Annotated in this window: 53 protein-coding genes and 1 riboswitch; of the genes, 33 read left to right on the top strand and 20 right to left on the bottom strand. The window is 68.8% G+C overall.

Annotation, left to right across the window (positions count from 1 at the left end):
* Nucleotides 1–14 precede the first annotated feature (14 nt).
* On the top strand, nt 15–395 hold the full coding sequence (locus JWP60_RS17590; protein ID WP_299794249.1) for a hypothetical protein: 381 nt from the start codon (nt 15–17) through the stop codon (nt 393–395).
* Here the strand turns inward: JWP60_RS17590 and JWP60_RS17585 are convergent.
* Both JWP60_RS17585 and JWP60_RS17580 read right to left on the bottom strand, forming a co-directional pair.
* Nucleotides 373–783 carry a nitrile hydratase accessory protein gene (locus JWP60_RS17585; RefSeq protein ID WP_299794247.1) on the bottom strand — a complete coding sequence of 137 codons (411 nt, stop codon included), beginning with the start codon at nt 781–783 and terminating at the stop codon, nt 373–375. The genes JWP60_RS17590 and JWP60_RS17585 overlap by 23 nt on opposite strands.
* Before the next feature lie 5 nt (nt 784–788).
* Nucleotides 789–1,508, bottom strand: a complete 720-nt coding sequence (locus JWP60_RS17580) for a Crp/Fnr family transcriptional regulator (RefSeq protein WP_299794245.1) — start codon at nt 1,506–1,508, stop codon at nt 789–791.
* A 64-nt stretch (nt 1,509–1,572) separates the two neighbouring features.
* Between JWP60_RS17580 and JWP60_RS17575 the strand changes: the two genes are divergently transcribed.
* Nucleotides 1,573–1,773 (top strand): hypothetical protein, encoded by a 201-nt coding sequence (locus JWP60_RS17575; RefSeq protein ID WP_299794243.1) that lies wholly within the window; start codon nt 1,573–1,575, stop codon nt 1,771–1,773.
* Nucleotides 1,774–1,892: 119 nt separating this feature from the next.
* Here JWP60_RS17575 and nthB read toward each other — a convergent pair whose 3' ends face one another.
* Nucleotides 1,893–2,552 (bottom strand): nitrile hydratase subunit beta, encoded by a 660-nt coding sequence (nthB, locus tag JWP60_RS17570; protein WP_299794241.1) that lies wholly within the window; start codon nt 2,550–2,552, stop codon nt 1,893–1,895.
* Between the two features lie 81 nt (nt 2,553–2,633).
* Here nthB and JWP60_RS17565 point away from each other — a divergent pair, with 81 nt between their 5' ends.
* On the top strand, nt 2,634–2,939 hold the full coding sequence (locus JWP60_RS17565) for a hypothetical protein (protein ID WP_299794238.1): 306 nt from the start codon (nt 2,634–2,636) through the stop codon (nt 2,937–2,939).
* Between the two features lies 1 nt (nt 2,940).
* On the opposite strand, the gene nthA is transcribed toward JWP60_RS17565, so the two are convergent.
* Nucleotides 2,941–3,576 carry a nitrile hydratase subunit alpha gene (gene nthA / locus JWP60_RS17560; protein WP_299794235.1) on the bottom strand — a complete coding sequence of 212 codons (636 nt, stop codon included), beginning with the start codon at nt 3,574–3,576 and terminating at the stop codon, nt 2,941–2,943.
* A 129-nt stretch (nt 3,577–3,705) separates the two neighbouring features.
* Here nthA and JWP60_RS17555 point away from each other — a divergent pair, with 129 nt between their 5' ends.
* From JWP60_RS17555 to galK, 3 genes are read left to right on the top strand one after another with little or no spacing between them, the layout of a single operon-like run.
* Entirely contained in the window at nt 3,706–5,499 is a 1,794-nt protein-coding gene (locus JWP60_RS17555) for a glycoside hydrolase family 2 TIM barrel-domain containing protein (RefSeq protein ID WP_299794232.1), read from the top strand.
* Nucleotides 5,499–6,581 (top strand): galactose-1-phosphate uridylyltransferase, encoded by a 1,083-nt coding sequence (galT, locus tag JWP60_RS17550; protein WP_299794230.1) that lies wholly within the window; start codon nt 5,499–5,501, stop codon nt 6,579–6,581. Before JWP60_RS17555 ends, galT begins: the two co-directional genes overlap by 1 nt.
* On the top strand, nt 6,581–7,654 hold the full coding sequence (gene galK / locus JWP60_RS17545; RefSeq protein WP_299794227.1) for a galactokinase: 1,074 nt from the start codon (nt 6,581–6,583) through the stop codon (nt 7,652–7,654). The genes galT and galK overlap by 1 nt, the downstream gene beginning before the upstream one ends.
* Before the next feature lie 14 nt (nt 7,655–7,668).
* On the opposite strand, the gene JWP60_RS17540 is transcribed toward galK, so the two are convergent.
* The 5 genes from JWP60_RS17540 to JWP60_RS17520 form a co-directional block, all read right to left on the bottom strand.
* A complete protein-coding gene (locus JWP60_RS17540; protein WP_299794225.1) occupies nt 7,669–7,842 on the bottom strand; it encodes a hypothetical protein in 174 nt (57 codons plus the stop codon).
* 222 nt (nt 7,843–8,064) lie between these two features.
* Nucleotides 8,065–9,072 carry a UDP-glucose 4-epimerase GalE gene (gene galE / locus JWP60_RS17535; RefSeq protein WP_299794223.1) on the bottom strand — a complete coding sequence of 336 codons (1,008 nt, stop codon included), beginning with the start codon at nt 9,070–9,072 and terminating at the stop codon, nt 8,065–8,067.
* Nucleotides 9,069–11,243 carry a family 1 glycosylhydrolase gene (locus tag JWP60_RS17530; protein WP_299794221.1) on the bottom strand — a complete coding sequence of 725 codons (2,175 nt, stop codon included), beginning with the start codon at nt 11,241–11,243 and terminating at the stop codon, nt 9,069–9,071. Before JWP60_RS17530 ends, galE begins: the two co-directional genes overlap by 4 nt.
* Entirely contained in the window at nt 11,243–12,454 is a 1,212-nt protein-coding gene (gene glf / locus JWP60_RS17525) for a UDP-galactopyranose mutase (protein WP_299794218.1), read from the bottom strand. Before glf ends, JWP60_RS17530 begins: the two co-directional genes overlap by 1 nt.
* A 63-nt stretch (nt 12,455–12,517) precedes the next feature.
* Nucleotides 12,518–13,702: a glycosyltransferase gene (locus tag JWP60_RS17520; RefSeq protein WP_299794215.1), complete on the bottom strand. Its 1,185-nt coding sequence runs from the start codon at nt 13,700–13,702 to the stop codon at nt 12,518–12,520.
* 237 nt (nt 13,703–13,939) lie between these two features.
* Between JWP60_RS17520 and JWP60_RS17515 the strand changes: the two genes are divergently transcribed.
* The 8 genes from JWP60_RS17515 (at nt 13,940) to JWP60_RS17480 (ending at nt 20,992) form a co-directional block, all read left to right on the top strand.
* Nucleotides 13,940–14,548: a DUF4142 domain-containing protein gene (locus JWP60_RS17515; protein ID WP_299794212.1), complete on the top strand. Its 609-nt coding sequence runs from the start codon at nt 13,940–13,942 to the stop codon at nt 14,546–14,548.
* 81 nt (nt 14,549–14,629) lie between these two features.
* Entirely contained in the window at nt 14,630–15,427 is a 798-nt protein-coding gene (locus JWP60_RS17510; protein ID WP_299794209.1) for a phytanoyl-CoA dioxygenase family protein, read from the top strand.
* Between the two features lie 31 nt (nt 15,428–15,458).
* Nucleotides 15,459–16,412 (top strand): aldose 1-epimerase, encoded by a 954-nt coding sequence (locus JWP60_RS17505; RefSeq protein WP_299794206.1) that lies wholly within the window; start codon nt 15,459–15,461, stop codon nt 16,410–16,412.
* Between the two features lie 16 nt (nt 16,413–16,428).
* On the top strand, nt 16,429–17,958 hold the full coding sequence (locus JWP60_RS17500; protein WP_299794203.1) for an alpha-N-arabinofuranosidase: 1,530 nt from the start codon (nt 16,429–16,431) through the stop codon (nt 17,956–17,958).
* Nucleotides 17,955–18,473, top strand: a complete 519-nt coding sequence (locus JWP60_RS17495) for an ankyrin repeat domain-containing protein (RefSeq protein WP_299794200.1) — start codon at nt 17,955–17,957, stop codon at nt 18,471–18,473. The genes JWP60_RS17500 and JWP60_RS17495 overlap by 4 nt, the downstream gene beginning before the upstream one ends.
* A 214-nt stretch (nt 18,474–18,687) precedes the next feature.
* Nucleotides 18,688–19,539 carry an alpha/beta hydrolase gene (locus JWP60_RS17490; protein ID WP_299794197.1) on the top strand — a complete coding sequence of 284 codons (852 nt, stop codon included), beginning with the start codon at nt 18,688–18,690 and terminating at the stop codon, nt 19,537–19,539.
* Nucleotides 19,536–20,501 (top strand): tripartite tricarboxylate transporter substrate binding protein, encoded by a 966-nt coding sequence (locus JWP60_RS17485; RefSeq protein ID WP_299794195.1) that lies wholly within the window; start codon nt 19,536–19,538, stop codon nt 20,499–20,501. Before JWP60_RS17490 ends, JWP60_RS17485 begins: the two co-directional genes overlap by 4 nt.
* Nucleotides 20,502–20,503: 2 nt before the next feature.
* Entirely contained in the window at nt 20,504–20,992 is a 489-nt protein-coding gene (locus JWP60_RS17480) for a cupin domain-containing protein (RefSeq protein WP_299794192.1), read from the top strand.
* 23 nt (nt 20,993–21,015) lie between these two features.
* On the opposite strand, the gene JWP60_RS17475 is transcribed toward JWP60_RS17480, so the two are convergent.
* The 5 genes from JWP60_RS17475 to JWP60_RS17455 form a co-directional block, all read right to left on the bottom strand.
* Nucleotides 21,016–21,372, bottom strand: coding sequence for an HU family DNA-binding protein (locus JWP60_RS17475; RefSeq protein WP_299794189.1), 357 nt, complete (start codon nt 21,370–21,372; stop codon nt 21,016–21,018).
* A gap of 65 nt (nt 21,373–21,437) precedes the next feature.
* On the bottom strand, nt 21,438–22,682 hold the full coding sequence (locus JWP60_RS17470) for an ABC transporter substrate-binding protein (protein ID WP_299794186.1): 1,245 nt from the start codon (nt 22,680–22,682) through the stop codon (nt 21,438–21,440).
* Between the two features lie 174 nt (nt 22,683–22,856).
* Nucleotides 22,857–23,345, bottom strand: coding sequence for a nuclear transport factor 2 family protein (locus tag JWP60_RS17465; protein ID WP_299794184.1), 489 nt, complete (start codon nt 23,343–23,345; stop codon nt 22,857–22,859).
* Between the two features lie 49 nt (nt 23,346–23,394).
* Nucleotides 23,395–25,119: a bifunctional protein-serine/threonine kinase/phosphatase gene (locus JWP60_RS17460; protein ID WP_299794182.1), complete on the bottom strand. Its 1,725-nt coding sequence runs from the start codon at nt 25,117–25,119 to the stop codon at nt 23,395–23,397.
* 53 nt (nt 25,120–25,172) lie between these two features.
* Nucleotides 25,173–25,985, bottom strand: a complete 813-nt coding sequence (locus tag JWP60_RS17455; protein WP_299794180.1) for a formate/nitrite transporter family protein — start codon at nt 25,983–25,985, stop codon at nt 25,173–25,175.
* A 292-nt stretch (nt 25,986–26,277) separates the two neighbouring features.
* Here JWP60_RS17455 and JWP60_RS17450 point away from each other — a divergent pair, with 292 nt between their 5' ends.
* The 6 genes from JWP60_RS17450 to JWP60_RS17425 are packed head-to-tail and all read left to right on the top strand — an operon-like array spanning nt 26,278 to nt 32,034.
* Nucleotides 26,278–27,900 (top strand): carboxyl transferase domain-containing protein, encoded by a 1,623-nt coding sequence (locus JWP60_RS17450; protein ID WP_299794177.1) that lies wholly within the window; start codon nt 26,278–26,280, stop codon nt 27,898–27,900.
* A gap of 39 nt (nt 27,901–27,939) precedes the next feature.
* Nucleotides 27,940–28,194, top strand: a complete 255-nt coding sequence (locus tag JWP60_RS17445; protein ID WP_299794174.1) for a type II toxin-antitoxin system VapB family antitoxin — start codon at nt 27,940–27,942, stop codon at nt 28,192–28,194.
* Nucleotides 28,181–28,582, top strand: coding sequence for a PIN domain nuclease (locus JWP60_RS17440; protein ID WP_299794172.1), 402 nt, complete (start codon nt 28,181–28,183; stop codon nt 28,580–28,582). Before JWP60_RS17445 ends, JWP60_RS17440 begins: the two co-directional genes overlap by 14 nt.
* A gap of 38 nt (nt 28,583–28,620) precedes the next feature.
* Nucleotides 28,621–29,406 carry an enoyl-CoA hydratase/isomerase family protein gene (locus JWP60_RS17435; protein ID WP_299794171.1) on the top strand — a complete coding sequence of 262 codons (786 nt, stop codon included), beginning with the start codon at nt 28,621–28,623 and terminating at the stop codon, nt 29,404–29,406.
* A 1-nt stretch (nt 29,407) separates the two neighbouring features.
* Nucleotides 29,408–30,046 carry a DUF4126 domain-containing protein gene (locus tag JWP60_RS17430; RefSeq protein ID WP_299794169.1) on the top strand — a complete coding sequence of 213 codons (639 nt, stop codon included), beginning with the start codon at nt 29,408–29,410 and terminating at the stop codon, nt 30,044–30,046.
* Entirely contained in the window at nt 30,046–32,034 is a 1,989-nt protein-coding gene (locus JWP60_RS17425) for an acetyl/propionyl/methylcrotonyl-CoA carboxylase subunit alpha (RefSeq protein WP_299794166.1), read from the top strand. Before JWP60_RS17430 ends, JWP60_RS17425 begins: the two co-directional genes overlap by 1 nt.
* Nucleotides 32,035–32,136: 102 nt before the next feature.
* On the opposite strand, the gene JWP60_RS17420 is transcribed toward JWP60_RS17425, so the two are convergent.
* Nucleotides 32,137–33,213, bottom strand: coding sequence for an alpha/beta fold hydrolase (locus JWP60_RS17420; RefSeq protein ID WP_299794163.1), 1,077 nt, complete (start codon nt 33,211–33,213; stop codon nt 32,137–32,139).
* A 91-nt stretch (nt 33,214–33,304) separates the two neighbouring features.
* On the opposite strand from JWP60_RS17420, the gene JWP60_RS17415 reads away from it, so the two are divergent.
* From JWP60_RS17415 to JWP60_RS17390, 6 genes are all read left to right on the top strand, one after another.
* Nucleotides 33,305–34,225, top strand: coding sequence for a glyoxylate/hydroxypyruvate reductase A (locus JWP60_RS17415; RefSeq protein WP_299794160.1), 921 nt, complete (start codon nt 33,305–33,307; stop codon nt 34,223–34,225).
* A gap of 22 nt (nt 34,226–34,247) precedes the next feature.
* Nucleotides 34,248–35,156, top strand: a complete 909-nt coding sequence (locus JWP60_RS17410; RefSeq protein WP_299794157.1) for a hydroxymethylglutaryl-CoA lyase — start codon at nt 34,248–34,250, stop codon at nt 35,154–35,156.
* A gap of 2 nt (nt 35,157–35,158) precedes the next feature.
* Nucleotides 35,159–35,659, top strand: a complete 501-nt coding sequence (locus JWP60_RS17405) for a YbaK/EbsC family protein (RefSeq protein WP_299794154.1) — start codon at nt 35,159–35,161, stop codon at nt 35,657–35,659.
* On the top strand, nt 35,659–35,883 hold the full coding sequence (locus tag JWP60_RS17400) for a DUF1289 domain-containing protein (protein WP_299794151.1): 225 nt from the start codon (nt 35,659–35,661) through the stop codon (nt 35,881–35,883). Before JWP60_RS17405 ends, JWP60_RS17400 begins: the two co-directional genes overlap by 1 nt.
* Nucleotides 35,880–36,551 (top strand): 2-hydroxychromene-2-carboxylate isomerase, encoded by a 672-nt coding sequence (locus JWP60_RS17395; protein ID WP_299794148.1) that lies wholly within the window; start codon nt 35,880–35,882, stop codon nt 36,549–36,551. The genes JWP60_RS17400 and JWP60_RS17395 overlap by 4 nt, the downstream gene beginning before the upstream one ends.
* Nucleotides 36,552–36,626: 75 nt before the next feature.
* A complete protein-coding gene (locus JWP60_RS17390; protein WP_299794145.1) occupies nt 36,627–38,243 on the top strand; it encodes a hypothetical protein in 1,617 nt (538 codons plus the stop codon).
* A 17-nt stretch (nt 38,244–38,260) separates the two neighbouring features.
* Here JWP60_RS17390 and JWP60_RS17385 read toward each other — a convergent pair whose 3' ends face one another.
* Nucleotides 38,261–38,569, bottom strand: a complete 309-nt coding sequence (locus tag JWP60_RS17385; RefSeq protein ID WP_299794142.1) for a hypothetical protein — start codon at nt 38,567–38,569, stop codon at nt 38,261–38,263.
* 167 nt (nt 38,570–38,736) lie between these two features.
* On the opposite strand from JWP60_RS17385, the gene uvrA reads away from it, so the two are divergent.
* Nucleotides 38,737–44,631, top strand: coding sequence for an excinuclease ABC subunit UvrA (uvrA, locus tag JWP60_RS17380; protein WP_299794139.1), 5,895 nt, complete (start codon nt 38,737–38,739; stop codon nt 44,629–44,631).
* A 115-nt stretch (nt 44,632–44,746) separates the two neighbouring features.
* Here uvrA and JWP60_RS17375 read toward each other — a convergent pair whose 3' ends face one another.
* Complete coding sequence (locus tag JWP60_RS17375; RefSeq protein ID WP_299794136.1) at nt 44,747–45,277, bottom strand: porin family protein; 531 nt, start codon at nt 45,275–45,277, stop codon at nt 44,747–44,749.
* A 217-nt stretch (nt 45,278–45,494) separates the two neighbouring features.
* Between JWP60_RS17375 and JWP60_RS17370 the strand changes: the two genes are divergently transcribed.
* Both JWP60_RS17370 and JWP60_RS17365 read left to right on the top strand, forming a co-directional pair.
* On the top strand, nt 45,495–46,262 hold the full coding sequence (locus JWP60_RS17370; protein ID WP_299794133.1) for a gamma-glutamyl-gamma-aminobutyrate hydrolase family protein: 768 nt from the start codon (nt 45,495–45,497) through the stop codon (nt 46,260–46,262).
* Nucleotides 46,262–47,071, top strand: coding sequence for a gamma-glutamyl-gamma-aminobutyrate hydrolase family protein (locus JWP60_RS17365; RefSeq protein WP_299794130.1), 810 nt, complete (start codon nt 46,262–46,264; stop codon nt 47,069–47,071). Before JWP60_RS17370 ends, JWP60_RS17365 begins: the two co-directional genes overlap by 1 nt.
* Nucleotides 47,072–47,217: 146 nt before the next feature.
* On the opposite strand, the gene JWP60_RS17360 is transcribed toward JWP60_RS17365, so the two are convergent.
* Together JWP60_RS17360 and JWP60_RS17355 are read right to left on the bottom strand one after the other, a co-directional pair.
* On the bottom strand, nt 47,218–48,015 hold the full coding sequence (locus tag JWP60_RS17360; RefSeq protein WP_299794127.1) for an HAD-IIB family hydrolase: 798 nt from the start codon (nt 48,013–48,015) through the stop codon (nt 47,218–47,220).
* Nucleotides 48,016–49,656, bottom strand: a complete 1,641-nt coding sequence (locus tag JWP60_RS17355) for a peptide chain release factor 3 (protein WP_299794124.1) — start codon at nt 49,654–49,656, stop codon at nt 48,016–48,018.
* Nucleotides 49,657–49,777: 121 nt separating this feature from the next.
* Between JWP60_RS17355 and ligD the strand changes: the two genes are divergently transcribed.
* Together ligD and JWP60_RS17345 are read left to right on the top strand one after the other, a co-directional pair.
* Nucleotides 49,778–50,998, top strand: coding sequence for a non-homologous end-joining DNA ligase (gene ligD, locus JWP60_RS17350; protein ID WP_299794120.1), 1,221 nt, complete (start codon nt 49,778–49,780; stop codon nt 50,996–50,998).
* 10 nt (nt 50,999–51,008) lie between these two features.
* Nucleotides 51,009–51,575, top strand: coding sequence for a DNA-3-methyladenine glycosylase I (locus tag JWP60_RS17345; protein ID WP_299794117.1), 567 nt, complete (start codon nt 51,009–51,011; stop codon nt 51,573–51,575).
* Between the two features lie 92 nt (nt 51,576–51,667).
* Here JWP60_RS17345 and JWP60_RS17340 read toward each other — a convergent pair whose 3' ends face one another.
* Nucleotides 51,668–52,735 carry an ATP-dependent DNA ligase gene (locus tag JWP60_RS17340; RefSeq protein WP_299794114.1) on the bottom strand — a complete coding sequence of 356 codons (1,068 nt, stop codon included), beginning with the start codon at nt 52,733–52,735 and terminating at the stop codon, nt 51,668–51,670.
* Between the two features lie 125 nt (nt 52,736–52,860).
* On the opposite strand from JWP60_RS17340, the gene JWP60_RS17335 reads away from it, so the two are divergent.
* Together JWP60_RS17335 and ahcY are read left to right on the top strand one after the other, a co-directional pair.
* Nucleotides 52,861–53,829: a bile acid:sodium symporter family protein gene (locus JWP60_RS17335; protein WP_299794111.1), complete on the top strand. Its 969-nt coding sequence runs from the start codon at nt 52,861–52,863 to the stop codon at nt 53,827–53,829.
* A 70-nt stretch (nt 53,830–53,899) separates the two neighbouring features.
* Nucleotides 53,900–53,968, top strand: a riboswitch (S-adenosyl-L-homocysteine riboswitch).
* A 65-nt stretch (nt 53,969–54,033) separates the two neighbouring features.
* Nucleotides 54,034–55,369 (top strand): adenosylhomocysteinase (gene ahcY, locus JWP60_RS17330; protein ID WP_299794108.1); only part of this gene is annotated, 1,336 nt, incomplete at its 3' end.

The following is a 55,369-nucleotide window of genomic DNA, read 5'->3' as shown; positions in this document are numbered from 1 at the left end:
AAGCCGAGCACCGCATGTTTCCTTCCCACTCGCCCGAGCAAGCCACGATCGCGTCCGAACTGAGGTCCGAGCTGGCGGCGTACGAGAGCGGACTGCGCCGCCTGCTCGAGCTGCGCTGGGATCCAGAGCTGTATCGCGAGCTCTCCGAACGGTTCGACCGCATTCAGATGCTCGCGGAGACACTGCCGCGGCTGACCACCACCTGGACCGAGCTGCTGATCAGCCGCGTCGACCTGATGCATGCCCTGTGGACGATGCGCGCGCCGACGCGCATCAACGGCCGCGTGGTGGCCTTCCATGGACGCCACAAGGTGGCGATCCACGAGGCGCGCCGCAAATGCGCGCTCTACGTCTCGACCGAGGCGTCCGAGCTCAGCCGCTTGCTGGCGGACTGAGCGGCGTTGCTGCCGACGCCTGGGGCGAGTCGCGGAAGTCGGAGGTTCGCAATTCGATCGGCCGCCCGTGCGGCGTGCGGTCGGCGGCATGGTCCCACGCCTGCTGGTAGCGCTGCAGCTCCGCCGGCGAGCTCGCGCCCTTGACGGCCACGATGGCCTCCAGCGCTTCCAGCCACTGCCGGTAGTAGGCATCCCCGGCGTCCTCGGCCGCTTGCGCCGGCGCGGCGCGGATGCGATCGGCCAGCGCCTGCGCCCACTCTGGCCAGGTGAAGAGGCCGTGTTCGTACAGCGCCAATGCCAGCGCGAAAGCCTGTGCCTGCCACGGCGCACGGAACACCGGGCCGGCCTCGTCGCGCGGCAATCCGGGAAGTTCGAGTGGCGCGGCCATGAGGCTCAGGCGGCGCGCTGCAAGACGCGCGCGAACTCCTCCTGCACAAACCGGTAGCAGCCGCACGCAAGCGCCTCGAGGCCGGCCCGGTCCCTGACTTCGATGCGCCCGCGCATGTAGCGGATCAGGCCGCGCTCCTGCAGCGTGGTGGCCACCTGGTTCACGGTGGCGCGCCGCTCGCCGAGCATTTGGCCCAGGAATTCCTGCGTCAGGTCGAAGACGTCGCCGCGCACGCGGTCGTGCGTCTCCAGCAGCCAGCGCGCGCAGCGCTGTTCCACGCTGTGCGCGCGGTTGCACGCCGTGCTCTGGGAGATCTGCACCATCAACGCGTGTGTGTAGCGCTGCAGCACGAAGCGCAGACCGCTGTGCGCCTCGATGCAGTCGCGCAGGGCCCGTGCACTCATGCGCCAGCCGCGGCCTTCCACCTGCACGAACACGGTGCCCGGGCTCTCCTGCGCACCCAGGAAAACGGCCACGCCCAGCATGCCTTCCGAGCCGATAGTGCCGACTTCGACCGGCGTGTCCGCGGCGGACGCGGCGCCCAGCATGGACAGCACGCCCTCGGCCGGGAACCAGGCATGCGTCATCGTCTGGCGCTCTTCGTAGAGGTTCTGCCGCAAGCTCAGTGTCACCGGCTCCAGCTGTGCCGCCACCGCGTGCAGGGTGGCGTCGTCCAGCATCGCGAGCAGGCGGTTGGCCCGCAGATCCGAATGCACACTGTCCATCTTCGATTCCCTTTTTACGTGCACATGCCGTTAAAAGCGGACAGGCCTCATCTATAGTGCAGCTATGTCCGAAAGTGAACACAGCCGACGCTCCCATGTGGCGGAGATGCGGCAGGCGCTGCGGCTGCTGGATGCGGCCCTGGCGCGGCACAAGTTGCTGCCGCCCGGGCCTGTGGGCCAGGACGCGGCACGGGACGCCTTTGCGCACAGCCTGCACATGATGCGCGACGAAGCGGACATCCTGCGCCGCGCGCTCGCCGACTGAGGCCGTAACTGCGGCGCACTGCTCGATGGGTGCAGACACCGCGCGGCTTGCGGTGTCGGAATCGGTGCGGTGGCCATGTCCCTTTTCCCGTGCAGCCCCAGTGTAGGGCATGGCCTGGCTCAGGCGGCTTGCAGGTAAGGCTGCCAGGCGTCGATCGAGACGCGCAGTCCCGGCGCCGCGTCGGCGCCCCACAGTTCGCTGCCGGCGAACACCACGGTGTACAGCGGCTGCGGCTGTTCGCCCAGGCCATGCGCGTGCGTGTCGGCGAACACGTGGCGACCGTGCACGCGTTCCACCGTGCCCACCTTGCCGCGCGCGTAAGCGGGCAGTCGCGTGTGATGCGGCACCGCGTCGGCGCGCGTGCGCACCGGGTCGCCAACGCGAAAGTGCGCAGGCGGTCCTTCGTCCCGGGTGGTCGGCGAGCCCCGCGCGAGCGTTGCCGCGACATCGCCAGCGTGCAGCACGCGGGCGACCGGCACGGGCGGATGCAGCATGCGGCCCGCAGCGAGTTCGTCGGCTTGCAGCAGGCCGCGTTCGAGCATCAATCGTTCGAGGGCGGCCAGCCAGATCTGGTAGTAGGCGAGGGCTCGGTACGCGGGCAGCGTCTCGCGTGCCGAGCGGCTCATGTCGATGTTCCAGCTGGCCGTCGCGCCCATCGCCAGCACGATGGCCAGTGCCGCGGGCTCCCATGCTTCGTGAAAGAGCTGCTCCCCGGCTTGCGGCAGCACCGGGCCCAAGCCCGGTTCGCCACCGAGATCGGCATGCGTGGTGTAGCTCACAGGCAACCTCCTTGCGCGCGGAATGATGGCACGGGGGACGCAGCGCGCCAATGGGAACCATAATCGTCGCGGGAGGCAAGCATGCAAGAACGAATCCTGGCACTCATCTTTCCGGCGGTGCTTTGCGCCGTGGCGCTCGCCGCGTGCGGCGGCGGTGGGGGCAACCCGGGCACCTGCTCCGGCAGCGCGGCCGAGTGCGTGAGCAACGGCAATCCGAACGTGTCCACCGGCCCGTCTTCCGGGATCACGAACACGCCCGATACCAGCACCCCGAGCACGACCAGCACCACGACCACCACGGGCACCACCACCACCGGGACGACCACGACAAGCACCGGCACCGGGACTGCGGGTTCGGCCACCGGCGGCACGGCCATCGGCCAGTGAGTCAAGGCGCCACGCCGGCCGGCGCGCGCGGCAGGCCGGTGCCTATCATCGCGTCGCGCGTCACCAGGTCGGCGAGCTGGTCCTCGGCGAGCACTTCGCTGCCGGCCGGCCGCTGCGGAATGACCAGGTAGCGCACTTCCGCCGTGGAGTCCCAGACGCGGATCTCCTGTCCGGGCGGCAAGCTCACGCCGAAGTCCGCGAGCACCCCACGAGGATCCCGCACGGCCCGCGCGCGGTACGCCGCGCTCTTGTACCAGGCCGGCGGCAGGCCCAGCACCGGCCACGGATAGCAGCTGCACAGCGTGCACACGACCAGGTGGTGCACCTGCGGCGTGCTGAAGAGCGCCACCATGTGCTCGCCCTGCCGGCCGGTGTATCCCAGCGAGGCGATCGCGGCGGACGCATCGCGCTCCAGCCATTCGCGAAACGCCGGGTCCGACCAGGCCTTGGCCACCACGCGCGCGCCGTTGCGCGGGCCGATTCGGGTCTGGTAGGTGTCGACGATTTCGTCGAGGGCGGCCGGATCGATGTAGCCCTTTTGCGTGAGGATGCTCTGCAGGGCGCGCACCCGCAGCTCGGTCGCGTCGAGGTCGCTGTGCCCGTGTTCGTGCCCGTCGTGGGGATCCTGCGTCGCCATGCGCGGCAGTGTGCCGCAGCCGCCGCCGGGCGGCAAGGAGGCAATAAACAGGATTCAAGCGCTTGTCCGACAGGCCGGCCGGCCGCAACGCGCAAAGCTTTTCGCTGCGCGTTTTCAGGAGAACAAGACTTGCAGACCGGCTCGCAACATGGCTATCCCCGCCCGCAACTGCAGCGGGCCCAATGGACTTCGCTCAACGGCCGCTGGCGCTTTCGCTTCGACGACGAAGCCTGCCTCAACTGTCCCGCCGAGGTGGCGGACTGGCCGCTGGAAATCACCGTGCCGTTTCCACCCGAATCGAAAGCCAGCGGCATCGGCGATCGCGGCTTCCACCACGCCTGCTGGTACGAGCGCGAATTCGAGTGCAAGCCCGGGCGCGACCGCGTGATCCTGCGCTTCGGCGCCATCGACTATTCGGCGCGCGTCTGGGTCAACGGCCAGCTGGCAGTGACCCACGAAGGCGGCCACACCCCCTTCTGGGCCGACATCACGGAGATGCTCAGGCCGGACGGCGTGCAGACGGTGACGGTGCGCGCCGAGGACGATCCGTTCGACCTCACCAAGCCGCGCGGCAAGCAGGACTGGCAACTCGAGCCGCACTCGATCTGGTATCCCCGCACCACCGGCATCTGGCAGACGGTGTGGTTCGAGCGGGTGCCGACCACCTATATCGACAAGATCCGCTGGACGCCCCGGCTGGAGGGCTTCGCCCTCGGCTTCGAGGCGCGCATCGAAGGCGTCGCCGGCGACGAGGCCTCGCTCGAACTGGAGCTGCGCGCGGGCGACCGCCTGCTGGCCAGGGACCGCTATCGCGTGGTCGACGGCGAGGTCGATCGCTATGTCGTCCTTTCCGATCCCGGGATCGACGACTTCCGCAACGAGCTGCTGTGGAGCCCCGAGCGGCCCACGCTGATCGATGCCAGGCTGCGCCTGTGGCTCAAGGGAGAGATGGTCGACGAGGTGCAGTCGTACACCGCGCTGCGTTCGGCCACGGTGCTGCGCGACCGCTTCATGCTCAATGGCCGGCCCTACGTGCTGCGCATGGTGCTGGACCAGGGCTACTGGCCCGACACGCTGCTGGCCGCCCCGGACGACGAAGCCTTGAAGCGGGACGTGGAGCTCGCCAAGGAGATGGGCTTCAACGGCGTGCGCAAGCACCAGAAGATCGAGGACCCGCGCTACCTGTACTGGGCCGACAAGCTGGGCCTGCTGGTGTGGGAGGAGATGCCCTCGGCCTACCGCTTCACCCGCACCGCCATCAAGCGCACGATCCGCGAGTGGACCGAGGCGATCGACCGCGACTACAGCCACCCCTGCATCATCGTGTGGGTTCCCTTCAACGAGTCCTGGGGCGTGCCGGAGCTGCCATCGGTGCAGGCCCACCGGCACGCGGTGGAGGCGCTCTATCACCTGACCAAGACCCTCGACCAGAGCCGGGCGGTGATCGGCAACGACGGATGGGAGTCCTCGGCCACCGACATCATCGGCATCCACGACTACGACTCCAACCTCGATCACATCCGCCAGCGCTACGGACCCGAGGTGGAGACGGAGCAGCTGTTCGACCGGCGCCGCCCCGGGGGCCGCGTGCTGACGCTCGATGGCTATCCGCACCAGGGCCAGCCGATCATGCTGACCGAATTCGGCGGCATCACCTACCAGACGCACACCGAAGAGGGCGTGAAGAAGGTCTGGGGCTACACCGAGATCAGCGACCCCGAGACCTTCGCCCGGCACTACGAGGCGCTGCTGGAGACCATCGTCAACACGGCGCTGTTCTCGGGCTTCTGCTACACGCAATTCGCCGACACCTTCCAGGAGGCCAACGGGCTGCTGCACGCGGACCGCTCGCCCAAGATTCCGCTGGAGCGCATCCGCAAGGTCACCTCGCGTTCGCGCACCTACATCCCCGGAGCGGCGTGATGCATACGCTGGAGCTGACCAAGCCGGACGGCCGCAGCATGACGCTGTACGCGCGGCAGCCGCTGCCGCAAGGCTTGCAGGCGCCGTCGCCGTTCGCGGATCCGCTGCGCGGCGGCGCGCACCTGCGCTGGCACCCGGTGCGCGGCGAGTGGGTCACCTATGCGGCGTACCGGCAGGACCGCACCTTCCTGCCGCCGCCGGAATACAACCCGCTGGCGCCGATGACCGATCCCGCCAATCCCACCGAGGTGCCGACCGGCCCGTGGGATATCGCGGTGTTCGAGAACCGCTTCCCGTCGCTGGGCGGCTTGCAGGTGCCGCCGCCGGACCTGATCGTGCCGACGGCGCCGGCGCAGGGCCGCTGCGAGGTGGTCGTGTTCACGCAGGACCGCACTGCTTCGCTCGGCGCACTGCCCCTGGACCACATGGAGCTGCTGTTGCAGGTGTGGGGCGACCGCACGCGGCGCATCGGCGGCGAGCCGCAGATCGAATACGTGCTGCCCTTCGAGAACCGCGGTGCCGAGGTGGGTGTGACGCTGCACCATCCGCACGGGCAGATCTATGCGTATCCCGTGGTGCCGCCGGTGCCCGCGCGCATCCAGCAGGTGGCCACGGAGCACTACGCGAAACATGGCCGCGCCCTGCTGGAGATGCACATCGAGGCCGAGCGCCGCGACGGCGCCCGCATGCTGTACGAGGGGCCGCATGCCGCGGCCTTCGTGCCGGTCTGCGCGCGCTATCCCTACGAGGTGTGGATCGCGCCCGTGCGAGCGGTCGAAGGCTTCGCGCAGCTCGATGACGCGGTGCGCGCCGACCTCGCGCGCGCGCTCAAGACGGTGCTGTTGAAGTACGACGGCTTGTGGCAGCGGCCCTTCCCCTATCTGATGGCCTGGTACCAGGCGCCCACGGACGGCCAGCCGCATCCGGAGTCGCACCTGCACGCGCAGCTGTGGCCGCCCTATCGCACGCGCGACCGGCTGAAATACCTGGCCGGCACCGAACTGGCGGCCGGCTTCTTCGCGATGGACGCGCTGCCCGAGGAAAAGGCGCGCGAGCTGCAACAGGTGGAGGTGACCGTCTGATGACGATGGCGAGCGACCTGTCCGGCCAAGCCGACGCCGTGGCCGATGCGCCCGGCCGCGTCAACCTGCTGGGCGAGCACACCGACTACAACGACGGCTTCGTGCTGCCGGTGGCGATCACGCAGCGCACGCAGGTGAGCATGCGGCGCAATGGCACCGACCGTTTTTCGCTGCACGCGGCGGAACTGGGTGCGAGCGTCGCCTTCTCGTTCGACGATCCGCCCGAGGAGCATTTCGCCACCTACGTCTTCGGCTGCCTCGCGCTGGCGCGGGCGCAACGGGCGGACGTGCCGGGGCTGGACATCCGCGTGAGTTCCGAGGTGCCCATGGGCGTGGGCCTGTCCTCCAGCGCGGCGCTGGAAGTGGCGACGCTGCGCTGCCTGCGGCGCCTGCTGGACCTGCCCTTCGACGACGTGCAGATCGCGCAACTGGCGCAGCGTGCCGAGATCGAGTTCGCCGGCGTCCACTGCGGGATCATGGACCAGATGGCCTCAAGCCTGGCCGGCACCGATCGCGCCGTGCTGATCGACACGCGCTCGCTGGAGCGGCGCGAGGTGCCCCTGCCGCCCGGCAGCGCGGTGCTGGTGCTGGATTCGGGCGTCGCCCGCACGCTCGCGGGCAGCGGCTACAACCAGCGGCGCGCCGAGTGCGAGCGCGCCGCACGGCTGCTCGGCGTGGCTTCGCTGCGCGACGTGCAGCGGCTGGAAGACATCGAGCAGCTCGCCGGCGACGATGTCGCCAGGCGGCGCGCCCGCCACGTGTTCACCGAGAACGCGCGCGTGCTGCAGGCGGCGCAGTGCAGCGATGCCGCGGAATTCGGCCAGTTGATGAACGCCTCGCATGCGAGCCTGCGAGATGACTACGAAGTCTCGACACCGGAGCTCGATCTGCTGGTGCGCTGGCTGCAGGCGGAAGAGGGCGTGTTCGGGGCGCGCCTGACGGGCGCGGGCTTTGGCGGCGCCTGTGTGGCGCTGTGCCGCACCGGTGCGATCGCGCAGATCGCCCAAGCGGTGCTGGCCAAGTACAACGGCGCCGGCCACAACGGGCGCCAGCTGGTGCCGGCACCCGTCTGAGGCGAGACGGCAGCTTACTTGCCGCCGGGGCTGACGGCGGCCGGGTTGTCGTGCTTGGCGGCGGCGCTGTCGGTGCTGTGCTGCAGGTCCGCGGAGGTGTTGCCCATCGATGACGAGTGCATGCCCGACCACGAGGAGCAGGCGGCGAGGAAGGCAGTGAGGAGGGTGATGGAAAGCAGCTTGGTCATGTTGAATGGCTGGAGACCGCCTCGACTCTGGCGGGGTGGAGACAGCAGGAGGCTGTCTGTCCATTACTACAAACAACTGCATGGCGCGCGGTAGGTGCGCCGTGGACTGCGAGGAAGGTGCGCCGGTAGCGGCCGGATGGCCGCCGTCCTACAGATCGTTCCTGGCTTGCGCGCAGGCCACGTTGGTTGTGCGCGCAACGGTCTGCGCCGCCGGCAAGGGCCTCAGCGCCCCTTCTTCATCTGCGCGAACTTCTGCTCCCACTGCCACGCGTGCGCCAGGATGGTCTCGATGTCCGGGTACTGCGGCACCCAGGCCAGCTCCGCCCGCGCGCGCCTGGCGTCGGCGACCAGCACCGGCGGATCGCCGGCGCGCGGGGGATCGTCGCGCAGCGGGATCGGATGGCCCGTGACGCGGCGCGCCGCTTCGATCACTTCATTGACCGAGTGGCCGTTGCCGTTGCCCAGGTTGTAGATCGTGGTCTGCGCGCCCTCGCCCAGCTTGCGCAGCGCCAGCAGGTGCGCCGTGCACAGGTCCTGCACGTGGATGTAGTCGCGCACGCAGGAACCGTCCGGCGTGGCGAACTTCGAGCCGAAGCGCGAGATGAAGGGGCGCCGGCCCGAGGCCACCTGCAGCACCAGCGGGATCAGGTGCGTCTCGGGTTCGTGCCGCTCGCCGATGCTGCCGTCCGGATGCGCACCGGCGGCATTGAAGTAGCGCAGCGTGATCGAGCGCAGCCCGTAGGCGGCGCTGTAATCCGCCAGCGCCTTCTCCACCGCCAGCTTGCTGTTGCCGTAGGGATTGATCGGCACCTGCGGATGCTGTTCGGTGATCGGTACTTCGACCGGATTGCCGTACACCGCCGCCGTCGACGAGAAGATGAACTGCTTGACGCCGCATTCCAGCATCGTGTCCAGCAGGTTCAGCGTCTGCACGAGGTTGTTGCGCCAGTACTTGGCCGGCGCGGTCATCGACTCGCCCACCAGGCTGGCCGCCGCGAAGTGCATGACGCACTGCGGCTGCAACTCGCGCAGCAGCGGGCCCATGAAGGCCGGGTCGCCGATGTCGCCGATGCGCAGCGTGCCGTCTTGCACGGCGTCCGCATAGCCGGTGGCCAGGTTGTCGACCACGACCACCCGGAAGCCACTCTCCGCCAGCATGCGGACCATGTGGGAACCAATGTAGCCGGCGCCGCCGGCCACCACGACGGTGGGCTCAGTGTTGTTGCTCATGACAATGCGGGCTCGAGTATGTCACGCGCGCCTTGCCCGGCACACGCCGCAAGATAGCGGCTCAGGCCCTCTTCCAGGGTGGGCATCACCAGGCCGCGCTCGCTGGCCAGCGCCGAGAAGCGCGGACGCCGCGCCACCCAGCCCAGGCTGGCACCCGGCACCGCCTGCACGAGCCCGGCATCGAGCCGCGCACCCTCGGCCGCCATGCAGGCCAGCTGCGACCAGCTCACCGCACCGCGGTTGGCCAGGTGCCAGATGCCGCTCTCGCCGTCGATCAGCAGGTCGAGCGCGCCATGCGCCAGGTCGGGCACGTAGGTCGGCGAGACCCACTGGTCCTGCGCCGCCTGCCAGCGCTCGCCACGGCGCAGGGCCGCGAGTGCCTGCGTCACGAAGTTGTGCTGGTCCCAGGGACCGAAGAAAGCCGCCGTGCGCACGACCAGCGCGCCGCGGTAGAAGGCGAGCATGCGGCGTTCGGCCTCGCGCTTGGCGCGCCCGTAGGCATTGAGCGGCGCCGCGCGGTCGCCTTCCACATAGGGCTGGTCCTTGCCGCCGTCGAACACCAGGTCGCTGGAAAAGCTCAGGAGCTTGATGCCCTGGCGCGCGCAGGCCTGGGCCAGCACCTGCGGCCCGGTCACGTTCTCGCGCCATTGGCGGGCATCGTCTTCGGCATCGTCCACCCGCACGAAGCCGGCGGTGTTGACGATGGCCCAGGGCTGCCAGTGCTCCAGCGCCGCTTCCACCGAAGCGGGATCGGCCACGTCCATGTCGGCGCGGTGCAGCAGGTGATAGCGCAGGCCGCGCTCTTCGCACACGCGCGCGAAGGCGCGTCCCAGCGTGCCGGTGGCCCCGGTGATCAGCAGGGGCCGGCCGCGCGCGGGGAGCGCCTGCAGCCGGCCGGTCGGCGGAAACTTGATGCGATGATCGCGCTGCCACCAGCCCGGGCTGTCCAGCGCGGGATGGGTCGGCGCCTGGCCGTTCGCCAGCTGGCGGGCCAATCCGGCCAGCGCGGTTTCGCGCGGCGGGTCCGAGCGCACATCCCACAGGCCGGGTTCGTAGTGGCCGTCGTCGCGCGTGACCAGGCTGGTCCAGTCGAAGCTGCCGAAGGCGGCCCAGCAGGTGACGGCGCGCACGTCGCGCCCCTCCATGCGCACGTTCTCGGCGGCGCGCCAGGCCTGGTGCAGCCAGCGCAGCTGCTCCTCGCGCGTGCAACCCAGGTGCACCTCGGTGATCGCCACCGGCAGGCCATAGCGCTGGCTCGTCTCGCGCAGCCGCGCCTCGAAGCTGCCGATGATGGCGCCGGACACGCGCACCGCTTCCACGTCGGCGTAGGCGTCACGGCCGTTGCCGCCGACGTAGTGCGGCGGATAGAGCTCCACGCGTTCGTCGAGATGGCGCTCGCTGGTGAGATAGCTGTTGATGCCGACGATGTCGGGCGGACAGGGATCGCGCTGGAACTGCAGCAGCTCCTGCTCGCTAGCGCCGTGCTTGCGCAGGTACTTCCACATCCCGTGCTGGCGATCGACGCGGCCCGTGAGCAGGTCGAACGACAGCCAGCGGCGCAGGTTCTCGAACTCCGCCTGGTACGCCAGGCGCGGCGAGCTGGTCGCGAAGCCGAGGTCCTCGGTCTGCACCAGCTGCGCCCGCGGGTTCACCTTGCGGATCGCACGCATCGCCAGCTGGGTGCCGCGCAGCTCGTTGAGCAAGGCGCGCACGAAGCTCTCGTCGTCGCGCCGGTGCGGGTACCACACGCCATACAGCCCGCTGAAGCGCGCCGTGGTGAGCGGCTCGTTGACCGGCGTCCAGGCGTCGATGTCGGGATAGCGCTGCGCCGCCGCCGCTGCGTATTCGGCCAGCAATTCGGGGAACGCCGGATCCAGCAGGTCGGTCCAGGCCGGGCCGCTGCCGTGGTGCAGCAGGCCGGCGATGGGACGGACATTCAGCTCGCGCAGCCGCGCGATGCGCGGGTCGCTCCAGGTCCAGTCGAGGCTGCCGCGCTCGCGCTCCGTGCGCTCCCACACCAGGGGGAAGCGCAGGCGCGTGGCGCCCAGGCTGGCCAGCCGGTCAAGATCGTCGATGCGGTGGGCGAAGCCGCTGGCCGGCAACTGGTCCTTGAACCGGTCGCCGACCCGGTTGACCGTGCATTCCGGACCCGCCCACAACTCGATCCGCATCAGGCCGCCACGGACGCTGCCAGCGCCGTGACGTCGTCGAGGGTCCGGTCCGCCGCCTGGTGCGCGGCGTGCAGCCTCTTGAAGGTGGCGAGCGCCTGGCCCACCACCTGGTCCATGTTGTAGTAGCGGTAGGTGGCCAGCCGGCCCACGAAGGTGACGTTGGGCGTGGCCTCGGCTTCGGCTTCGTACTGCTTGTACAGCTGCGCGTTCTCGGGCCGCGGCACCGGGTAGTACGGGTCGCCTTCGGCGCACGGGTATTCGTACACCACCGAGGTGCTGGCGCATTCCTGCCCGGTGATGTGCTTGAACTCGCTGATGCGGGTGTAGCCGTAGTCGTTGGGATAGTTGACGGTGCCCACCGCCTGGAACTGCTCCTTCGCCACGTTCACGTGCTCGAAGCGCAGGCTGCGGTAAGGCAGCTTGCCGTACTTGTGGTCGAAGAAGGCATCGATCGGCCCGGTGTAGACCATGTGCTTCCACGGAACCACGTCGACGATCTCGCGATAGTCGGTGTTGGTCATCACCTTGATGTTCGGGTGATTCAGCATCTTCTCGAACATGCGCGTGTAGCCATGCCTGGGCATGGCCTGGAACTTGTCGGCGAAGTAGCGGTCGTCGCGATTGGTGCGGGTGGGCACGCGCGCGGTCACGCTGGCGTCGAGCTCGCTCGGGTCCAGCCCCCACTGCTTGCGCGTGTAGCCGCGGAAGAACTTGTTGTAGAGCTCGCGGCCGACCTTGCTGACCACCACGTCCTCGGAAGTCTTGATCTCGTCCTTCTTCTCGGCGACCGACTCGAAGAACTTCTCCACCTCGAAGGAGGTGAGGTTCAGCCCGTACAGCTTGTTGATCGTGTCGAGGTTGATCGGCATCGGCACCGTCTGGCCGTCGACGCTGGCCAGCACGCGGTGCTGGTAGGGCCGCCACTCGGTGAAGCGCGAGAGGTAGTCGAAGATGTCTTCCGAGTTGGTGTGGAAGATGTGCGGGCCGTAGGGGTGGATGAGCACGCCGTGGTCGTCGTAGCGGTCGTAGGCATTGCCGCCGATGTGCGGGCGCTTGTCGACGATCAGCACGCGCTGATTCATCTGGGTCGCAAGGCGCTCCGCCAGCACGCTGCCGGCAAAGCCGGCGCCGACGATCAGGTAATCGAATCCGGCACGGCCGGGAACGGTGGAGGCGGCGGCGCGCTCGAGGTCTTGGCTGATCTTGTCCATGGGAGTCTCCGGTACTTCTGGGGTCGGCCGGATCGGCCAGCGGCCGACCCGGCCGGATGGGTTTCAGGCGCTGAGGGCCGCCGATGCCGAGGAGGCCGAGGAGGCCCGTGCCAGTTCGGCCGCGATGTTGGCGACCGGCAGTTCCTCCTGCTCGCGGCGGGCCTGCGCCTGCGCGATCAGGTCGGCCATCGCTGCGGCGGTGGCGTCCCACGAGGTGCGGGCGATGATGTCCGCGACCTGGCGGTCATGCTGCGCCTTGCTTGCTGCGTCGAGCTGCAGGAAGGACTCGGCGGCCGCCACGAAGCCGTCGGCATCGGGGTGGATCGGCACGACGTGTCCATAAGGCTCGACCACGTCGCGGATCGCCGTGCTGACGCAGGGCCGCCCGCACGCCATGTACTCGAGCGTCTTGGTGGGGCTGATGAAGCGGGTCGACTCGTTCAGCGCGAACGGCAGCAGGCAGACGTCCCAGCCGTTGATGAAGGCCGGCAGATCGTCGTAGCCCTGCTGGCCCAGCCAGTGGATGTTGGGACGCTGCGGGCAGTGGGCCGGATCGATCTTCACCACCGGGCCGACCATCACGATCTGCCAGTCGGGGCGCCGGTCGGCGATGCCCGCGATCAGCTCCAGGTCGATGCGCTCGTCGATCACGCCGCAGTAGCCCAGGCGCGGATGCGCGATGGCCTGCTGCAGCGGATGGTCCGGCGTGCCCTGGCGGAAGTGCAGTGCGTCGACGCTGCTCGGAAAGCAGTGCACGTTGGCATGGCGCGTCTTCTTGGCGTTGTAGAGGCTGCGGCCGCCGGTGAAGACGAGGTCGGCCGCCTTGAACAGCGCGTTCTCCTGGTCGATCAGCTCGCGCGGCGCACCGCGGAACAGCGACAGCTCATCCATGCTGTCGTAGATGATGCCCTCGGGCTCGAGCTTGGCGGCCATCGGGAGCGCCATGGGCGTGTAGAACCAGATCCAGTAATCCTGGATGCGCTGGTCGGCGAGGGACTGCGCCACCAGTCGCTGCATCACGGCCTTGTGATCGGGGTGGAACCCGTGCGCGCCGCCCCGCACGTGCGGCCGCCACACTTCGACGCCAGGCGCGGCGGCGATGTGCTCGATCCGGTCCTGGTCCGAATCGGGCATGGGTTCTTCGATGAAGATCACGGGCCATCGGTGCGCCAGCCGCGACAGCAGATGCTGCGGACGTTGATAGACGAAGTTCCAGCGCAGGTGTGAGAAGACGACGAGTGTTTTCATGAGAGCCATTCTGGAGAGCCTATCCGCGACCGTGCGCCCAAGCACAAGCAAATCGACCTCGTCCTACGCCAGTCAGCAGCAAAGGCTGGCGAGCCGTAGAGGGGCGGCTCACGCGGCCGTGCCGACCGCGAAGCCGAGCGCTTGGGCGGTCGCGTCCTACATCGGACAACCGCGCTCCACTACGTCGGCGTCGTCCTGCTTCGCTGCACGATCGCGTTCCGTTTTTCAGGAGATGTCATGAACAAGACCAGGCACAGCGCCTTTTCCCTCGCCCTGGTGTCCTGCGCGGCGCTCGCGCTCGCTGGCTGCGGCATGTACCACAACCCGACCGCCATGGGCACGGCCCCTGCGGTCGCGGTGACCAGCCAGACCACCAGCATGGCCGCCGGCCCGTCGGCGATGCAGCTGTCCGCCGCCGATCTGCAGTTCGTGGCCGTGGCCGCCGGCGCCGGCATGTACGAAGTCGAGGCCGGCCGGGTAGCGGCAAGCCGCGCCTCCGACACCCATGTGCGCGCCTATGCCCAGATGCTGGTCGACGACCACACGGCCAACAACCGCGAACTGATGTCGCTCGTGCGCGCCAAGGGCCATAGCCTCGCGCCCGGCCTGCCGCCCAGCCTGCAGCAGAAGGTCAGCACGCTCTCCGGCCTGTCCGGTCAAGGCCTCGATCGCGAGTTCGTGCGCACGACCGGCGTGCAGGATCACCGCGCGGCGATCAACGCCTTCGAGCAGGGGCGCCGCAGCGTGACCGACCGCGACCTGCAGGCCTATATCGACAAGACGCTGCCGGTGCTGCGCCAGCACCTGCGCGACGCGGAGACCCTGGCCGGAACGATGGCCGGCTGAGCGCGCCGCCGGTGCTGAGCTTGCACCGGCCGGCCGGGGGTGGAAGCATGGAGCTCCACCCCCATCACCTCCCGATTTCCGATGCGTTATTCCGCCGCCGAACACGATGCCTTCGCGAGCCAGTTCAACCGCGACAGCCTGGTGATCCTGCGCGACCACATTCCGCGCGAAAAGCTGCAGCGCTGGGCGCAGGCCTTCCCGCCGCTGCTGCAGGCGCAGATCGCGCGTGAGAAGCAGGCGTCCAGCCGCGGCAGCCAGCGCTACTACGTGACGCTGCCCTTCCAGGGACTGTGGGCCGACCCGGAGATCTACGAGGATCGCGACCTGCTCGCCGTCGTCGAACGCGTTGCGGGACCCGACCCCGTGATGTGCCAGCTGGCCAGCGACACGCCCTTGAAAGGCTCGGAATACCAGCCCTGGCACGCCGACACGCCGGCGCTGTTCCCGGAAACCGGCAGCAACGACACGCCGTCCTTCCAGCTTGCCGTCAACTTTGCGCTGTGCGACGTGGGCGAGGACAACGGCCCGTTCGAAACCACGTACGGCACCCACCGGATGAACAAGCCGGAGGCCATGGCCGGCCTGGAATCGGGGGCGATCCCGCAGCATCGCCTGCCCATGCGCATGGGCGACGTGATGATCCGCGACGTGCGTGCGGTGCACCGCGGCACACCCAACAACACCGACACGCCGCGGCCCATGGTGGTGATCGGCTACAGCCGGCGCTGGTATTACCGGCCGGAGGTGAACATCCGCATTCCGCAAAGCACGTGGGAGACGCTCTCGCCGACCGGCCGCAAGCTGCTGCGCTACAACCCCGTGGTGCCTGACGACCAGCTGATGCAGGGCGAGGAAACCTATCGCAGCTTTGCCTACTGACCGGACTGGCGACCAAGGACGAGCGCATACGATGACCCCTGATTCCCTAGCCCGGCAGCAGCTGGTCACCCTGGCTGCCGGCGAGTTGCGGCTGGTGCTGGCGCCCGAGGTGGGCGGCTCGATCGCGAGCTTTTCGCGCCACTGGCAGGAGGGCCGGCAGCGACGCGCGCTGCACTGGCTGCGCCCGGCCACGGCCACCGGCCTGGTCACGCGCAATCCGCTGGAGATGGCGAGTTTTCCGCTGGTGCCCTTTTGCAATCGGATTCGCAACGGGCGTGCCAGCTTCGAAGGGCGCGAGATCCGTTTTCCGCCGAACCACCCGGGCGAGGATTCGCCGCATCCCTTGCACGGCATCGGCTGGCTGCAGCCGTGGCAGGTGGCCGAGGCCAGCGCCAAGCACGCGCAGCTGTCCTTCGCCTTCCAGGCCAACGAAGCCTGGCCCTGGAGTTTTTCCGCGCGCCAGCAGTTCACGCTGGACGAACGCGCCCTGGAGGTGACGATCTCCATCCGCAACGAAGACGCGGTGGCGATGCCCGCCGGCATCGGCCACCATCCCTACTTCCCGCACCACCGCGGCACCTATCTCACCAGCCGTTCCCGTGCCATGTGGCGCGGCGATGCGGAAGCGATGCCGCTGGACCTGCAGGAGGGCGGCCCGGTCGATGCACTGCGCTCCGGCGTAGAGCTTTCCAACCTCGACCTGGACAACAACTTCGTGGGCTGGGAGCACTCGGCGCGGGTCGAGTGGCCGGCCGACCTGCACGGCCCCGCGCGCGTGCTGACGCTTCAGGCGCAGCCGCCGCTGGATTACTTCGTGCTGTACTGCCCGCGCGGCGTCGAGTCCTTCTGCGCCGAGCCGGTGAGCCAGTGCACCGACTGGCTGAACCTGCTGCCGCAGTACGGACGCGAGCCGCTGGGCGGAGCGCGCCTGGCCCCCGGCGAGACCCTGAGCGCGCGCTTCACGCTGCGCCCCGAATGGAACTGAGCCCGCTGCGCCACGCATGATCCGCACGCGCCTGACGCTGGACCGCGACTTCGTGATCGGCGAGCTGGACCGCCGCATCTTCGGCGCCTTCGTGGAACACCTGGGACGCTGCGTCTACACCGGCCTGTACGAGCCGGGCCATCCGGATGCCGACGCGCAGGGGCTGCGGCGCGACGTGCTGGCCCTCACGCGCGAGCTGGGTGCCACCATCGTGCGCTACCCCGGCGGCAACTTTCTTTCCGGCTACCGCTGGGAGGACGGCGTCGGCCCGCGCGCGCAACGTCCCGTGCGGCTGGACCTGGCCTGGCACTCCACCGAGAGCAACCAGTTCGGCACCGACGAATTCATCGCCTGGTGCCGCGCCGCGAGCGTCGAGCCGATGATGGCGGTCAACCTCGGCACGCGCGGCGCGGACGACGCGCGGGGCTTGATCGAGTACTGCAACCACCCGGGCGGCACCGCGCTCTCCGACCAGCGTCGCCGCCATGGCAGCGAGGCACCGCACGGCGTGCGCTCCTGGTGCCTGGGCAACGAGATGGATGCGCCCTGGCAGATCGGCCAGAAAACCGCGGCCGAATACGGGCGGCTGGCGCGCGACACCGCGCAGCTGCTGCGCCGCGTCTCGCCGCACCTGCAGCTCACCGCCTGCGGTTCGTCCAATCGTGACCTGCCCACCTTCGGCGCCTGGGAGTACGAGGTGCTGGAGCAATGCTTCGACGACGTCGACCTGCTTTCGGTGCATGCCTACTTCGAGAACCCGCATGCCGACACCTGGGAGTTCCTGGGCAACATCGACCGCATGGACATGCACATCCGCGAGGTGGCGGCGATCGCCGATGCGGTGGCGGCGCGCCGCCATTCGCGCAAGCGCATCATGCTGGCGGTGGACGAGTGGAACATCTGGTACAAGGCCCGCCATGGCGCGCATGCGCACCAGCCGGGATGGCCGCGGACGCCGCGGTTGATCGAGGAGGTCTACAACTTCGAGGATGCGCTGGCCGCGGGCGGCGCGCTCTCGGTGCTGATGAACAATGCGGACCGCGTGCGGGTCGCCTGCCTCGCGCAACTGGTGAACGCCATCGGCGCGATCCGTACCGAGCCCGGCGGACCGGCCTGGCGGCAGACCATCTTCCATCCGTTCGCGCTGGCCGCGCGCCATGCCCGCGGCCAGGTGCTGCGGCCGGTGATCGACTCGCCCACGCGCTACGGCGTGCTCCATCCGGAGATGGCCTACCTGGTCGCCAGTGCCACGCACGACCCGGCCAGCGGCCGCACCGCGATCTTCGCCTTGAACCGCCACCTCAGCGAGGCGCAGGAGCTGCAGGTGGAACTGCGCGGCATGGATCCGCGCCAGCAATTGATAGACGCCCACGAGCTGTTCCACCTGGACATGAACGCGGCCAACACCGTCCACGCGCCCGACACCGTGGCGCCGCGGCCGCACCGCGAAGTGCGCGCCGGCGACGGCGGCCTGCGCGCGCGGCTGAAGCCCGGATCGTGGAACGTGTTCGTGCTGCAGGCGCCTTCCTCCGCAATGAATCCATGACCGACGACCCGCAACTCCCGACCCTCGACGACGAGGACCTGCGCCAAGTGCGCCAGATCTTCGAATGGACCCGCAGCGGCCATGTGGAGGCGATCGCCTCCTTCCTGCGGCAGGGGCTGCCGCCCAACCTGCGCAACGAGAAGGGCGACAGCCTGCTGATGCTGGCCGCGTACCACGGGCGCCTCGAGCTTGCGCGGGCACTGCTGGCCGCCGGCGCCGACCCGGAACTGCAGAACGACCGCGGCCAGACCCCGCTGGCCGGCGCCGTGTTCAAGGGCGACGAGACCATGTGCCGCCTGCTGCTGGAACGCGGCGCCCGCGTCGACGGCCGCATGGCCGACGGCAAGACCGCCTTCATCATGGCCGCGATGTTCGGCCGCACGGCGCTGATGGACCTGCTGGTGCAGCACGGGGCGGATCCATCCGCGCGCGACGCGGCCGGCTGGGATGGGCAGGCGCTGGCGCAGAAGATGGCCGCGCAGCCGGCGCTGGAGTGGTTCGCGGCGCGGGGTTGACTTTGGACGTCATGGATGTCGTCCCCGGGCTTCCATGGATGTCATCCCGGGCTTGACCCGGGATCCATGCAGCGCTTGTACAAGCGCCGTCGTGGATTGCGGGTCAAGCCCGCAATGACATCCGATCCAGGGCAGCCAGTCGCTAATTGAGCAACTGCTCACCATCCGGGTAGTCTCCCTTGCCAGCGGGCCCGCGCTTTGGCACAACCGCCGCATGCCTTTTCATACCATTCGCGGCGTTGCGCTGCATTACGAAGTGGCCGGGGAGCAGGGGCCCTGGGTTGCGCTGGTCACGGGCGGCCGGCGCGGTTTCGACGAATTCCGCTCCTTCGCCCGCAAGCTGGCGGCGCGTGGCTTTCGCGTGCTGCTGCACGACCGCCGCAACACCGGTGCTTCCGACGTCCTGATCGAGGGCGAGGACGGCGAGGAGGAGATCTGGGCCGACGACCTGGTGCTGCTGCTGCGCCATCTGGACGCCTTGCCGGCCTTCGTCGGCGGCACCTCCTCGGGCGCGCGGCTGTCCATGCTCACCTATCTGCGCCATCCCGAGCTCGTGCGCGGGCTGCTGCTGATGCGCATCACCGGCGGGGCCTTTGCCGCGGGCCGCCTGCCCACCATGTACTACGGCCAGTTCATCCAGGCGGCCAAGGAAGGCGGCATGGCGGCGGTCTGTGCCACCGAGCAGTACCAGGAGCGTATCGCCGCCAATCCACGCACCCGTGAGCGGCTGATGGCCATGGACCCGCAGCGTTACATCGCCGTGATGCAGCACTGGCTCGACATCTTCCTGCGCGGCCCACGCGCGCCCGTGCTGGGCATGACCGAGGAGGCGATGCGCTCTATCGCCGTGCCGACCATCGTCGTGCCGGGCAACGACAACACGCATGCCTCGGCGAACGGCCTGGCTGCCGCCGAAGCGATCCCTGGCAGCGTGCTGTTCCGCCTGCCCATCGCCGACCAGGACGTGCCGCTGCTGCCCTTCTCCGACTGGGCGCCGCACGAGGACACGCTGGCCGACGCGCTGGCCGGCTTCATGAAGGACGTGATGAACAAGGAGACGCCATGAACCTTGCCCGCTTCTTCTGCGGGGCCGCGCTGGCGCTCGCACTGCCCTTCGGTGCGGCCGCGCAGGACTATCCGGCCAAGCTGGTGCGCATCATCGAGCCGGCCGGGCCGGGCAGTGCGGTCGACGTGTTCGCGCGCAAGCTGGCCGAGCAGTTGCAGACGCGCTGGGGCCAGCCGGTGGTGGTGGAGAACCGCCCGGGCGCCAACAGTGCCATCGGCGCCCGCGAGGCCGCCAAGGCCGCGCCCGACGGCTACACCCTGTTCCACGCCAACATCAACAACTCGCTGAACGACCTGCTGGTCAACGACGCTTGTTGCAAACTCAACGAAGCGCTGCAGCCGGTGACGCTGCTGACCGCGACGCCGCTCGTGATGGTGGTGACGCCGTCGCTCAACGTGCGGACCTTGAAGGACTACCTGGCGCTCGCCAGGGCGCAGCCCCAGGCGCTGACCTTCGCGTCCGGCGGCACCGGCTCGATCACGCAGCTGGTGGGCACCAAGCTCAACATGGTCGAGGGCCTGAAGGTGCAGGAGGTCCCGTACAAGGCGATCGGGGCCGAACTGCCCGACCTGCTGGCGGGGCACGTCAAGACCGGCTACCTGGCGCCGGTGGTGGTGGCGCAGTTGATCAAGGCCGGCAAGCTGGTGGCGCTGGGCGTGGCCGGTCCGCACCGCATTCCCATCCTGCCCGATGTGCCGACGCTCGCCGAAGCGGGCCTGCCGGGCGTGGAGGCTTCCGGCTGGAACGGCCTCTTCGTGCCCGCCGGCACGCCCAGAAACGTGGTGCGCAAGCTGCAGGCGGACGTCGCCGCCGTGATGGCCTCGCCGGCCTTCCAGGCCGATGCGCACGACCTCGGTTACGAGCTCGGGGGCGCCGGCTCCGAGGAGTTCGCGGCCTACATCCGTTCGGAAGTCAACAAGTGGGGCGGCGTGATTCGCGACGCCAGGATCAGGATTCAATGAACATGAACGAAGCACCCAAAGTCCGCCGCGTCATCACCGGCCACGATGCCGAGGGCAAGGCCATCGTCAAGATCGACGAGGTCTGCAGCGATTTCACCGAGGGCCGGCCCAACGGCTTCCTGCGCAACATCTGGACGACCGATACCACCCCGGCCGACAACGACGGCCAGGCGGACGCGGCTGCGCGCCCGGGCCGCTTCACGATGATCGAGAACGGCACGGTGTTTCGCATCCTGCACTTCCTGCCGGGCGTGCAGAAGCGCGTGCACCGCACCGACTCGATCGACTACATCGTCGTCATGGCCGGCGAGATCGACATGGAGCTCGACGAGGGCGAGCAGGTGCACCTGAAGACCGGCGACGTGATGGTCCAGCGCGGCACCGTGCACAACTGGGTGAACCGCGGCAGCGAGCCCTGCACGATGGCAGTGATCCTCATCCACGCGAAGCCGGTGGAGGCGGGGGGGAAGACGCTGGAGGCGTTTGGCTGAGGCAGCTGCCCCGCCGCCTGGCGCTATTCGCCCTTCGCCGTGTTCACCGCCGACTTCAGTGCCGCACCCGGCACGAACTTCACGGCGGTCGAGGCGGCGATCGTCATGGCCTCGCCGGTCTTTGGGTTGCGGCCGGCGCGCTCCGCGCGCGACGCGGCCTTGAAGGCGCCGAAGCCGGTGATGGCGACTTCACCGCCGCGCGACAACTCGTCGGAGACGATCTTGATGAAGGCTTCCAGGGACCGGGCAGCGGCCGCCTGCGATTGGTCGGTGGCGGCGGCCAGGGCCTGGACAAGCTCGGTCTTGTTCATGCGTGTACTCGGGTTGGCTTTCTTTTGGAGGGAGCCGAGTGTACGTTGCCGTGCGCGCGCTGGGTCCAACGCCCGGCGGCCGTACAGCCCGACGGCCGGTAACTCGGAGGCAGATCAGGGAACGAAGCGCGGCCTCATTCCAGGTGGGTTGCCGCCGGCGTGTCGCGCGAATAGGGCGGCATCGCCAGGAAATCCCGGGGCGCATAGGTCCAGAACTGCGTGACCTCCGGGAAGGTCTCGACGATGGTGTTCACCAGTTGCCCGTTCTTGCGCTCCACCTTGCGCACGTAGATGTTCAGCACGGGCTTGCCATACTCGTCGAGGTGGATCGGCCCCATCGGTCCGCTGGTGAGCTTCGCCTGGTGCAAGGCCCGCACGAACGCGGGCTTGTCCTCGAAGCGGCCATTGACCGTCTTCAAGGCGGCCTCGAGCCACAGCCCGGCGGTGTAGGTGCCCGCGGTGTAGAAGCCGGGCGTGACCTTGTATTCGTTCTGCACCGCCTGCACGAAACGCTTGTTGTCGGGGGTTTCCAGCGCCGCCGAATACCAGCTCGCGGAGTAGACGCCCAGCGCCTCGTCGCCCATCAGCTTGAGGATTCCCTCGTCGACGGCGGTCGGGTTGCCGAGCACCACCGGTTTCAGCTGGTACTCCTTGTATTGCTTCAGGAAGCGCACGCCGTTGGTGCCCGCGAAGCCGGCATACACGCCGTCGACGTCGGGCTTGATCTGCGCGATGTAGTTGCCGTAGTCGGGCACGTTCAAGGGCGGCCACAGGCGCTGGACGGCGCGGCCGCCGTTGTCCTCGTAGGCCTTGAAGAAGCCGGCCGCGCCCTCGTGACCGTAGGCGAAGTCGTCGGCGATCAGGGCCACGCGCTTGAGCCCGAGCTTCTTCGCCGCGTATTGCCCGAGCACGTGCGTGGGCTGGGCCGCGGTGCCGACGGCGTGGATCACATAGTCGTTCTTCTTCTGTTGCGCCAGGTCGTTCTGCGCCGCGGAGGTGGGCGTGATCAGCGGCACCTTGGCATTGAGCACGTAGTCGTCGATGGCGATCGCCTCGAAGGTGGCGAGCGGGCCGATGATCACGTCCACCTTGTCCTTCTCCACCAGTTCCTGTGTCTTGGTCTTGGCGCCGGCGGGATTGCCGCCGGTGTCGGCGATGATCAGTTCCACCTTGCGTCCCGCCAGCATGTTGTTGCGCTCCTTCAGCAGCAACTGGATGCCCTGTTCCATCTGCCGTCCGCCCGCGGCCAGCGGGCCGGTGCGCACCGTGAGGAAGCCGATCTTCAGCGGCTCGCCCTGGGCCCGCGCGGCCACCGGCCAGGCAAGCGGAGCGAGGGCACAGGCAGCGAGGACCAGGGTGGACGAGAGTCGGCGCAGCATCGGGCAGTCTCCGGAGGCGGTGGGCGGGAGTGCAGGATAGGGGCTGGGCGGGGCGGCAGTGACGGGGGTTAACCAGCGGCCCAGGTAGGGTGGGGTGCCCGCAGGGCACCCCACCGTGCGGCCGCCATGCCTGCCCCGGGGGCGCATGGTGGTGTGGGCTTCGCCCATCCCATCCTACTGTTTCAACGCCGGATCCCAGTGCTCCGCGATCTTCCCGCCTTCGAGGCGGAACATGTCGAACCACGTCGTCGCGTACTTGCGCGTGGGGTCCTTCGGGTCGGGGTTCTCGCGCGCGAAGGCCAGCACCACCATGTCGCCTTCGCCCACGACGGCCACCAGCGGCGCGTTGATGCGGGCCGCCACCGGCTTCGGCTTGACGAAGCGGCCGAAGAAGGTGACGAAGGCGGCGCGGCCCGTGGGCACGTTCGGGTTGTGCTGGATGTAGCCCTCGGCCAGGTACTTGTCGGCGAATTCGAGATGGCCGCCCTCGAACACCTCGCGCCAGAAGTCGTACACCAGGCGCTTGTTGGCGGCGACATGCGCGTCGGCTGCGGCCAGCATGCTCTCCTGGTCGGCGTTGCCTTGCGGCGGCACCTGCGCCTGCGCGGCGCCGGCAAGAACCAGGGAGGCAAGCAGCGCCAGGGTGCGCAGGGGTTTGTTCATCGCGGGCTCCGGCCGTGGGGTGGCCGCAATCCTAGCGCCGGCCGCGCCATCACGCGCCCACCGATCGCAGGCCCCACATCGCCAGCCAGCCGATCGCCAGCAGCAAGGACACACCTTGCCAGAAGGCCACCGGATCGCGCGCCGCCAGTGGCGGCCGGCGCCGCACCGGCTGCGCCGAGTCGGGCCGATGCAGGCTGGCGACGAACTCGTCGACGTCGCCGTGCCGGCGCTGCGGCTCCGGCTGCACGGCCTTGCGCAGCGCCTCGTCGATCCACAAGGGCAGCTCGGGGCGCACGGCCAGCAGCGTTCGATAGCGCACCCGCTTTTGCTGCGCCAGCGTGCGGCATTGCGCCAGCTGCGCGCCATGAGGCAGCTGCCCGGTGAGCATCTCGTAGCCGATCACCGCCAGCGCGAACTGGTCGGCCGCTGGCGTGCCGCCGCCGCCCAGAAAGCATTCGGGCGCGCTGTACTGCGGCGTGCCCAGCAGGTGGTCGCCGCGGCCGGTGGTCTCGACGATGCCGGCGACGCTGGTCGCACCCAGGTCGATGATGCGCACCGTGCCGGTGGCATCGATCATCACGTTCTCCGGCCGCAGGTCCTGGTGGACCATCTCCATGCGGTGCAATGCACGCAGCCCGCGCGCGACCTGCCCGACGATGGCGCGCACCGCATCGAGCGGGGGCCGCGGATGGTCCACCATCCACTGGCGCAAGGTGCGGCCCTCGATGTACTCCAGCGCGAGGTAGAGCGCGCGGCGGGGCCGGCCTGTGGCGACGGCACGCACCACGTGCGGGCTGTCGATGCGCCGCGCCACCCATTCCTCCAGCAGGAAGCGTTCGCGGTAGGCCGGATCGTCGGCCAGAGCTATCGAAGGCGTCTTCAGCACGGCGATCTGCTGCGTGGCCAGGTCCACCGCCAGGTGGATGTGGCTGCGGCTGCTGGCATGCAGCTCACGCACGATGGTCCAGCCGTCGAACTCCATGCGCGGCGCCAGCAGCGGCGGCAGCGGCAGCGCGGCAGCCGCGTCGTGCAGCTCGCCGGCCTCGGGCTGCGGCAAGGCCTCGATGCGCAACACCTGCACCGTGAGGTTGTCCTCGCTGCCGCGATGCAGCGCCTGGTCGGCGATCGCGCGGGCCGCAGCATCCAGGTCGTTGTCGTGCGTGGTCAGCGCGGCGAGGATGGCGCCATGGGGCACGTGCTCGTGCACGCCGTCGGTGGCCAGCACGAAGGTGTCGCCCGGCGCCAGCGGCACGCTGCGGTAATCGATCTCCAGGTGGGGCGCGACGCCCAGCGCCCGCCCGAGGTGGCTCTGGCCGCCACCCACATGCACCCGGTGCTCCGTCGTGAGCGGCTCGAGGGCCTGTCCCTGCACCTGCCAGATGCGCGCATCGCCGACGTGGAACAGGTGCGCCGTGCGTCCCTTGACGACGATGGCGCTGAAGGTGCAGACCCACCCGCGGTCCTTGTCGTAGCGGCCCTGGCCCTGCTGCGTCTGCGCGAACAGCCACGAGTTGATGGCCGCCAGCACGCGCTCGACCGACTTCTTCACCGACCACGTTTCCGAGGTGCAGTAGTAGTCGGCGAGGAAGCCGTGCACCGCCGCGGCGCTGGCCTGCCGGCCCGAGGCGCTGCTGCTGATGCCGTCGGCCAGCGCGATGGCCACGCCCTTGGTCGCCAGCAGCGGCTCGCGCGGAACGGCCAGGCCGTGGAAGTCCTGGTTGGCCGGCTTGCGGCCGGCTGCGGAGTACTGGCCGGCGGCGACCTTCAGCGGCACAACACGCTGTGAATGAATCGACGCGCGGGCGTGAGCGATTCGTTCACGGCATCTCAGGCGGCGACGCGGCGCGGCGCGGTCTTCAGGTGCGTGGCATAGAGCGTCAGGCCGGTGAAGGACAAGCCGCCGATCAGGTTGCCCAGCACCGTGGGGATCTCGTTCCAGATCATGTAGTCGAGAATCGAGAAGTGGCCGCCCAGCATCAGGCCCGAGGGAAACAGGAACATGTTGACCACCGAATGTTCGAAGGTCATGTAGAAGAACAGCATGATCGGCATCCACATCGCGATCACCTTGCCGCTGACGGTGGTGGAGATCATCGCGCCCACCACGCCGGTGGACACCATCCAGTTGCACAGCATGCCGCGCACGAACAGCGTCAGCATGCCGGCCGCGCCGTACTTCGCATAGCCCAGCGTGCGGTTCTCGCCGATCACGCCGATCGCCTTGCCCACTGCATTGGGTTCCGTGGAGAAGCCGAAGGTGAAGACGATCGCCATCAGGGCGGCGACGGTGAAGGCGCCCGCGAAGTTGCCCACGAAGACGAGCCCCCAGTTCTTCAGCACGCCCTGCCAGGTGACGCCGGGACGCTTGTCGATCCACGCGAGGGGAGTGAGCACGAACACGCCGGTGAGCAGGTCGAAGCCCAGCAGGTAAAGCATGCAGAAGCCCACCGGGAACAGGATGGCGCCGACGATGGGTTGGCCCGTCTGCACGTTGATGCTCACCGCAAAGACCGCCGCCAGCGCGAGGATCGCACCGGCCATGTACGCGCGGATCAGCGTGTCGCGCGGCGCCATGAAGATCTTGGATTCCCCGGCGTCGACCATCTTGGTGACGAATTCGGAGGGGACAAGGTAGGCCACGGGCGTTCTCCTGGAGTGGGTTGCGGGGAGGGCCGGTCGCGGCAAGCCCGCGGACGCCGCGCCCGGTTCCAGGGCTGAGTGCAAGCCGCGTGCCCAGGCAAAGGGCGGCTTGGTGGCGCTTGGGGGGCGCGTCGCTGCGCAACCGGCACCGGAATGGAGCGCATGCGCGCAGGCGGTGCGGAGAGTGGCACGATGGGCAACTTGCCGCCCCGCCGATGCGCTTGCTCTGCCCCAAGCTGGGCGGGATGGCGCTATCTTCGGGAGCGACTCACCCCCCTACCAAGACCGAGACATGCCTGCCCTGGAGACCCAGCTCAATCCCCGTTCCGCGGACTTCCAGTCGAATGCCGCTGCCATGCAGGCGCTGGTGGCCGATCTGAATGCGCAGGTGGCGCTGCATGCGGCCGGTGGCGGCGAGGCGGCGCGCAAGAAGCACGAGGCACGCGGCAAGCTGCCACCGCGCGAGCGCGTGCAGATGCTGCTGGACCCCGGCACGCCCTTCCTGGAGATCGCGCCCCTGGCCGCGCACGGCATGTACCTGGGCAAGGACGGCACCATGGACGCGCCTTGCGCCGGCATGATCGCCGGCATCGGCCGTGTCAGCGGCATCGATTGCATGATCGTCTGCAACGACGCCACGGTGAAGGGCGGCACCTACTATCCGCTCACCGTCAAGAAGCACCTGCGGGCGCAGGAGATCGCCGCGCAGAACCGCCTGCCCTGCATCTACCTGGTGGACTCAGGCGGCGCCAACCTGCCGAACCAGGACGAGGTGTTCCCCGACCGCGACCACTTCGGCCGCATCTTCTACAACCAGGCCAACCTCTCGGCGCAGGGCATCGCGCAGATCGCGGTCGTGATGGGATCGTGCACGGCCGGCGGCGCCTACGTGCCGGCGATGAGCGACGAGACCATCATCGTCAAGGAGCAGGGCACCATCTTCCTGGGCGGACCACCGCTGGTGAAGGCCGCCACCGGCGAGGTGGTGAGCGCGGAGGACCTGGGCGGCGGCGACGTGCACACGCGGCTCTCCGGCGTGGCCGACCACCTGGCCATGAACGACGCGCATGCGCTGGCGCTCGCCCGGCGCGCCGTGGCGACGCTGAACAAGCCCAAGGTGCCGCCGCTGGAACTGCGCCAGCCCGAGCCGCCCAGGTACGACGGCAAGGAGCTGTACGGCGTCATTCCGACCGATACGCGCAAGCCCTTCGACGTGCGCGAGATCATCGCCCGCATCGTCGACGGCTCGGACTTCCACGAATTCAAGGCGCGCTACGGCGCGACGCTGGTGTGCGGCTTCGCCCACATCGAAGGCATGCCGGTGGGCATCGTCGCCAACAACGGCATCCTGTTTTCCGAATCGGCGCAGAAGGGCGCGCACTTCATCGAACTGTGCTGCCAGCGCAAGGTGCCGCTGGTGTTCCTGCAGAACATCACCGGCTTCATGGTGGGCCGCAAGTACGAGGCTGAAGGCATCGCCCGCCACGGCGCCAAGATGGTGACGGCGGTGGCGACGGCCAGCGTGCCCAAGTTCACCGTGATCATCGGCGGCAGCTACGGCGCCGGCAACTACGGCATGTGCGGCCGCGCCTATTCGCCGCGCTTTCTGTGGATGTGGCCGAACGCCCGCATTGCCGTCATGGGCGGCGAGCAGGCGGCCAGCGTGCTGGCCACCGTCAGGCGCGACGGCATCGAGGCGCGCGGCGGCCAGTGGAGCGCCGAGGAAGAGGCGGCCTTCAAGCAGCCGCTGCTGGAGCAGTTCGCGCACCAGTCGCATCCCTATTACGCCAGCGCGCGCCTGTGGGACGATGGCGTGATCGATCCGGCGGACACCCGCCGCGTGCTGGCGCTCGGCCTGTCCGCCGCGATGAACGCGACCATCGGGGAGACGAAATTTGGCGTGTTCCGGATGTGAGGTGCAGAATGTGTATGGAAAGCAGGAGTGGTACACATCATGCGCACCAACATCGACATCGACGACGGCCTGCTGGCCGAAGCCATGAAGGCGGGCCCGTACCAGACCAAGAAGGAAGCCGTCGAGGCCGGGCTGCGCCTGCTGGCGCGCCAGGCTGCCTGTCGCGAGATCCTGAAGTGGGAAGGCCGGCTGAAGTGGGAAGGCGGCGAGCGCTCCGACTGGGCGGCGCCCGCCATTGCCACCCGCGCCGAAGCGCAGGAGCCGGGGGGAAGGCGACGCCGTGCTGGTCGTTGACTCGGGCGTCTGGATCGATTTCTTCGGTGGCGCGGCGACGCCGCAAAGCCGCACGCTGCACCGCCTGCTCGACGAGGGCGAGGTACGCATCGTGGTGCCGGACCTCGTCCTGTACGAAGTGCTGCGCGGGTTCCGCCACGAGCGCGAGTTCCGGCAGGCCCGCCTGCTGATGGGAGCCCTGGACGTGGAGACGGCGGGCGGCGCGGGAATGGCGATCGAGGCTGCCCAGCACTACCGCGCGTTGCGGGCGGCGGGCTTCACGCTCCGCAGTGGCATGGACGTCCTGATCGCCAGCTTCTGCATAGAAAACGGGTACACCCTGCTGCATCGCGGCCGCGACTTCGACGCCTTCGAGCAGGTGCGCGGACTGCGCACGTGGCGCCACTGAGGCACCGGCCGCATCACGCATCCAGCGAAAGGACGAACATGAAACACCTTGCCCTGCAATTCGATCGCGGCGTGGAGACGGTCACCCTCAACCGCCCCGACGTGCGCAACGCCTTCAACGACGAGGTCATCGCCGAACTCACCGCGGTGTTCCTCGAACTCGCCAAGCGCGACGAGGTGCGCTGCGTCGTGCTCGCCGGTGCCGGCCCCGCCTTCTGCGCCGGCGCCGACCTGAACTGGATGAAACGCATGGCGGAGTACACGCGCGAGGAGAACATCGAGGACGCGTCCCGGCTGGCCCGCCTGCTCGAGGTGATCTACCGCTGTCCCAAGCCGACGATCGCGCGCGTGCACGGCGACACCTACGCGGGCGGCGTGGGGCTGGTGGCCGTCTGCGACATGGCGGTGGCCGCGGACAGCGCGCAGTTCTGCCTGAGCGAAGTGCGGCTGGGGCTGATCCCGGCCACCATCAGTCCCTACGTGATCCGCGCGATCGGCGCGCGCGCGGCGCATCGCTGGTTTCTCACCGCCGAGCGCTTCGATGCCGCCGCGGCACTGCGCATGGGCCTGGTGCATGAGGCCGTGCCGGCCGACGCACTCGATGCCAGGCTGGGCGAGATCGCGCAGTCGCTGGTCAACGCCGGGCCGCAGGCACTGAAGGCCTGCAAGAGTCTGCTGCACGATGTGGCGGGCCACGAGATCGGCGCTGGCCTGGTGCGGCGCACGGTGGAGGGCATCGCGGACATCCGAGCCAGCGACGAGGGGCGCGAGGGCATCCAGGCCTTCCTGGCCAAGCGCAAACCGCAGTGGGTCTCCGGGAGCTGAAGTGGACGCCCTGGGCCACGTCCTGGATACACCGCACCTGCTGGCGCTGGCCGCGGCGCTCGGCTGGGCGAGCGGCTTTCGGCTCTATGCCGCGGTCTTTCTGACCGGCCTCGCGGGCTGGCTCGGATGGGTGCCCCTGCCTCCGGGCCTGCACATCCTGCAGCATCCCGGCGTGCTGATCGCCAGCGGTTTCATGCTGTTCGCCGAATTCTTCGCCGACAAGATTCCGCTGGTGGACACGGTCTGGGACGCGGTGCACACCGTGATCCGCATTCCGGCCGGCGCGGCGCTGGCGGCCGGCGCGCTCGGTGCCGACAGCCAGGCGATGGGCTGGATCGCGGCCATCCTGGGCGGCAGCCTCGCGGCCACCAGTCACGCGGCCAAGATGACCACGCGTGCCGCCGTCAACACCTCGCCGGAACCTTTTTCCAATGTGGCCGTGTCGCTGGGGGAAGACGGCCTGGTCGTCTTCATGCTGTGGCTCTCCGCGGCGCATCCCTTCGCCTTCGGCGTCGTGCTGCTGGTGAGCATCGTGCTGGCCGTCATTCTGCTGGTGGTGCTGACCCGCTTCCTGCGCAAGGTGGTGCAGGGCGTGGGCGCATTCTTCAAGGGGCGGCCATTGCCGCGGGAGCTGGGTTGATGTTCCGCAAGATCCTGATTGCCAACCGGGGGGAGATTGCCTGCCGTGTCGCTGCTACGGCCAGGCGCATGGCGATCCGCACGGTGGCCGTGTACTCCGAGGCCGATGCCGATGCCAAGCACGTGCACGCCTGCGACGAGGCCGTGCCCATTGGCGGCAGCGCGCCGCAGGACAGCTACCTGCGCTGGGAGCGGATCATCGAGGCGGCCCGGGCCACCGGTGCGCAGGCGATCCATCCGGGCTACGGCTTCCTGAGCGAGAACGAGGGCTTCGCCGCCGCCTGCGCGCAAGCGGGCATCGTGTTCATCGGTCCGCCCGCCGCGGCGATCCAGGCCATGGGCCTGAAGGCGCAATCCAAGCGGCTGATGGCGCAGGCCGGCGTGCCGCTCGTGCCCGGCTACCACGGCGCGGACCAGGACCCGGGGCTGCTGGCCCGCGAGGCCGCGCGCATCGGCTATCCCGTGCTGATCAAGGCCAGCGCCGGCGGCGGTGGCAAGGGCATGCGGGCAGTGGAACGCGCCGAGGACTTCGCGGCGGCCCTGGCCTCGTGCCAGCGCGAGGCGCGCAACAGCTTCGGCGATGCCGCGGTGCTGGTGGAGAAATACGTGACGCGGCCGCGGCACATCGAGATCCAGGTGTTCGGCGACACGCAGGGGCATTACGTGTACCTGTTCGAGCGCGACTGCTCGGTGCAGCGCCGCCACCAGAAGGTGCTGGAGGAGGCGCCCGCGCCGGGCCTGGGCGAAGCCATGCGCAGTCGCATGGGAGAGGCCGCGGTGGCCGCGGCGCGCGCGGTGAACTACGTCGGCGCCGGCACCGTGGAATTCATCGTGGAGCAGCGCGGTTCCGAGCTGGACTTCTTCTTCATGGAGATGAACACGCGGCTGCAGGTGGAGCACCCGGTGACGGAAGCGATCACCGGCCTCGATCTCGTCGAGTGGCAACTGCGCGTCGCGGCCGGCGAACCGCTGCCGCTGCAGCAGGCGGACCTGCGCATCGACGGCCACGCGATCGAGGCGCGCATCTGCGCAGAGAATCCGGACAACAACTTCCTGCCGGCCACGGGCACCTTGCACGTGTACCGCAAGCCACCGGCCGCCGCCTTCCGGCGGGCGAGCGTCCGCATCGACGATGGCGTGCGCGCAGGCGACGCGATCTCGCCGTTCTACGATTCCATGATCGCCAAGCTGATCGTGCACGGCAGCACGCGGGAAGAGGCGCTGGCCCGGCTCGATGAGGCGCTGGCGGCCACCCACATCGTCGGCCTCGCGACCAACGTGCAGTTCCTGCGTCACGTGGTGCGCAGCCGCTCGTTTGCGCAGGCCGATCTCGACACCGCCTTGATCCAGCGGGAGGCGGCGGTGCTGTTCCAGCAGCAGCCGCTGTCGCTGGAACTGGCCGCTGCCTGCGTCGTTGCCAAGACGCTGATCGACGAGGCGCAGCTCGCCGGCAGTGATCCCTTCAGCCGGCGCGATGGCTGGCGTTCGCATGGCGCGGCGAGTCGTCGGCTGGAGTTCGATTTCGGCGGCACGCATGCGAAGGCGCAGCTCACGACGCTGCACGATGGCGGATTGGTGCTGGCGGTGAATGGCCAATCCGCGCCGCTGTCCTTTCGGGCGACCGAAGAGGGCATCGAGGTGCACTACGGCGCGCAGCGCACTCGCGCCACGGTGTACACGCAGGGCGAGACCGACCACGTGTTCACGGATGCCGGCGCCGCGCCGATCGTGAGCATCGACCTGCTGGCGCATGCGGGCGAAGGTGCAGCGGAAGTCGGACGGCTCACCGCGCCCATGCCGGGCAAGGTGGTGTCCTTCGCGGTGCAAGCCGGCGACAAGGTCCGCAAGGGTCAGCCGCTGGCCGTGCTCGAAGCGATGAAGATGGAGCACACGATCGCGGCGCCGGTCGACGGCACTGTGGCGGAGTTGTTGTACGCGCCGGGGGACCAGGTGGCGGAAGGGGCGGAGTTGTTGAAGCTGGCGGCGTGAGGGGAGCTGGGGTGCGCTGGCGCGCAGCCCAGCCTACCGACTTCGATGAGGTGGTGGCATCTGTAGGCTGGGCTGCCCGCAGGGCACCCCAGCGCTGCGCCGCTACATCCCCCTACGCGGCGCCGTCTTCAACACCGCATCCAGCTGCTCCTTGAAGAACCGCGCATTGCCCGTCGTCGCGTGTCCCAGCGTCTGGTCGCTGGCCGGGATGATGTAGGCGCGCCCGTTCTTCACGCGCTTGATCTCGCGGTCCAGCACGCCCAGTTCCACCGGGTTGCGTTCGTCGTCGGCGGAGTTGATCGCCAGCAGCGTCGCCGTGATCTTCTCCAGCCCGGGCGCGGGGTTGTAGTCGGCCGACGATTCCCATTGCAGCAATTGGTCGTTGGCGTCGCCATTCAGCGCGCCGGGCTTCAGGCGCGCCTCGAGCGCCGCGTCCGCCTTCTCGCGCGTGGGCCCCTGCTTCATGTACGAGTGATTGCCGCCGCTCGTGGCCGTGGCGAAGAACACCGTGGCCAGCTGGAAACCGGGCGGTTGCTGCGTGTAGTTGCCGTTGTTCCAGGCCGGGTCGCGGCGGATCGATTCGGTCAGCAGGCGGCGCATCATCCAGTTGCGGCCCGACATCTGCGTCGGCAGCGAGGCCATGGGCACGGCCACGTCCATCATGCCGGGGTACTTCTGGGCCCAGATCCAGGTCTGCATGCCGCCCATGGAGTTGCCCATCACCACCCGCAGGTGCTTGATGCCCAGGTGCTCGGTCACCAGGCGGTACTGCGCGTCCACCATGTCGTCGTAGTTGTATTTGGGGAAATTCATTCGCAGGCCATCCGAAGGCTTGCTCGAACGACCGGTGCCGATCGCGTCGGTGAGGATCACGTAGTACTTCGTGGCATCGAGCGGCTGCCCGGGCCCGAACAGCTCGCCCGCGAAACCGGGCGTGAGCATGGAGTTCGCCGAGCCGGTGGTTCCGTGCAGCACGAGGACGGGCTCACCCGTGGGTTCGCCGACCGTGCTGTAGGCGAGCTTCAATTCCGGCAGCACCTGCCCGGTGTGAAACTTGAAGTCGCGCACGACCCAGGTACCCTGCTTCGGCGCTGGAAAATCGGCGGCCAAAGCCTGGCAGGCGGCCAGCAGCAGGCCGATCAAGGCCACGGCCAGGCCGCGGAACACGCTTGTTCTCATCTTGTTGTCTCCTTGTGTGGGGTACTGCGGGCGCGCCAGCTTGGCACCCCGCGCCAGCCAGCGCAAGCGAGGCTCCCCCACAATGCGCCCCATGCGCATCACCGTCTGCTGTACCGATACCAAGATCCAGCGCTGGCTCGACGGCTTGCGCGCCGCCCTGCCGGAGGCCGACGTGCAGGAGTGGCGCCCCGGCGCGGCGCCGGCCGACCACGCGGTGGTGTGGGCGCCGCCCCAGCAGTTCCTCGATGAGCAGCAGGGGCTGCGGGCGCTGTTCAACATCGGTGCCGGCGTCGACGCGTTGATGAAGCTGCGGCTGCCGCCAGATGCGCTGGTCGTGCGGCTGGACGACGCGGGGATGTCGGTGCAGATGGCGGAGTTCGCCTGCCATGCGGTGATCCGCCACTTCCGTGAGCTCGACGGCTACGAGCGCGATGTGGCGCAAGGCAAGTGGACCTTCCGCAAGCCGCGTTCGCGCGCCGACTTCCCCGTGGGGGTGCTGGGGCTCGGCGTGCTCGGGCGGCGGGTCGCGCAGGCCTTGGCGGCCTTCGAGTTCCCGGTGCGAGGCTGGAGTCGCAGTGCGCACGCGGTCGCCGGCGTCGAATGCTTTGCCGGCTCCGGACAGTTCGACGACTTCCTCGCGGGCACGCGCGTGCTGGTCAACCTGTTGCCGCTGACGCCGGAGACCGAGAACATCCTGGACCGGCGCACGCTGGGCCGCTTGCGCCCGGGCGGCTACGTGATCAACGTCGCCCGCGGCGCGCACCTGGTGGATGCCGACCTGATCGCCTTGCTGGACAGCGGCCATCTCGCCGGCGCTGCCCTCGACGTCTTCCGCACCGAGCCGCTGCCGGCGGAGCATCCGTTCTGGCGGCACCCGAAGATCGTGGTGACGCCGCACACCTCCGCCCGCACCTTGCGCGACGAAAGCATCGCGCAGATCGCGGGCAAGATCCGCGCGCTGGAACGCGGAGAACCCGTTGCCGGCGTGGTCGACCGGAAGAAGGGATACTAGTCCGCTGAATCAGGACTAAGCCATGCCCATCCCCAGCAAGGTCAAGCTCGTCGACGTGGGCCCGCGCGACGGCCTGCAGAACGAGCAGGAGCCGGTGCCCGCGGCGGTCAAGATAGCCCTCGTCCATGGCCTGCAGGAGGCCGGCCTGAAAGAAATCGAGGTCACCAGCTTCGTCTCGCCGAAGTGGGTGCCGCAGATGGCCGACAACGCCGAAGTGATGACGGGCATCGCCCGGCAGCCCGGGGTGCGCTATTCGGTGCTGACGCCGAACATGAAGGGCCTGGAGGCCGCGCTCGCTTCGAAGCCGGACGAGATCGTGGTGTTCGGCGCGGCCAGCGAGGCCTTCAGCCAGCGCAACATCAACTGCTCGATCGCGGAAAGCATCGAACGCTTCGCGCCCGTGGTGCGCGCCGCGCGCGAGCACGGTATCCACGTGCGTGGCGCCGTGTCGGTGGCGGTGGGCTGCCCGTACGAGGGCGAGGTCTCGCCCGAGAGCGTGGGCCGCGTGGCGCGCATGATGAAGGAGATCGGCGTGCAGCACTGCGGCGTCGCGGACACCATCGGCGTGGGCACGCCCCGCAAGGTACAGGCGGCCATGGAGGCGGCGCTGCAGCACTACGCCATCGACGAGGTCTCCGGCCACTTCCACGACACCTACGGCCAGGCGCTGGTCAACACGCTGGCCTGCCTGGAGCTGGGCATCTGGCAATTCGATGCCTCGGTCGCGGGCCTGGGCGGCTGTCCCTACGCCAAGGGCGCGACCGGCAACGTCGCGACCGAAGACCTGGTCTACCTGCTGCGCGGCATGGACATCGAGACCGGCATCGACCTCGACAAGCTGGTCGACGCCGGCAAGGCGATCAGCGACTTCCTGGGCCGCAAGCCGAATTCGCGCGCGGCCACGGCGATCCTGAACAAGCGGAGCGCGTGACCATGTGCGGCGCCGAACTCACCGAGTTGCCCGAAGGCGTGCAGCGCGTCGCCCGCGCCCTGCAGGAAGCCGGGCATCCGCACCTGCCCGTCATGCTCGATGCGGCTGCGCGCACTGCGCAGCAGGCGGCCGATGCGCTTGGCATCGGTGTCGGGCAGATCGCCAAGAGCATCATCTTCCGGCGCCAGTCCGACGATGCCGCGGTGCTGGTGATCGCCTCCGGCGACCGGCGCGTCGACGAGAAGAAGGTCGATGCCCTGGTCGGCAAGACCGGTCGCGCCGACGCCGAGTTCGTGAAAGCCACGACCGGCTTCTCCATCGGCGGCGTGTCGCCGCTCGCGCATGCGCAGCCGCCGGTGACGCTGATCGATCGCGAGCTGTTCCGCTTCGAGGAGATCTGGGCCGCCGCGGGGCATCCGCATGGCGTCTTCAAGCTGCGGCCGCAGGACTTGCAGGCGCTCACCGGCGCGCCGGTGGCCGACGTGGTGCAGGCGCCCGCCTGATGGGACTGGGCGCGATCCAGCTCCTGCGCGATCGCGCGGCCGAACTGACCCAGGACGAGCCCGTGCCCTCGCCGTGCATCTCGGTCTGCCGCATGGACGCCGAGACCGGGCTGTGCGCCGGCTGCTATCGCACGCTGGACGAAATCGCGGACTGGGGCGGCATGGACGACGACGCCCGCCGCGCGCTGTGGCGGCTGCTGGTGCAAAGGACAGGTCCCGAATGAAGCGCATCACCTTCTTCCTCGACTTCATCTCGCCGTACGCCTATCTCGCCTTCGAGCACCTGCCGCAGGCGCTGGCGGGCTTGAGCTACGAGGTGGAGTACCGGCCGGTGTTGTTTGCCGCCTTCCTCGGGCATCACGGCCAGCTCGGGCCGGCCGAAATCGCGCCCAAGCGCGACTGGACTTACCGGCAGGTGCTGTGGCTGGCGCAGGCGCACGGCATCCCCTTGCAGTTGCCGGCGGCGCATCCCTTCAACCCGCTGGGCCTGCTGCGCCTGGCGCTGGCTTGCGGCCAGGCGGGAACGATCAACCGCTACGTCGCCGAGACGGTGTTCCGGCACGCGTGGCGGGGCGGTGCCGACGCCGCCGACCGGCAGCGGCTGGAACAGTTGCGCACACAACTGGCGCCGCAGCGGGATCCGGCAAGCGATGTCGTCAAGGCCGAGCTGAAGGCCAATACCGACGCTGCGCTCGCGCGGGGCCTGTTCGGAGTCCCGACCTTCGAGGCCGATGGCAAGCTGTTCTGGGGCCTCGACGCCCTGCCGATGCTGCGCGCTTGGCTGGCCGGTGACCCGTGGTTTGCCAGCGGCGACTGGGAACGGGCGGCCGCACTACCGGCCGGAATGGCGCGCAAGGCCCTAACTGGGCCGGGCAAAATTCCTGAAAGCTGACGGCTCTATCAGGTTCGCGCCCGGTTTTCCTCCGCATTACGGAGGATTTGTAACCTGCTGGAATAAACTGCGGCTGTGGTATCTCCGCCGGCCTTCCAGCTCACCCGCTACTTCACGCTCACGAGCCTGGTCGCGTTTGCCGTGCTGGCCGGGGCCCTTTACCTGCTGCAGGTCGGCGAAATCAACTACTTCGCGGGCGTGGAGCGCGACCAGACCGCCTTCTTCGCCGAGGTGCAATCCGACCTGCTGCGCCAGCAGAAGGAAACGTCACGCGCGACGGTCGTCTCGGTGTACGACTCCGGCCAGGCCAGCCTGGCCCGCCTGTTCGCCAATGCCCTGTGGCCCACCCGCTTCGCGCCGCTGGTGGAGCAGGCACAGTCGGTGCCGCTGACTTCCTGCCATCCGCGCGATCCCAAGGCGAAGAATGCGCATGCGCAGGAGCTGGCCTGCATCGCGCGGGTGGGCGCCAAGGTGCGCATGCTGCCCGCCTTCCAGGGGCTGGACGCGCCGGTGCGCGACTTGATGCGGGGCAGCAGCGTCTTCAAGATCAAGGTCTACGACCTGCGCGGCCTGACCGTCTATTCCTCCGCTCCCGAGATGATCGGCGAGGACAAGTCGGACAACGGCGGCTGGCGCGCGGCGGCCCGCGGCCACAGCGCCAGCGAGCTGGTCCACCGCAACCAGCTGAGCGTGTTCGACGACGTGGTGAAGGACCGCGACCTGATCCAGAGCTACGTGCCCGTGGTCATGGGCGACCAGGGCGTGGTCGGCGTGTTCGAGATCTATTCGGACGTGACGCCGCTGCTGCAGCAACTGGAGTCCTCGTCGGCCCGCGGCGGCGCCACCATTGCCCGCAACCAGACGCGCATGCAGCAGGGCTCGGCCAACAACGTGCGCGCGGTGCAGCGATCGTCCGACCGCTTCCTGATGACGATCTACGGCATGCTGGTGCTCACCTACTTGGCGCTGCTGTTCCTGGTGCGCCGCGGCCAGCAGTTCATCGACCGCGAGGCGCGGGCGCGCGAGCAGGCGGCCCTGCGCGAGCAGGAATGGCACCGCGACAAGATGGCGACCATGGGCGCCATGGCGGCCAACATCTCGCACAACGTGGGCAACCCGCTGGCCATCATCTCCGGCTTGGCGGAGGAGATCGCCCATGCCACCCAGACCGGGGGCGAGGTGAAGCCCGAGTACCCCGCCATGATCGTGGAGCAGACGGCCCGCGTCGCCGGCATGACGCGGCGCATCACGCACTTCGCCAGCGCCCGCCGTAACGCGCCCGAGATCGTGGACATCAACGAGCAGATCAAGGCGATCTGCGACTTTCTGCGCTTCGACCGCCGCTTTCATGGTTCGCCGATCCAGCTGAAGCTGGGCGAGTCGTTGCCGGCCTGCGAGATCATTCCCGACCACCTGACCGAGGCGCTGATGGGACTGCTGCAGGCGCTGGAGCAGGCCTGCGAGAAAAGCGATGCGCCCAACCGGCTGCAGGTGGAAACGCTGGGCCACGCCGGCGAGGTCGTGGTGCAGGTGCGCGCCGATTGCGAGGGCAAGGCCTGGGACTTTCCGCTGGCCGATCCGCGGGTGGACTCGGCGCGCCGGCGCATCGCGACGATGAACGGCCGCATCGAGGCCGCCGCGGGCGGCGTGCAGATCCGGCTGCCCGCCGTCACCCTGGGCGGCAGCGACTGAGCCGGATCGGCGCGGGCTCAGGCTCCCGGGAGCTGGCGCTCCGGCAGCAGCCGGTGCAAGGCCGGCACCAGGTCCTTCATGCGGGCCACTGCGTCGTCGCGGCAGTGCTGGGCGGCCACCGCCTGGAACACCGCATCGCGCAGCAACCAGAGCTCCTGCGCGCGCTCGGCGGTGTGCACCCGCCAGCGCACCCGGTCGCATTCGAATCCCATGCAGTCGTCGAGCACGGCCAGCAACTGGCGGCGCACGGCCTCGACGGCCGGCGAGGTCGGCCGGAATTGCCATTCGATGGGAAAGCTGTGCAGCCGGAGATGCTGTGAAGCCACGGCAAGGCCAAGGAGCGAAGGAAGCGCCAACATAGAAGGGGCGGTCGAGCACCGTCTGTAGGAATTCCCGGATGACCGCCGTCAGACGAGGACATCGCTGGGCGGCCCTGCGCCAGCTCCGCGCCCTCCCTAGAATGTCGGGCCCTCCTCCGGAAAGCCCGCCCTTCATGTCCCAGGGATCGATCCGCATCCGCGGTGCCAGACAGCACAACCTCAAGAACCTCGACCTCGACCTGCACACGGGCGAACTGACGGTGGTGACCGGGCCCAGCGGCTCTGGCAAGTCCAGCCTGGTCTTCGACACCCTGTATGCCGAGGGGCAGCGGCGCTACGTCGAGACCTTCTCCGCCTATGCCCGCCAGTTCCTGGAGCGCATGGACAAGCCGGCGGTCGACCGGGTCGAGGGCGTGCCGCCGGCGATCGCGATCGACCAGACCAATCCGGTTCGCTCCTCACGCTCCACCGTCGGCACGATGACGGAGCTGAACGACCACCTGAAGCTGTTGTTCGCGCGGGCCGCGCAGTTGTTCGACCGGCAGACCGCGCTGCCGGTACGGCACGACACGCCCGAGACGGTGTACGAGCAATTGCTGGCGCGCACCAGGGAAAGCGATCCACGCCTGGTCGTCACCTTCCCGGTGGAACTGCCGGGGGGCACCACATCCGAGGAAGTGGAACAGTGGCTGGCGGCCAGCGGCTTCACCCGCGTGCAGGCCGAGCGCGAGGTGGCCACACCGACCGGCCCGCGCAAGATCCTCGACGTGGTGGCCGACCGCTTCCGCATCCAGGGCGTGGAGAAGGTGCGTGCGATCGAGGCGATCGAACTGGCGCTCAAGCGCGGCTCGGGCCGCCTCTCGGTCTATGCGAGCGCCCCCACCCCAACCCTCCCCCAGGGGGGGAGGGAGGAAGAAAGCCAGCCGGAGATCTGGAAGTTCTCCACCGGCCTGCACTGCCCCGACTCGGACATCCGCTATGCCGACCCGGTGCCCTCGATGTTCTCGTTCAACTCGCCGGTGGGCGCCTGCGAGACCTGCCGCGGCTTCGGCCGGGTGATCGGCGTCGATTACGGCCTGGTGATTCCGAACGACAAGCTCACGCTGCGTGCGGGGGCGGTCAAGACTTTCCAGACGCCGGCCTGGTCCGAGTCGCAGGACGACATGCTGCGCTACGCCGAATCGGCCGGCGTCCCGCGCGACACGCCCTGGTACAAGCTGACCCCGGAGCAGCAGCAGTGGGTGATCCACGGCGCGCCCAACTACCGCGACGGCAACTGGAGCAAGCAGTGGTACGGGGTGAAGCGCTTCTTCGAATACCTCGAAAGCAAGGCGTACAAGATGCACATCCGCGTGCTCTTGTCCAAGTACCGCAGCTACACGCCGTGCCACGTCTGCGGCGGCGCCCGCCTGAAAACCGAGCCGCTGCTCTGGCGCGTGGGCTCCAGGGAGGATGCCGACGCGGCACTGGAACCGGCGCGCCGCTTCCTGCCGGTGGGCGCGCAGTGGACGCGCGAACAGCTCGAGGCCCTGCCCGGGCTGTCGCTGCACGACCTGATGATGCTGCCGATCGACCGGCTGCGCCGCTTCTTCGACCGCGTCGAGCCCGAGGCGGAAGCGCATGCCGGCACCGGCGAACTGCAGGCCCTCAAGCTGCTGTTCGAGGAGATCAACACCCGCCTGAAGTACCTGGTGGATGTGGGCATCGGCTACCTGACGCTCGATCGGCAAAGCCGCACGCTCTCCGGTGGCGAGGTGCAGCGCATCAACCTCACGACGGCGCTCGGCACCTCGCTGGTGAACACGCTGTTCGTGCTGGACGAACCGAGCATCGGCCTGCATCCGCGTGACATGGGCCGCATCACGCAGGCCATGCACCGCCTGCGCGATGCCGGCAACACGCTGGTGGTGGTGGAGCACGACCCGGCCGTGATGATGGCGGCCGACCGCATCATCGACATGGGTCCGGGCCCGGGCGAGAAGGGCGGCCAGATCGTCTTCGACGGCAGCGTGCAGGATCTGCGCCGTGCCGACACGCTGACCGGCGCCTACCTCGGCGCGCGCAAGCACGTGGGCATGGGATTCAAGCGCGCCGTCACCGACGCCACGCCGCGCCTGGTGCTGGAAGGCGCGCGCGAACACAACCTGAAGAACCTGGCGGTGGAGTTCCCGCTGCAGCGGCTGGTCGTCGTGACCGGCGTCTCCGGTTCGGGCAAGTCCTCGCTGGTGCAGGACATCCTGGCGCCGGCGTTGCTGCGTCACTTCGGCCGTGCCACGGAGACGCCGGGCGCGCACGACCGCGTGCTCGGGGTCGATCACCTGCGCGATGTCGTGTTCGTCGACCAGTCGCCGATCGGCAAGACCGCGCGCTCCAATCCGGTCAGCTATGTGGGTGCCTGGGACTCGTTGCGCGACATCTTCGCGACCTCGCCCCTGGCGAGGCAGCGGGGCTACACCGGCTCCAAGTTCTCCTTCAACTCGGGGGACGGCCGCTGCCCCACCTGCGGCGGTTCGGGTTACGAGCACGTGGAGATGCAGTTCCTGTCCGACGTCTATCTGCGCTGCCCGGATTGCGACGGCAAGCGCTATCGCCCGGAGATCCTGGAAGTGACGATCGAACGGCAGGCGCTCGGCGCGCCGGAGCCGCGCGTGCTGAACGTGGCCGACGTGCTGGATCTCACGGTGAGCGAGGCGGCCGCGCTGTTCGCGCAGGATCGCGACGTGATCCGCGCGTTGCAGCCGATCGTCGACGTCGGCCTCGAGTACGTGAAACTCGGGCAGCCGGTGCCGACGCTCTCGGGCGGCGAGTCGCAGCGCCTGAAGCTCGCGGGCTTTCTCGCCGAGGCGGCGCGGTCCTCGTCGCAAAGCAGGCAGCGGCTGGCCACCAAGGGCGTGCTGTTCCTGTTCGACGAGCCGACCACGGGCCTGCACTTCGACGACATCGCCAAGCTGATGCGCGCCTTGCGCAAGCTGCTGGAAGCCGGCAATTCGCTGATCGTGATCGAGCACAACCTCGACGTGATCCGCGCGGCCGACTGGCTGATCGACCTCGGCCCGGAAGGCGGCGATGCCGGCGGCCTGCTGGTCGCGGAAGGCCCGCCGGAAGAAGTGAAGCTGCATGCAACGTCGCATACCGCGAAGGCGCTGCGTGAATACGACTCGACGCTGGGCGCTGCCTCGGAGGCCACTGCCCCCTACGCCCTCTCCCGCCCGCGGCAGCGGGTGAGGACCGCCCCCAATGCGATCCAGATCGTCAACGCCAAGGAACACAACCTCAAGAACCTTTCCGTCGACATCCCGCACAACAAGTTCAGCGTGATCACCGGAGTCTCGGGGTCGGGCAAGTCCACGCTCGCTTTCGACATCCTGTTCAACGAGGGCCAGCGGCGCTACCTCGAGTCGCTCAACGCCTATGCACGTTCCATCGTGCAGCCGGCCGGGCGGCCCGAGGTCGACGCGGTGTACGGCATTCCGCCGACGGTGGCGATCGAGCAGCGGCTCTCGCGCGGCGGCCGCAAGTCCACCGTCGGCACCACGACCGAGGTGTGGCACTTCCTGCGCCTGCTGTACGTGAAGCTGGGCGTGCAGCATTGCGTCAACGAGGGCGCCGAGGTCCGGCCGCAGACCCCGGACAGCATTGTCGCCCAGGTCATGAAGCGCTATCGCGGCCAGCACGTGGGCCTGCTCGCGCCGCTGGTGATGAATCGCAAGGGCGTGTACACCGAGCTGGCCGACTGGGCCCGCCCGCGCGGCTACACGCACCTGCGCATCGACGGCAACTTCCTGCCGACCACCAACTTCCCGCGGATCGACCGCTTCAAGGAACACACCATCGAACTGCCGGTGGGCGATCTCGACGTGACGCCGGCCAACGAGGCCCTGCTGCGCGAGAAGCTCACGCTGGCACTGGAACATGGCAAGGGCATCGTCCACGTGCTGGCCCCGCTCGACGGCCTGCGCAGCGCCTTCACCCAGGGGCTGGCGAAGCACGAAGGCCTCGGCAGGGTCGAAGTGTTCTCCACGCTGCGGGCCTGCCCGGTGTGCGCCACCAGCTACCCCGAGCTGGATCCGCGCCTGTTCTCGTACAACAGCAAGCATGGCTGGTGCCCCGAGTGCGTGGGCACGGGCGTCCGGCTCACGCGCGAGCAGCGCAAGGCTTTCGACGACACGCTGCTGGCGTCCGAGGACAAGGGCCGCGAGCAGACCTTCGCCGAGCCGGAGGTCGAGGATGTCTCCGACGAAACCTGTCCCACCTGCCACGGCACGCGCCTCAATGCGCAGGCACGCGCGGTGGCCTTCGACAAGACCGGCATCGCCGACATCGCCGCGCTCTCGGTGCGCGACGTGCGCCGCTGGGTCGAGAGCCTGCAGGTGAAGGATGTGCTGAGCGTGCGCGAGCAGGGCATCGCGCGCGACCTGATCCCCGAGATCAAGTCGCGGCTCGAATTCCTGGAGGAAGTGGGACTGGGCTATCTCACGCTCGACCGCGGCGCGCCCACGCTGTCGGGGGGCGAGGCGCAGCGCATCCGGCTGGCGGCGCAGCTCGGCTCCAACCTGCAGGGCGTGTGCTATGTGCTCGACGAGCCGACCATCGGCCTGCATGCGCGCGACAACCAGATCCTGCTGGACGCCCTGCACAAGCTGGGCGACAAGGGCAACACGCTGGTGGTGGTGGAGCACGACGAGGACACCATCCGCCGCGCCGACCACATCATCGACATCGGTCCCAGCGCGGGCAAGCGCGGCGGCCGCGTGATCGCGCAGGGCACGGTGGACGAAGTGACCGCAGCTGCCGATTCGCTGACCGGCCGCTACCTGCTGCACGCGATGAAGCATCCGCTGAAGCCGCGCCGCGCCGTCGCCACTATGCACGACCGCGAGCCTCCGGGCCTGCCGGTGGCGGAGACGCCGATGCCGGTGGCCAAGGGCAAGAAGCCGCGCTCTCTGCTCGCGAAGATGGCCGCCGCACTGGCCGCTCCGGTGGTGGAGAGCGAGGGCGCGCCGACGACCTTCCTGCGCCTGAAAGGCGCCGACCTCCACAACCTTGTCGACGTCGACGTCGACGTGCCGCTCAAGCGGCTGGTGGTGGTGACCGGCGTGTCCGGTTCGGGCAAGTCCACGCTGGCGCGCGACGTGCTGCTGCACAACGTGCAGGCCGCCGTGCAGCGGCGCTCCACCAAGGCAGGACGCGACGCCGACGACGCGGGCAAGCGCCCGAAATGGGTGGGCTGCAAGTCGCTGGTCGGCTACCAGTCGATCGACCGCGTGCTGGAAGTGGACCAGACGCCGATCGGCAAGACGCCGCGCTCCTGCCCGGCCACCTACATCGGCTTCTGGGACACCATCCGCAAACTGTTCGCCGACACGCTGGAGGCGCGCGCGCGCGGCTACGGCCCGGGGCGCTTCTCCTTCAACACCGGCGAAGGGCGCTGCCCCTCGTGCGAAGGCCAGGGCGTGCGCACGATCGCCATGAGCTTCCTGCCGGACGTGAAGGTGCCCTGCGAAACCTGCCACGGCGCGCGCTTCAATCCGGAGACGCTGGCCGTCAGCTGGCGCGGCAAGAGCATCGGCGACGTGCTGCAGATGGAGGTGGACGAGGCGGTGGAGTTCTTCGCTTCGATGCCGAACATCAGCCATCCGCTGCAACTGCTGCGCGATGTGGGCCTGGGCTATCTCACGCTGGGGCAACCGTCGCCGACGCTCTCCGGAGGCGAGGCGCAGCGCATCAAGCTGGTGACCGAACTGTCGAAGGTGCGCGACGACGTCACGCGCCGCGGCCAGAAGGCGCCGCACACGCTGTACGTGCTGGACGAACCGACGGTGGGCCTGCACATGGCGGACGTGGAGAAGTTGATCCGCGTGCTGCATCGCCTGGTGGATGGCGGGCACAGCGTGATGGTGATCGAGCACGACCTGGACGTGGTCGCCGAAGCCGACTGGATCATCGACCTGGGCCCCGACGGCGGAACGGCCGGCGGCAGGATCGTGGCGGCGGCACCGCCCGAAGAGGTGGTGGCGCTGGGCACGCACACGGGGAAGGTGCTGGGGCCGGTGCTGGCGCGGGTGTGAGGGGCGGGGATACCCCTCGGAGGCATGTCATTGCGGGCTTGACCCGCAATCCATGCGGCCACCGATCAAGCGCCGCATGGATCCCGGGTCAAGCCCGGGACGACATCCTTCTCGCTTAGAAGCGGTAGCCGACGCTGACGGTCCAGCCGCCGACCTTGGTGCCGTTCTTGTCCAGCAGGCGCAGGTAGTCCGCGCCCACGTACATCTTCGGGTTGAAGTTGTAGTTCACGCCTGCGCCGTAGGCGAAGTCGTTGTCGCTGCCCTCGCCCGAGAAGCCGGGAACGCTGACGCTGACCTTCGTGCGCGCCCAGCCCAGGCGGCCGAACACTTCGAAGTTGTTGATGTCGTACTTCGGCTTGATGAACAGGCCGAAGGCGTTCTTCACCTTGGCGTCCACGCCCAGATCGCTGTCGGAGCTGGTGCCGATCGAGAGCATGGCTTCACCCGCGAAGTACGGATGGAAGTTGTAGCCGATGATGCCGCGCAGGGCCTGCGGCGTGGCGTCGAAACCGGTGGAGCTTTCCTTCACGTTCAGGAAGCTGTAGCCCAGTTCGCCGTACAGCGGCGAGGCGCTGCGGGCTTGCTGCGCCTGGGCGGAGCCGATCATGAGGAGGGCGGCGGCGGCCGCGATTGCGATGCGTTTCATGTTTACTGCCTTGGATGATCTGTCTGTTGTTAAGACCCCGGCAAGCCGGAGCCGGGCGCAGTGTAATCGGCGCCGGAACACGTTCCGCACCCGACGTCTCGTGCGCGCCACAGCGACCGAAAGTGCAACACGACGTAGTCGCCATCCGACGCGTGGAAACGCCTCTGCGGCCAGCGCAGCCGCGCCGCGCTTGGCACCATGGGCGAGAGCCCCGACGATGCCCAAGAAACCGCACAAGCCCCTCGTGTGGCTGCCTGCCTGCCACCGCAACCTGGACCTGGACGACCCCGGCGGCTACACCGTGCTGGCCGATCGCTATGCAGCCGCCGTCACGCAGCTCGGGCTGCAGCCGGTGCTGTTCCCGATGGCGGAGGTCGAAGACGTGCCGACGCTGTTGCCGCTGGTCGATGGCGTGCTGCTGACCGGATCGCCCTCGAACGTGGAGGCCACGCACTTCGGCGCCGCGGTGTTGCCGACCGACCTGCTCGACCCCCGCCGCGACAAGCTCACCATGCGACTCGTGCGCGAGGCGATCACGCGCGCCGTGCCGCTGTTCGGCGTGTGCCGCGGCCTGCAGGAAATCAACGTGGCCCTGGGCGGCAGCCTCTATCAGTCGCTGCGCGAGAACGAGGGCATGCTCGATCACCGCGAGCCCGAGGACGAGGACCTCGCCGTGCAGTTCGCCGAGCGCCATGACGTGCTGCTGGAGCCGGGGAGCGCTTTCGCCCAATGGGCGGGCGGCACGCGGGCGCAGGTCAACTCGCTGCATGGCCAGGGGCTCAAGCGACTGGGCGAGGGCGTGGTGGCGCAGGCGCACGCACCCGACGGCCTGGTGGAAGGCGTGCAGGTGGCGAACGCCCCCGCCTTTGCCTACGGCGTGCAGTGGCACCCCGAGTGGCGCCACGACCAGCATCCGTTCTACCAGCGCACGCTGGAGGCTTTCGCCAGCGCCTGCCGCGGGCATTGCGAGGCGCGGGAGGACTGATGGCGAATCCGCCGCAGGTGCCCCTGGTGTGGGTGGTGGCCAGCCACCGGCAACTCACCAATCCCTCGGGGCACACACAGCTGTACACGGTGGTGGACGAAGGCGGCCAGCGCACGGGGCTGAACATGGGCCTGCAACCGGTCTGCTATCCGCGGGTGCCGCCCGAGCGCATCGAGGCCTTGCTGGCGTCCGTGGACGGCATTCTCATGGGCGGCTCGGACACCAACGTGGACCCGCGCCTGTGGGGCGAGGAGCCGGCGCGGCCGGAGTTCGAATTCGACTACGAGCGCGACGCGCTGGCGCAGGCGCTGGTGCGGCTGGCGATCGCGCGCAAGGTGCCGGTGATCGGCTTCTGCCGTGGTTGCCACGACCTCAATGCAGCCTTGGGTGGCAGCCTGTATCAGTGGCTGCCCGAGCTGCCGGGCATGCTGCAGCACCACGAAAATCCGCAAGAGTCGCTGGACGAGGCGTATCAGGAGCGGCACTTCGTCAGCTGCGTGCCGAGCGGCGCGCTGGAGGCGATGACGCAGATGGGACGCTTCCCCGTGAGTTCGCTGCATTCGCAGGGCGTGAAGCGGCTGGGCGAGGGCCTGGTCGCCGAGGCGCATGCCGACGACGGGCTGGTGGAGGCCTTTCGCTGGCACGATCCGCAAGCGTTCGCCTGGGGCTTCCAGTTCCACCCCGAGTGGGGCTGGCGCTGGCATCGCGCCTATGGCCGCATCATGAATGCCTTCGTGCGGGCGTGCTGGCAGCGGCTGGCGGGTCGCATGGCGGCGCGGGAACTGCCGCTGCAGGCGATCGTGGCCTGAAGGATGTCCTCGGGGGTTTCCTGGATGTCATCCCGGGCTTGACCCGGGATCCACGACGGCGCTTGTTCAGGCGCTGCCTGGATTGCGGGTCAAGCCCGCAATGACATCCTTCGTCACATTTTTCATGACGTCCTTCAGGACATCCTTCAGGACGTCCTTTGTGCTCGCAAGATCGCCCGCGCCACTTGCGCGAAACCCGCCCCGCGTTCCCCTTGCGTCACATACCGCGGCTTGAACGCCAGTGCGGCCAGGAAGCGCCGGATGTTGGCCACCCCCACGCTGTGCGGGAAGTGCTCGAACATCAGCACGTCGTTGGTCGAGTCGCCGACATACACCCAGCGATCGAGCTCCGCATCGAGATCGCACGCCAGCAGCTCGCGCGCGATCCAGCGCGCGCCCGACAACTTGTTGTGATCGCCATACCAGCCGTTGATGTGGATCGAGCTGACCGTGGCATTCATCCCCTGCTCGTGCATCACCGCCACCACTTGCGCGATCTGCTGCCCGGAAAGCTGCGCGAACTCGCTGTGGTCGACCGCAATGTCCGTCTCGCGGCCGCTGCTGTCGCGCGAGATCGTCGCGCCAGGGACTTCGCGCACGATGCGCTGCGCGACCTGCTGCAGGCGCGCGTAATTGGCCGCGCGCTGCCGGGCGTCCTGCACATACAGCTTGCGCACGCCGCCGTCGGCGCCCCGCGTGAGCGCCACGGCGCCGTTCTCCGCAACGATGGCAGCCACCGGCCATTGCAGCGCGAACGGCTCGCTCCAACCCACCGGCCGCCCGGTGATCGCAATGACGTGCAGCCCCGCGCGGGCGAGATCGGTCAGCGCCGCCAGCGCGTCGGGCGTGACGGCGCCCTCGGTCGTGAGCGTGTCGTCGATGTCCGTCAATACGCCGCGGATGCGCGCGCGCTCGGCCAGCGGCCACGCGTGCAGCGGCTGCACTCAGCCAGCCTTCTGCAGCGCCAGCCCCGCGTGCTCGCGCAGCAGGTGGAAATGGATCTTCGGAAAGCGCTCCTGCGCCAGGCGCACGTCGTAGGGCGAGGTGCACAGGAAGGCCAGCGCCTCCGCCGCGTCCAGCGCCAGCCGCTGCGGATAGGCATCGGTGAAGGCTTTCAATTCGGCCGGGGTATCGGCGGTGATCCAGCGCGCGCCCGTGTACGGGCAGCCTTCGAGCCGCACGTCGCAGTCGTACTCGCCGCGCAGGCGATGCTGCACCACCTCGAACTGCAGCTGGCCCACCGCCCCCAGCAGCATCGGCCCGCCCACGTGCGGCCGGAACACCTGGATCGCGCCTTCTTCACCGAGCTGCGCCAGGCCTTGCTGCAGCTGCTTGGTGCGCAGCGGATTCTTCAGGATCACGACCTGGAACAACTCCGGTGCGAAGAAGGGCAGCCCGGTGTACTGCAGGTTCACCGAGCCGTCGGTAATCGTGTCCCCGAGCTGCACACCGCCGTGCGTGGTGAAGCCGATGATGTCGCCGGCATAGGCCTCGTCCACGGCTTCGCGCCGCTGCGACAGGAACGTGACCACCGAGGTCGGACGCAGTTCCTTGGCCGTGCGCTGCACCTTGAGCTTCATGCCCGGCGTGTACTTGCCCGAGGCCATGCGCACGAAGGCGATGCGGTCGCGGTGCGAAGGATCCATGTTGGCTTGCACCTTGAACACCACACCGGAGAAGGTCGCTTCGTCGGGCTCCACCACGCGCTCCACCGGCTGGCGATTGACCACGGCGTGGCTCTTGCGCGGCTGCGGCGCCGGCGCGAGGTCCACCAGGGCATCGAGCACTTCCATCACGCCGAAGTTGTTGACGGCGGAGCCGAAGAACACGGGCGTCTGCCTGGCCGCGAGGAAGGCCGCGCGGTCCCAGTCGGGCGAGGCGCCGGCCGCCAGTTCCATGCTCTCGGCGGCCGCGTCGTATTCGGCGCCGAAGCGCTTGCGCAGTTCGGCGTGGTCGCTCAGCGCAATCGTGTCGAAGTCCTGTGACCGGCGCTCGCTGCCGGACTCGAACACCGTCATGGCCTGGGTGCGCAGGTTCATGATGCCGCCGAAGCCCTTGCCCTTGCCGACCGGCCAGGTCATGGGCACGCAGGGCATGCCGAGTTCGCGCTCCACCTCGTCGAGGATGTCGAGCGGCTCGCGCACCTCGCGGTCCATCTTGTTGACGAAGGTGATGATGGGCGTGTCGCGCTGGCGGCAGACCTCGATCAGCCGGCGCGTCTGCGCCTCGACACCGTTGGCCGCGTCGATCACCATCAGGGCCGCGTCGACCGCGGTCAGCACACGGTAGGTGTCTTCGGAGAAGTCCTTGTGGCCGGGGGTGTCGAGCAGGTTGATCACGTGGTCCCGGTACAGCATCTGCATCACCGAGGAGGCCACCGAGATGCCGCGCTGCTTCTCGATTTCCATCCAGTCGCTGGTCGCGTGCCGCGAGGCCTTGCGGCCCTTCACGGCGCCGGCGATCTGGATCGCGCCGGAGAACAGCAGCAGCTTTTCCGTGAGCGTGGTCTTGCCCGCGTCGGGGTGCGAGATGATGGCGAAGGTGCGGCGGCGCTGGACTTCGGCGCTGAAGGGCGAGGCGGACAAGGGGGTGACTCCGGAAAGCACGCGGCCCGCTGCGGCGGGACCGCCAGGACGTGACGGCCGCGCTGCGAATCACGGCCGTGTCTGACCCGCGATTGTCCCATGCCGGTGTACTTTGCTGCCCATGGCCCTGGCAAAGGACGACACGACGCTGGAGATTGACGGCCGCGAGGTGGTGGTCAGCCACCCCGGCAAGCTGCTGATGCCGGGCGTCACCAAGCTCGACCTCGTGAACTATTACCTGGCCGTCGCCGAGGGCGCATTGCGCGGCGCGGGCGGGCGCCCGTGCGTGCTGGTGCGCTACCCCAACGGCATCGGCGAGGAGTTCTTCTTCCAGAAGCGGGCCCCGGCCAAGCGGCCGGACTGGCTGGAGGTCGCCGAAATCCGCTTTCCCTCCGGGCGCAGCGCGGAGGAGGTGGTGCCACGCCATCCCGCCGACCTCGCCTGGATGGCCAATCTCGCCTGCCTGGAACTGCATCCGCATCCGGTGCGCGCCGAGGACCTGGACCATCCCGACGAACTGCGGGTGGACCTCGACCCGGTGCCCGGTGTCGAATGGCCGCAGATCGTGCAGGTGGCGAACGTGGTGCACGAAGTGCTGACGGAGCTGGGGCTCAAGGGCTGGCCCAAGACCTCCGGCTCGCGCGGCATCCACGTGCTGATCCGGATCGAGCCGAACTGGACCTTCGATGAAGTGCGCCGTGCCGCGCTCGCGCTGGCGCGCGAGGTGGAGCGGCGCGCCCCGCAGCTCGCCACCAGCAAGTGGTGGAAGGAGGAGCGGCGCGGCGTGTTCGTCGACTACAACCAGAACGCCAAGGACCGCACGGTGAGCTCCGCGTACTCGGTGCGGGCCAAGCCCGACGCACGCGTGTCGGCGCCCTTGCACTGGCGCGAACTGGCCGAGTGCAATCCGGCCGAATTCACGCTGCACACCATGCCGCAGCGCTTGCGCCGGATCGGCGATCCGCACGCGGAGATCGACCAGTGGCGCTGCTCGCTAGCGCCGCTGCTGGAGCTCTCGCGTCGGCACGAGGCCGAAGGCGAGGGCGATGCCCCCTGGCCACCGCACTACCGCAAGGCCGAGGGCGAGCCGCGCCGCGCGCCGCCCTCGACGGCGCGCGTGAAGAAACCGCTGATCGAGGTGGCGCGTTCCGAACGCGAGGCGGATGCGGTGGCCGCGGCGCAGGCGTGGCAGGCGCAGCATCCGAAGGTAGCGGCGCACCTGGAGCCGGCCGACGTGCTGGTGGACCGCATGCGCGGGAGTTCGTCGCTGTGGTACCGCGTGCGGATCAACCTGGAGCACGTGCCGGTGCCGCTGCGGCCGAAAGTCGAGAAGCCGGCCTGACAATGCGGGGATGCCGACCGCAGAACTCCACCGCTGTTCCTGGGCCGATGGCGACGACGCGCTGATGGCGCGCTACCACGACGAAGAGTGGGGCGTGCCGCAGCGCGACGGCCGCATGCTGTGGGAGATGCTCGTGCTGGAAGGCTTCCAGGCGGGGCTCTCCTGGCGGACCATCCTGCACAAGCGCGAGGCCTTCCGCCAGGCCTTCGCCGGCTTCGTGCCGGAGCAGGTGGCGCGCTTCGGCGACCACGAGGTTGAGCGGCTGGTGGGCAACGCGGAGATCATCCGCTCGCGCGCGAAGATCGAGGCGACGATCGCCGCAGCGAAGATTTATTGCGACATGCACGAGCGCGGCGAGGACTTCGCGCGCTTTTGCTGGTCCTTCACCGATGGCAAGGTGATCCGCGGTGATGGCCGCAGCCTGCCGGTGAGCACGCCCAAGTCGCAAGAGATCTCGCAGGCGCTGAAGCGCCGCGGCTTCAAGTTCGTGGGGCCGGTGATCGTGTATGCGTGGATGCAGGCAGTGGGGATGGTGGACGATCACGCGGCGGGCTGCTTCCGACGCGACGGCCGCTGAAGACATGTCATTGCGGGCTTGACCCGCAATCCACGCGGCCTGTGATCAAGCGCCGCATGGATCCCGGGTCAAGCCCGGGATGACATCCAAGATCAAGCACCGAACACCTTGGCCAGCTCGAACGGCGTCGTCACCTCCAGCTGGTCGTATCGGCAATCCTCCGCCGGCTTGTCCGGGCGCCAGCGCAGGAACACTGCGGCGTGGCGGAAGCGCTTGCCTTGCAGGTGGTCGTACTTGACCTCGCACACCCGCTCCGGCCGCAAGGGCACCCAGCTCAGGTCCTTGCCGCCGCTCCAGCGGCTTTGCGCGCCGGGCATGCGCTGGGCCTCGCCGACCACCGCGCCGGCCCACTCGCGCCAGGGATGCTCCTCGACGCCGCTGCGCAGCGGCGCGAGTTCCTGCGCGAGCTGTTCGCGCATGGCCATGGTGAAGGACGAGGTCACCCCCACGTGCTGCAGCGTCCCGGCATCGTCGTAGATCCCCAGCAGCAGCGAGCCGACGGCGTCGTCGCGCTCCTTGTACCAGCGAAAGCCGGCGACCACGCAGTCGGCGCTGCGCACGTGCTTGATCTTGAGCATCGCCCGTTTGCCCGGCTGGTAGGCCGCGGACTCGAGCTTGGCGACGACGCCGTCGAGCCCGGCGCCTTCGAATTTCTCCAGCCATTCCTCGGCCTGCGCGCGGTCGCGGGTCACGGGCGTGAGGTGCAGCGGCGGCTTCGTTGTTCCGAGCAGGCGTTCGAGTCGCGTGCGGCGCTCGCCTTGCGGCAGCTCCATCGTCGACTTGCCACCGGCGGCCAGCAGGTCGAACGCGATGAAGCTGGCGGGCGTCTCCTTGGCCAGCCTGGCCACGCGCGAGGCGGCCGGATGCAGGCGCATCTGCAGCGCGTCGAAGTCGAGGCCGCGGGCGGTGGCGATGACGATCTCGCCATCGAGCACGCACCCCTTGGGCAGTGCATCGTGCAGCGCCTTTTCCAGCTCGGGGAAGTAGCGGTTCAGCGGCCGCAGGTCGCGGCTTTGCAGGTAGGTCTGTTCGTTGCCACGGAAGACCAGCGCGCGGAAGCCGTCCCACTTGGGCTCGAACAGGAAGCCCGGCTCGGTCGGCAGGGTCTCGGCGATCTTGGCGAGCATCGGCTCGACGGGGGCGGAAGGAGCAGTGGTCATGCCGCGTTTGTAGCCGTTCCGCGCCGCCGCGGGGCGGCCATGCGCGCAATTCCGGCGCACAGGGCCGATTGCTAAGCATGCTTACAATCCGCATCGCCGTATCGCAATCGCCAAGGATGTTTCCCATGCAGGCCCTTCTTCGCCTGAGCCAGTTCGTCGGCAAGACCTTTGCCGCCTGGGTGCTGCTGTTCGCAGCGCTCGCCTTTTTCGCCCCCGCCACCTTCAAGCCGCTGGCCGCGTGGATCGTCCCGCTGCTCGGCGTCATCATGTTCGGCATGGGGCTGACCCTGTCGAAGGAGGACTTCCGCGAGGTGTTCCGCCGGCCGTGGCACGTGTTCATCGCCTGCCTGGGCCACTTCGTCATCATGCCGGGCCTGGCCTGGCTGCTGTGCAAGGTGCTGCAGCTCCCGCCGGAGATCGCGGTAGGCGTCATCCTCGTGGGCTGCTGTCCCAGCGGCACGGCCTCCAACGTGATGACCTTCCTGGCCAAGGGCGACGTGGCGCTGTCGGTCGCGGTGAGCGCCGTCACCACGCTGTTGGCGCCCCTCGTCACGCCCGCGCTGATCTACCTGCTGGCCAGCCAGTGGCTGCACGTCGACGCCGCCGCGATGTTCTGGTCGATCGTGCAGGTCGTCCTGCTGCCCATCGCGCTGGGCGTGGTCGCGCAATCGCTGCTGCGCGACAAGGTGAAGGTCGCAGTGGGCGTGCTGCCGCTCGTGTCGGTGATTGCGATCGTGGCCATCGTGTCCGCGGTGGTGGCGGCCAGCCAGAAGCAGATCGCCGCCAGCGGCCTGCTGATCTTCGCGGTGGTCGTGCTGCACAACGGCCTGGGCCTGTTGCTCGGCTACCTGCTCGGCAAGTTCACGGGCATGCCCGTGGCCAAGCGCAAGGCGCTCTCGATCGAAGTGGGCATGCAGAACTCCGGCCTGGGCGCCGCGCTGGCCTCCGCGCACTTCTCGCCGCTGTCCGCCGTGCCGAGCGCGATCTTCAGCGTGTGGCACAACATCTCGGGCGGGCTGGTGGCGACGTGGTACCAGCGGTTCGATGACAGTCCGGAAGAGGCCCCCATGGAAGCGCGGCCGGTCGAGGCGTAAAGCCGATTTCCGGACGCAGAGGACGGCGTTCGGATGTCCGATCCCCGCCGCCTCCATTACAATAGGAAGTCACCGAGGAGCGTTGCAGCGTCCGCCCAGGACGCGAGGCTCGGAACATCTGCAACGACGCTCACCCACGCTTCCGTGCGGTGAGATCCCTCCGGAGGCCGTGGGCTTTGTCCACCTCGCCCATCCGGAGCCACCATGAACGCCGTTCTCCAGCCCGTCGCCGCCGGCGACAGCGCCATCACCGATCTTTCCCTCGCCGCCTGGGGCCGCAAGGAAATCCGCATCGCCGAGACCGAGATGCCCGGCCTGATGGCGATCCGCTCGGAATTCGCGAAAAGCCAGCCCCTGAAGGGCGCCCGCATCACCGGGTCGCTGCACATGACGATCCAGACGGCGGTGCTGATCGAGACGCTGCAGGCGCTGGGCGCGCAGGTCCGCTGGGCCTCCTGCAACATCTTCTCCACGCAGGACCACGCAGCCGCCGCCATTGCCGCCGGCGGCACGCCGGTGTTCGCCAAGAAGGGCGAGTCGCTGGAAGAGTACTGGGACTACACGCACCGCATCTTCGAATTCGCCGCCAAGGGCAGCGAAGGCGAAGGCCCGAACATGATCCTCGACGACGGCGGCGATGCCACGCTGCTGATGCACCTGGGTCAGCGCTGCGAGCAGGACCTGTCGCTGATCGACACGCACTCCTCGGAAGAAGAGCGCATCCTCTACGCCGCGATCCGCGCCAGGCTCAAGCAGGACCCCACCTGGTACAGCCGCAAGGCCAGGCAGATCATCGGCGTCACCGAGGAAACCACCACCGGCGTGCACCGCCTGATCGACATGGCCAACAAGGGCCTGCTGAAGTTCCGCGCGATCAACGTCAACGACTCGGTCACCAAGAGCAAGTTCGACAATCTCTATGGCTGCCGCGAGTCGCTGGTGGACGGCATCAAGCGCGCCACCGACGTGATGATCGCCGGCAAGGTGGCGGTGGTGGCGGGCTACGGCGATGTCGGCAAGGGCTCGGCCCAGGCGCTGCGCGCGCTGTCGGCGCAAGTGTGGGTGACCGAGATCGACCCCATCAACGCCTTGCAGGCGGCGATGGAGGGCTACAAGGTCGTCACCATGGAATATGCGTGCGACAAGGGCGACATCTTCGTGACCTGCACCGGAAACAAGCAGGTGATTCGCCACGAGCACATGGTGAAGATGAAGAACCAGGCGATCGTCTGCAACATCGGGCACTTCGACACCGAGATCGACATCGCCTCGATCGAGAAGCTGCAGTGGGACGAGATCAAGCCGCAGGTCGACCACGTGATCTTCCCCGACGGCAAGCGGATCATCCTGCTGGCCAAGGGCCGCCTGGTGAACCTGGGCTGCGGCACGGGCCATCCCAGCTACGTGATGTCCTCGTCCTTCGCCAACCAGACGCTGGCGCAGATCGAGCTGTTCACCAAGCCGGACGAGTACGAAGCCGGCCAAGTCTACGTGCTGCCCAAGCACCTGGACGAGAAGGTCGCCCGCCTGCAGCTGTCGA

Origin of the sequence: Ramlibacter sp., from assembly GCF_028291745.1 — a bacterium.
In the GTDB taxonomy this organism is placed as follows: domain Bacteria; phylum Pseudomonadota; class Gammaproteobacteria; order Burkholderiales; family Burkholderiaceae_C; genus Ramlibacter.
The sequence above is the reverse complement of the archived record's forward strand: the minus strand, read 5'-3'. Positions and strand labels throughout refer to the sequence as shown.

Excerpts from the sequence above, each read along its gene's own strand:
- JWP60_RS17590 (WP_299794249.1), top strand. The coding sequence starts at position 15 with ATGTTTCCTTCCCACTCGCCCGAGCAAGCCACGATCGCGTCCGAACTG.
- JWP60_RS17585 (WP_299794247.1), bottom strand. The coding sequence starts at position 783 with ATGGCCGCGCCACTCGAACTTCCCGGATTGCCGCGCGACGAGGCCGGC.
- JWP60_RS17580 (WP_299794245.1), bottom strand. The coding sequence starts at position 1,508 with ATGGACAGTGTGCATTCGGATCTGCGGGCCAACCGCCTGCTCGCGATG.
- JWP60_RS17575 (WP_299794243.1), top strand. The coding sequence starts at position 1,573 with ATGTCCGAAAGTGAACACAGCCGACGCTCCCATGTGGCGGAGATGCGG.
- JWP60_RS17565 (WP_299794238.1), top strand. The coding sequence starts at position 2,634 with ATGCAAGAACGAATCCTGGCACTCATCTTTCCGGCGGTGCTTTGCGCC.
- nthA (WP_299794235.1), bottom strand. The coding sequence starts at position 3,576 with ATGGCGACGCAGGATCCCCACGACGGGCACGAACACGGGCACAGCGAC.
- galT (WP_299794230.1), top strand. The coding sequence starts at position 5,499 with ATGCATACGCTGGAGCTGACCAAGCCGGACGGCCGCAGCATGACGCTG.
- galK (WP_299794227.1), top strand. The coding sequence starts at position 6,581 with ATGACGATGGCGAGCGACCTGTCCGGCCAAGCCGACGCCGTGGCCGAT.
- JWP60_RS17540 (WP_299794225.1), bottom strand. The coding sequence starts at position 7,842 with ATGACCAAGCTGCTTTCCATCACCCTCCTCACTGCCTTCCTCGCCGCC.
- galE (WP_299794223.1), bottom strand. The coding sequence starts at position 9,072 with ATGAGCAACAACACTGAGCCCACCGTCGTGGTGGCCGGCGGCGCCGGC.
- JWP60_RS17530 (WP_299794221.1), bottom strand. The coding sequence starts at position 11,243 with ATGCGGATCGAGTTGTGGGCGGGTCCGGAATGCACGGTCAACCGGGTC.
- glf (WP_299794218.1), bottom strand. The coding sequence starts at position 12,454 with ATGGACAAGATCAGCCAAGACCTCGAGCGCGCCGCCGCCTCCACCGTT.
- JWP60_RS17520 (WP_299794215.1), bottom strand. The coding sequence starts at position 13,702 with ATGAAAACACTCGTCGTCTTCTCACACCTGCGCTGGAACTTCGTCTAT.
- JWP60_RS17515 (WP_299794212.1), top strand. The coding sequence starts at position 13,940 with ATGAACAAGACCAGGCACAGCGCCTTTTCCCTCGCCCTGGTGTCCTGC.
- JWP60_RS17510 (WP_299794209.1), top strand. The coding sequence starts at position 14,630 with ATGCGTTATTCCGCCGCCGAACACGATGCCTTCGCGAGCCAGTTCAAC.
- JWP60_RS17505 (WP_299794206.1), top strand. The coding sequence starts at position 15,459 with ATGACCCCTGATTCCCTAGCCCGGCAGCAGCTGGTCACCCTGGCTGCC.
- JWP60_RS17500 (WP_299794203.1), top strand. The coding sequence starts at position 16,429 with ATGATCCGCACGCGCCTGACGCTGGACCGCGACTTCGTGATCGGCGAG.
- JWP60_RS17495 (WP_299794200.1), top strand. The coding sequence starts at position 17,955 with ATGACCGACGACCCGCAACTCCCGACCCTCGACGACGAGGACCTGCGC.
- JWP60_RS17490 (WP_299794197.1), top strand. The coding sequence starts at position 18,688 with ATGCCTTTTCATACCATTCGCGGCGTTGCGCTGCATTACGAAGTGGCC.
- JWP60_RS17485 (WP_299794195.1), top strand. The coding sequence starts at position 19,536 with ATGAACCTTGCCCGCTTCTTCTGCGGGGCCGCGCTGGCGCTCGCACTG.
- JWP60_RS17480 (WP_299794192.1), top strand. The coding sequence starts at position 20,504 with ATGAACGAAGCACCCAAAGTCCGCCGCGTCATCACCGGCCACGATGCC.
- JWP60_RS17470 (WP_299794186.1), bottom strand. The coding sequence starts at position 22,682 with ATGCTGCGCCGACTCTCGTCCACCCTGGTCCTCGCTGCCTGTGCCCTC.
- JWP60_RS17465 (WP_299794184.1), bottom strand. The coding sequence starts at position 23,345 with ATGAACAAACCCCTGCGCACCCTGGCGCTGCTTGCCTCCCTGGTTCTT.
- JWP60_RS17450 (WP_299794177.1), top strand. The coding sequence starts at position 26,278 with ATGCCTGCCCTGGAGACCCAGCTCAATCCCCGTTCCGCGGACTTCCAG.
- JWP60_RS17445 (WP_299794174.1), top strand. The coding sequence starts at position 27,940 with ATGCGCACCAACATCGACATCGACGACGGCCTGCTGGCCGAAGCCATG.
- JWP60_RS17435 (WP_299794171.1), top strand. The coding sequence starts at position 28,621 with ATGAAACACCTTGCCCTGCAATTCGATCGCGGCGTGGAGACGGTCACC.
- JWP60_RS17425 (WP_299794166.1), top strand. The coding sequence starts at position 30,046 with ATGTTCCGCAAGATCCTGATTGCCAACCGGGGGGAGATTGCCTGCCGT.
- JWP60_RS17420 (WP_299794163.1), bottom strand. The coding sequence starts at position 33,213 with ATGAGAACAAGCGTGTTCCGCGGCCTGGCCGTGGCCTTGATCGGCCTG.
- JWP60_RS17415 (WP_299794160.1), top strand. The coding sequence starts at position 33,305 with ATGCGCATCACCGTCTGCTGTACCGATACCAAGATCCAGCGCTGGCTC.
- JWP60_RS17410 (WP_299794157.1), top strand. The coding sequence starts at position 34,248 with ATGCCCATCCCCAGCAAGGTCAAGCTCGTCGACGTGGGCCCGCGCGAC.
- JWP60_RS17405 (WP_299794154.1), top strand. The coding sequence starts at position 35,159 with ATGTGCGGCGCCGAACTCACCGAGTTGCCCGAAGGCGTGCAGCGCGTC.
- JWP60_RS17400 (WP_299794151.1), top strand. The coding sequence starts at position 35,659 with ATGGGACTGGGCGCGATCCAGCTCCTGCGCGATCGCGCGGCCGAACTG.
- JWP60_RS17395 (WP_299794148.1), top strand. The coding sequence starts at position 35,880 with ATGAAGCGCATCACCTTCTTCCTCGACTTCATCTCGCCGTACGCCTAT.
- uvrA (WP_299794139.1), top strand. The coding sequence starts at position 38,737 with ATGTCCCAGGGATCGATCCGCATCCGCGGTGCCAGACAGCACAACCTC.
- JWP60_RS17375 (WP_299794136.1), bottom strand. The coding sequence starts at position 45,277 with ATGAAACGCATCGCAATCGCGGCCGCCGCCGCCCTCCTCATGATCGGC.
- JWP60_RS17370 (WP_299794133.1), top strand. The coding sequence starts at position 45,495 with ATGCCCAAGAAACCGCACAAGCCCCTCGTGTGGCTGCCTGCCTGCCAC.
- JWP60_RS17365 (WP_299794130.1), top strand. The coding sequence starts at position 46,262 with ATGGCGAATCCGCCGCAGGTGCCCCTGGTGTGGGTGGTGGCCAGCCAC.
- ligD (WP_299794120.1), top strand. The coding sequence starts at position 49,778 with ATGGCCCTGGCAAAGGACGACACGACGCTGGAGATTGACGGCCGCGAG.
- JWP60_RS17345 (WP_299794117.1), top strand. The coding sequence starts at position 51,009 with ATGCCGACCGCAGAACTCCACCGCTGTTCCTGGGCCGATGGCGACGAC.
- JWP60_RS17340 (WP_299794114.1), bottom strand. The coding sequence starts at position 52,735 with ATGACCACTGCTCCTTCCGCCCCCGTCGAGCCGATGCTCGCCAAGATC.
- JWP60_RS17335 (WP_299794111.1), top strand. The coding sequence starts at position 52,861 with ATGCAGGCCCTTCTTCGCCTGAGCCAGTTCGTCGGCAAGACCTTTGCC.